Consider the following 57,246-nt stretch of genomic DNA (forward strand, 5'->3'; position numbering starts at 1 on the left):
AATCGACGATGTCGCCTTTAACCTCGACGATAACCAACGCTTCCGCAGCGTCGCAAGCCATTAACTCAACCTGTTAGCCATGAATGCCTTAGTAGTCAAAACCGAAGATAATCTCGAAACCTTACGCCACGATACCGCGCATCTTTTGGCCCAAGCCGTCAAGGAACTCTATCCAGACACGCAAGTGGCGATTGGTCCGGCCATCGAAAACGGCTTTTATTACGATTTTGCCTTTGCCGAACCGGTGTCAACCGATGCCTTGCCCCTCATCGAACAACGCATGCGCGACATCGTCGAGCGTGCCGACAGTATCACCCGCGAACAATGGAGCCGGGACCAGGCCATGGTCTTTTTCAGTCTGAGCAACGAACCTTTCAAAACGGAACTGATCGCCCGTATTCCCGAGCATGAACCGATTTCAATCTACCGCCAGGGGCAATTTACCGACCTGTGCCGTGGCCCGCACGGTGCGGATACCGGGCAAATAGGACTAGCCTTCAAGCTGCTCAAATTGACCGGTGCCTACTGGCAAGGCGATCACAAACAGCCCATGCTGCAGCGTATCTACGGCACGGTATGGCCGACACAAACCGAACTGGATAGCTATCTCAAACAATTGCAGGAAGCGGAATTACGCGACCATCGCCGTTTGGGCAAAGAGATGGACTTATTTCATTTCCAGGAACAGGCGCCTGGCTCGGTATTTTGGCATACCAAAGGCTGGCGTTTGTTTCAGCGTTTGATCGGCTATTTGCGCCAACGGCAGACGGCGGCGGGCTACCAGGAAATCAACACGCCGGATGTCATGGATATTGCTATGTGGGAAGCCTCCGGCCACTGGGAAAAATTCGGCGAACACATGTTTACCACCCAAACCCCGGATGAGCGGGTGTTTGCGCTGAAGCCGATGAACTGCCCAGGCGGTGTGCAGGTTTTCAAACAGGGTTTGCGTAGCTATCGGCAATTACCGTTGCGCTTGGCGGAGTTCGGCAAGGTGCATCGATACGAGCCGTCCGGTGCCTTGCACGGTCTGATGCGGGTGCGTTCCTTCACCCAGGACGATGCGCATATCTTTTGCAGCGAGCAGCAGATTACTCAAGAAAGCCTGAACATCTGCGAACTAATTTTAAGCATCTATCGCGACTTCGGTTTTCATGACATCCGCATCAAATTTTCCGATCGTCCACCACAACGGGTCGGTAGCGATACGGTTTGGGATCAGGCTGAACAGGCCTTGATTCAAGCCATGCAAACCAGTGGTCTGCCGTATACGCATAATCCCGGCGAAGGGGCGTTTTACGGGCCGAAGCTGGAATTCGTGCTACGCGATGCGGTGGGGCGCGACTGGCAATGCGGCACGCTGCAAGTCGATTTAAATTTGCCAGGTCGCTTGGGAGCCAGCTATATCGACGCAGATGGTAACAAGCAAACCCCGGTGATGTTGCATCGGGCCTTGTTCGGTTCTCTGGAGCGTTTTACCGGCATCTTGCTGGAGCATTATGCCGGTTGGCTGCCGTTCTGGCTGGCTCCGCTGCAAGTCGTGGTCGCGCCCATCAGCGAACAAACCGAAGCCTATGCGCTGGAGGTTGCCGAGCAATTTCACAGCGTCGGATTGACGGTGGAAAGTGATTTACGCAACGAAAAAATCGGCTACAAGGTGCGCGAACACAGTTTGGCCAAAGTGCCGCTGTTGATCGTGGTCGGTCAGCGGGAAATGCAAGACGGCCAAGTCACACTGCGCTGGCTGCACGGCGGGCATCAACAAAACTTGCCGCTAGCGCAAGCCGTGACCGAACTGGCCGAGCAAAACCGTTTCCCTTCATGCCTATCCACTGATAGAACAGGACAAGTTGAAAACCCATGACCCTCTCTGAACAAACGCCGACGACTTACGGCCTTTATACTCTAAAAGTAAACGCCCAATTTTGCTCCGCGCATGCCTTGCGCGATTATCCCGGCGATTGCCGCCGTCTGCATGGGCATAACTGGAAAGTCGAAACCGAGGTAGAAGCCAGGGTGCTTGATGATATCGGTATCGCCATCGATTTCAAAGCCATCAAGGCTGCGACCCGGCAACTGGCGGATAGCCTGGATCACCAGTTTTTGAACGACATCGAACCCTTCGACCGCATCAACCCCAGCGCCGAAAACCTAGCTGCCTGGTTTTACCGCCAATTATCGATCACCCTGAATAGCGCACATGTCAACGTCGCTGCCGTCACGCTATGGGAAACCGACAATGCCTGCGTCCGTTACAGCGAGGTCGCCGCATGAACTCCTGTAAAATCGAAGACATCCAAGACCGCGCCGACAGCCGCCGCATTGCCATCGACAAAGTCGGCATTAAGGACATCCTGCATCCGGTGCGGATTAAGGACAAGAGCTGTGGCGAACAACATACCGTGGCCCGCTTTGATATGTACGTGAATCTGCCGCATGCCTTCAAGGGCACTCACATGTCGCGCTTCGTCGAGATATTAAATAGCCATGACAGGGAGATCAGCATCGCTTCGTTCCCGGCCATGTTGCAAGAAATGCTGCAGCGGCTGGAAGCCGAATCCGGTTATATCGAAATGCGCTTTCCGTACTTCGTCGAGAAAGCCGCGCCGGTCAGCGGCGTGCGCAGTTTGCTGGATTATCAGGTCAGCTTCATCGGCGAAATCGACAGTACCGGCTGCCGGATCAAAGTCAAAATCGTGGCGCCGGTCACCAGCCTGTGCCCGTGTTCCAAGGAGATTTCCGAGCGCGGCGCCCATAATCAGCGGTCGCATGTGACGATCACCGTGTCGGCCAGTGAATTTATCTGGATTGAAGAACTGATCACGCTGGTGGAGTCTGAAGCCTCATCGCCGATCTACGGCCTGCTGAAACGCCCTGATGAAAAATATGTAACTGAATATGCCTACGATCACCCTAAGTTCGTCGAAGACATGGTCCGCGATGTCGCGGCTCGACTGGAGGCTGAGTCTCGTATTGCCGCCTATTGCGTGGAATCGGAGAACTTCGACTCGATACATAACCACTCGGCTTATGCGCTAATCGAGCGCCGCAAGCCGCAACCCTAACCACGGAGAATCCATGCAAACCGATTTAAAACTCAATTACCCGGTACCCGTTACGATACTGACCGGCTTTCTCGGTGCAGGTAAAACCACGTTACTGAACCGCATTCTGACCGAACATCACGGCCAACGCATTGCCGTGATCGAGAACGAATTCGGTGAAACCGGCATCGACAACGAACTGCTAGTGCAGGCCGACGAGCAAATCGTAACGATGAATAATGGTTGCATTTGCTGTTCGGTACGGGGCGATCTGGTGCGTATCCTTGGAGAATTGTCCGAACGGCGCGAAAATGGCCACATTGACTTCGAACGGGTCGTCATCGAAACCACCGGCCTGGCCGATCCGGCGCCGGTGGCGCAGACTTTTTTCATCGAGCAGGACATTTCCGAAAACTACAAACTGGATGCCATTGTCACCGTGGTCGATGCGGCCCATGGCCACCGGCAGTTGGAACAGCATCACGAGGCGCAGGAACAAGTCGGCTTTGCCGACCGCATTCTGCTATCCAAAACCGATCTGGTTGAAGCGGAAATCGTTGCCGACCTGGAAAGCCGACTGCGGGCGATGAACCCCAGAGCACCGATCAAACGGGTGCATTTCGGCGAAACCGAGTTGCACGATATTCTCGACATCGACGGTTTCAATCTCGACGACATTTTGAAAATCGAACCGGATTTTCTGGACGACGTCAGCCATGAACACGAAGACGACATAGGTTCGTTCGTGTTCCGTACCGAGCGGGAACTCGACGCGGCACGCATACTGGCCTTTTTAGACATTATGGTCCGCGATTATGGTAACGACCTATTGCGCTATAAAGGCATTTTGAACATCGCCGGCTGCGACAAGAAAGTGATCTACCAGGGTGTACATATGCTGCTGACGGAAACCTTCGGCAACCCCTGGCAAGCGGGCGAAAGCAAGGTATCCAACCTGGTATTCATCGGCCGCAATTTGCCCAAACAGGATATGCTGGAGGCGCTGAATTCTTGCCAGGTCGCGGCTTAATGTTGTGTAGCCTCTAAAAGCAAAACTATCCAAGCCTTGGTAAACTGTTTCAGAGATCAGCAAGTGTGCTCCGAAACCCTGTTTGCAACTTTATGGAATTAGCCAAAATCCCCGTCACCATCATCACCGGCTTTCTCGGCAGCGGCAAGACCACGTTGCTGAACCTTTTTTTGGCGGACGGGGTGAAAACGGCGGTGGTGATCAACGAGTTCGGCGCTACGCCAATCGATCAGGATTTGCTGCAAGCTCAGGACATACCGCTGACCATGCTGGCCGGCGGCTGTCTGTGCTGCCAGATCAAGGGCGCATTGGCGCCAACCTTGAAGAATCTGTGGATGACCTGGAATAGCGCGGCGGTAAAGCCGTTCGAACGCATCATCATCGAAACCAGCGGAGTCGCCAGCCCCGAACCGATACTGGATACCTTGTTGCGCGAGCGTTGGCTGTCGGCGCGTTACCGGCTGCGGCAGGTGATCGCCACGCTGGCGATTCCGGCCGCCGCCGCTCAACTGAATAACTTCGCCGAAGCACGCGCCCAGGTAAGCTGGGCGGACGTATTGCTGTTGACGCATGCCGATTTGGCGAATGCCGAGCAAACCGCCCAAGTCAACGCGCTGCTACAAGCCATCGCCCCGGCCACGCCTAGACTGCGGTCGACCGAAATCGGCATGCTATCGGACATCGCGGCGCCCAAATTCCGCCAGTTACCGGATGGCGCCGGATTGCCGGCACACGGTTTTCACAGCTTATCGCTCTATCTTGATCAAACCCCACCCTGGCCTGAGCTGCAAGGCATTCTGCAAGACTTGCTGGCTCGGCATGCGGCCGAGCTGGTTCGGATCAAGGGCGTGGTATACCCAACCGATCAAGCTCTGCCTATAGCCATCCATGCCGCCGCCGGCCATCTCTACCCACCAGCGCCGCTACCGTCCCGCATCGCGGATGACGGGCGAAGCAGATTGGTTTTCATCGCCAGCTCCGGCATCGAATCATTAGCCCACGAGTTGACCGATACACTGGGATCAATGTTAGGAAAAAATGCCCTCCGGCTGCATTGATGATCGGGCTATCGGATTATTACCGGGATAATCACGCATCTGAAGATGCCGGTAGCAATAAGCAATCGGCGGCAACAACTTCTGGTAGGAGGGGCTTTAGCCGCGACCGGTAGTTTCTCGTCTCAGCCCTTCTTCACCGGCAGTCATTTCCGGCCCACTCCTACATCTTGTCGCAGGGGGTGTTGCCTCCAGGATCAGGAATTTTCAACAACAGCACCCGGTCATCGCCGCGCGGATCGGCATCACCGTCGTCGATTGGCGTGGTGATGATACCGTTGGGGCCGGCGGAAACCAAACGGGCCTGATCCGGATAATAGCCGGCCGAGTATTCGGTGCCGGTTCCGTCCGGATCGTAGTACGGAATCTGCAACACGATGGGGCGATGCCAGGCATCCGGGACTTGGAAGCCGGCAGTGCTTGTGATGGCGGCATGCACTTTGCCGGCGGGGTTGCCGCTCGCATCGAAGACGTCGATAAAACTCGCGTCGAGTCCACCGGGCGCCGATTCGCCGCCTTGCAAATAGGGGCCACGCCAGCCGATAGCGGTGGATGGTTTGTAAACGCCCCAGCCAGCCGGCTTTTCGAACAAGTAGCGCAAATTGTAGTCGGTGCTCGCCGGTTGATTGCGCGGCATCTGGCCTAGAAGGTCGTCGTAATAACCAGGCCCGCCGCCGCCCACGATCGCTTCCTTGACCGCCAGCATTGTGGCGTCGGTGGCTTGGCACGCGGCCATCTGTCCGGTGCCGGCCACATAAGGCAGCGCCAAACCGCCGAGCGCGATCATAATCAACAGCACCACGGCCAATTCCAGCAAGGTCAAACCTTGCTGTCTGATTTTGTTATCCATCATCCCATTACCTCGTCGGAAGCTGTGTATGCGGGGACTTTTAGCGGCGAATGAAAAGGCCAAGCGCAATACGGCTTACCAATTAATGACCGGCAAGGTGGCATGGGGATGAAAATCGACCTGGATTGGAGCTTTCCGGTCGGCCGGGTAATAACTAGTGCTGGTTTTGCAGGATGTAGCGTCGAATTGATAAATGCCTATGGCAAGCGACCCGATGGGGACGAAAGCCTTCGGTACGGCTCCGGCCGAACTCTGCGAATCTCTGAAGTCGTTAAACCTGATGGTTTGGAAACTGCCGTCGGCGGTAATGGTTTTTGCATCAAAACTTATCGCGCTGGCGTCATTACTTAAATCCTCGTCGCTGACTAACACGCCTATAGTCGAATTGGATGTCCGGTAAAAAATCTTCATGCAAATTTTTTCCGGCGAGGGACCAGAGGCACCAAGCGTTTTTTTGAAAATGACACTAATTCCCGAGCGAATGTCGACCAACCAATCGCTTTTATCGATCAACGGCGTTGGGAAATAATCGGGAGGCGTGTTGTCGTCCGCGAACCGGTTGGGCGGGTAATCGTCGATGTAATCGTTGGTCGGCAAAGCATTGGCGATTTGGTCTCGCCCCAAACTCTGCACAACCAGCCGGACAAAACCATCGGGATCGCTCTGATCGTCGGCGGGATTCGCGTTGCCCAGTTTGTCTTGATTCAGCCCCGATTCGAAACGCCAGCCGTAATTGCCGTCGTTGGAGGCTGAACCCCAGCCATCCGAAAACGCGTCGTCGTCCGCCGGATTATTGGCGACGGACAAATAAGGTCCGTTCCAGCCGTAATGCATTCCAGTATCGTCGTCGAGTTGCGAAACCGGATCGTTATTCCAGGCGCTGGCGGTCCAGCTGCCGGGAGTCGGTAAACCCAAACAAGCCGCTTGACTTACGTCGCCGGCATCGTCGCTACAATCGCCGGAGCGTTGCAGCAATTCCCGCAGACTATTCGGCAACCTCCCCATATCCGCGACAAAGCCGCTAATCGCCTGTTGGCCGTTGACGATTTGCCTGGGGTTGCCGAGGATGGCTTGCTTGATCATTTCCAGCCTTTCCTTGGTTTGCTCATATCTCACCTGAAAACCCAATTCGCTGGTTTCCCGCACCGCAACGCTGGCGATCAGCGTGATCAATAGCAGCACCACGGTCAGTTCGACCAGGGAGAAGCCTTGGCAGAATACCGGTGTCGGAAAGCTCCGCGCGTTGATGGCCGTGCCGCCGCAACCGGCTGTTGTCCTTGTGGGGGGGGCTTTAGCCGCGACTGAAAACCATCTGGTCGCGGCTAAAGCCCCTCCCACCCGTTTTCTATGGCGGTTAAAACACATATTCCACCCCCAGATTCAAGCCGTAAGACTGCCACTTGGCTTCGTTCAATGGCATCTCGGCGCTACTGCCGTCGCTGAAAAACATTCTGTCGGTGCCGTTGTCGTTAGCTAGCCAGTTTTGGTATTCGGCGGATAGGCGGAGCACCCAATCGGGCGTCAGGCGGTAACGGGCAATCGCGCTAGCGACGATGCCTTCGCCATCGGCGGTATGCTTGAAACTAATGGGCTGCTGCAAATCGTCGCGCAGATTCCAGTGTCCGGTGCCTTCGTAATATGTCCAGTGATATTCAACATTGGCATCGAGTGAAAAACGTTCGCCCGTGGCAAACCGGGTGGTCAAGCCCAGGAAAGGCCCCAGCCAATTGGTTTCGTAACTACTATCCAGGCCGTTGAAACTGCCGAAAGCCGGGATGGTTTGGTAGCCATCGCTGATGCCGAATTTCTGATTGTGAAAAGAAAATCCCGCCTTGGGAGTAATCCATCCATGAGGGAAGGTTTTGCCCCGTCCCACATTGAAGTTGTAACCGAGCGATGCCGACAGATCGACCAAATGCCCGTCATCTGAATTGTTGTTGGAACGCGAAAATTCGCCCTGGCGATCGTTGAAAAAGTAATCCGAATCCTGGTTATTACCGTCGGTTGGCTGGCCGTAGCTGACTTTGCCCTCTATGTACCAATTGTCGGAAAAGCTGATATCTGTTCCTGCCGTGATGACTGCACTTTCCACATCGTTCCATTGTAGTTCCGACAGCACGTTCGGCGTACCGCCCGGCGCGGCCTTGTTCCATTTCAGCTCGTCATGGCGATAGCCAGCTTCGACATATGATTTAACTTCTATTTCGGACTCGTGGGCATCGCTTTCCGGATATTTCTCCCGTGCCGGCATCTGCCCGTTTGCCGAATCGCCGAGCCTGCGAGATTGCCCCGCCGAATCGGCTTGAATCGACGCCGCACCGCCATCGAACACCACCATTTTCAGATTTTTGGCGGTGCCGCCGCTCGCGGTGGTTGTCACCATCAGCTCCGCATCGTTATTTTGCTCGGGGAAAACATACATTTTCATTCCCTGCATGCTGTTACCCGCCATTACCGTTACAGGACAGAGCAAAACCAACCCGCTCGCTGCTAAAACACCCGCCGCACACCGTATAGTCCGGTTACCGAATTCCAAGTGTCTTGGCCGCGACATGCCGCAAAACTCCGGATTGTTCATCGTTTGGCCTGCGCCATGATTTCCTCGAAAGGCTGCGACGAAATCAGATACAGATAAGTGACGCTATTTTCGCCGTCCCTGCCGTCCAGAACTTCTGTCTCTATTGTCGACGCCAGCCAGCGGCCTTTCAGATGGCGGTAATCGACGGTGACTTTATCCGGCGAAACGTTGTGCAATTCTATGGCGGAGACATATACGCCGCCTTGGCGCCAACTTGCGATCGGCAATGCCGAAAGCCTTGCATCGTAGCTGAGATCAACTGGATCGAACTGTTTAATCGGCGCCGGAGATATTTTCGGTTCGACCTTGCGTTCCAGGCCGGACACGCGCACTGCTTCAGACGCGTAACGGGTCAAATCGATATAAACCTGCTGGTTGGCAGGAATGCTTTCCGGGACGCCTGGCGGCGCGCTGTTCTGCTGCGAAACCGGCGGCTGCGCGGGCGTTTTGTTGGAAAAGCGGCTGGAATCCCCCCGTCCCCGGTATTTATCGAATACATCTTGTTTGTCGTATTCCTTGTAGGGCTGTTCCAACACATAACCCTTGTGGCGTTGATCCGGATTGGAATAAATCCCCAGACTGCCGGCGTCCCGCGCATTGGGGTGCACGCTGTTTTCCCGTAACATCGCTTGACTGACCGGTTCCGCTTCGGCCGGCGTCTCCATGATATGCGGCTTGATGATGATCACCAATTCCTTGCGCGAGCGCGATTGCGCATCTTCCCTGAAGAAAAAGCCCAGGCCGGGAATGTCACCGAGTATTGGCACTTTTTTCTCGTTGTTGCCGGCCGCTTCCTCGATCAAACCGCCGACCGCCACCGCCGTGGCATCCTTCGCAACGATGGTGCCGCTAAAGGTCCGTTCCTGCACCAAGTCGATATTGGCGTCCTGCAAGGTATCGCCGATCTGCACCGGAATCGTGCCCTTGCCGGCCGACAAGGTCGATTGTTCGACCAGAATCTGGACGCCGACGGTGCGGTCGGCATTGATGTTGGGCGTCAGCAGCAAGGTCGTGCCTATGGCGCGCACATCGGTTTCCGGCACCAGGATCGGCGTGGAGACCACGGTGCCGGCCACCGTGCCGGTGGTAGCAGTGGTGGCCGAGGCGGAATAGCCGCTGATGATGGGGCGCTCTTCGCCGACGAACACCCGGCTGACTTCCTGATTGGTGGTCAACAGCATCGGTGTCGCCAGTTCAGTGACCCGTCCCTCTTTTTCCGCCAATTGCAGGCGAGCCTCGAAGTTGTCGCTGACCACGGTGGCCAGCAGTGCAGGATCAAACACCGTGGCTGCGGCTCTGATGCCGCTATCCAACAATTCAGTTGCGCCTATGGATTTGGTGGCGTTCAATGTGGATGCGTTGAAGTCGCCCGATTTAATCTTGAAATCGAACAGCGAGTTGTAGCCGTCGGACAAGTCTATCGACAACACCTTGACTTCCATCAGCAGCATCGAACTTTCGGTGTCCAATTGCTTGTACAGACGGCGAATTTCGTCCATGGCATCCTGGTCGCGGCTGCGCACCAATACCCGGTTCTGATGCTTGATCACGCCGACGAAAATCGGCGCCTGATGCCGAATCGCCGTGCCGACCATGCCGCTGCTGTCGTCGGCATCACCAGCCATGAGGCCGTCGGCGGCGTTTTTGTCGTCCACCAGTTTACGCAGCATCTGCGTGCTGGCACGCAATTGCTCGTCCATCTCGATTTCGCGGTTGCTCAAACCGGATTGACCGCTGGCGTTGATGCCGACCCGATTACCCAGTATGCCTCCGCGCCCCGCGTTGATGTTGTTGGAAGAATTGCCGAATCCGCTTCGTCCGCCAAAGCTACCGCCGTTGGAGTCACCACGGCTACCACCTTGCCCGCTACCTCCGCCGCCCCTGCCCGACAATGTCGAACGGCCGTCTATCATGTTAAAGCGTTGAAAGCGTTGCGACAGATCGGTCATGATTTCGTTCTGATTGTTGCCATAACTCAGCAGCACCCGGCCGGAAAATAGATTCTGTATGGTCTCGGCCAGATCCAAGGCGTTTTTGGCGTTTTTCAGCGTGAAAATTTCGGTTTCTTCCTTCTTGAACTCGACCTGCTCCAGCCGGTATTCCTTGACCGTATAGATGCGCACGATGTTGGATTCGGGGTCGCGCTGATACCAGAGGTTGTAGGTTTTCGAAATCGCATCCAGCACTTCCATCGCCGTCACCCGCCGCAGAAACATGGTGACCGGAATCGATGCCGCCTCCTTGGAGGCAATGATGTTGAGATCGGATTGGTCGGACAACACTTTCAGCGCATCGCCGACCGTGACTTCGCGGAACTCTATCTGTTCGATCACGAAGTCGGCACGCGGCTTGGGAGCTGGCGCGGCCAGGGTTGAAACGCACGCCAGCAAGGCGCTAGCCATCAGCGTCGTCAATAAATAGTTTTTCAAGGCGGGTTTGTTCATTTAGCCGTGGTGTTTGCTTGTCATCGTGGTTGTTTCGGGTGTTAGCCTGCCCTACTCCAATATCATCTGCCTACCCATCGGCATTACGGTTACCGCCACATGATCCTTCTCGATCTTGTTGACTTGGATTTCGTAAATCGTGTTGTTGGCCATTACGGTAAACTTGCCGCCGGGTTTGACCATGTGAGTCTTGCCGGCAACCGTGATCATCGCCGTCTTGCTACCCTGATGGCGGATGGACTTAGCCGCCAATTGAATGTCGGGCAAGGCCTGTATCGGGCCGCCCTGCCCCGGTTTGCCGCTGATGCGGTTCAGCGCCTGGCTGAAGCTACCGGTCATCTGGGTCGGATCGCTGATACGGACTCCGCCCGCCGCAAGCGGGATGGGGTTGACGGATTGAACAGAGGCATCCGGCCGACTCAAGACCTGCCTGGCGTTATCGGCGGCAATAGCGGGATCGGGCAAAATTTCGGTCTGCAGGTTGATGTTGTCCGCTGTCAGCATTGGCGTTTGCGGGATGCCGAGGCCGACGTTAGCGGAGGGTTGTTGCCCGGCGCAGGGCGCGGCCGCGGCCAACAATGCCAACAATAACCCGGTAGCTTGCCATTTGGGAGCGGCTCTTTTGCCCATTGGACTATCAACCTCAATCAAGTCCTTCATAGGCGCCTAGTCTCGAAAGCCAGCAAAACCGCCCCTTGCCATGGCGTCGCGCAATCCAGCGTCCCAATCATTTCGGGCTGCCCCCGGCGGCCGAGAACATCGCCACCAGAAACGCCGCATAGACGAATCCGACCACGCCGCCGACGACTATGGTCATGACCGGCGCGATCATGCCGGTCAGGGCCTCGATACGTCTTTGCAGCAGTTGGTCGTGATACTCGGTCATTTCCAGCAAAATTTCATCCAGGGTGCCCGAGCTTTCGCCCACCCGCACCATTTGCAACATCAACGGCATGTAGCCGAATCCGGCTTCCAGCGGCTCGGTCAGCGAGGAACCTTGCAACACCCGTTCCCTGGCCAGCGCCACCCGGCTCCCCAAATACTTGTTGACGTGCAGTTTTTCCATGGTTTCCAGCGCATCGACGATCATCACCCCGCTACGCAACAGTAAACCCATGGCCCTGGAAAACAGCACCGTGCCGGACAACCTGAACACGTAGCCGAAAACCGGCATGCGTAACGCGGCCCGGTCCAGCCACCAACGGCTTTTGGGCCAGTGGTACAGCAACACAACCCCCGCCAAAACCGCGAGGCAACCGGTGGCCAGTAACGGCCCGTTAGCCAACAGCCAATCGGAGGTATCGATCAAGGCCTGGGTGATCGGCGGCATTTTTTTTCCCATCATCTTCAACAGTTTTTTGATTTCAGGCACCAGACTGGTCAGCATGAATACCACGATGCCCACCGCCATCAACAAGGTAAAAGCCGGATAACGCAATGCCGTCAAAATGGTTTGCTTCAATTTGCGGCTGGCCTTGATTTCGATCGCGGCCTGATCGATCACAGTGCTCAAATAACCGGTCTGCTCGCCGACTCGAACCAGTTGTATGGTGAACTCGCTGAATATCTTGTGCTCGGCCAATGCCTCGTGAAACGACGAACCTTGCTGAATCCGCCGCGCCAGCCGGCGCCAGGTTTTTCGCGCGCCGATCCGGGAGTGGCGCGCTGTCAGGTTCAACGCATCCAACAGGCTGATACCGCTACGCAGCATCACCGCCAGCTGGTGAAATTCATGTTCGAGGTCCTCGCTGTTGATGGACAGGTAATCCAGTGGATTCAGGCTGACCGCGAAACCGTCCTCGTCGGACTTGGCTTTCAGCTCGACGATGTTCAACGGCAGCAAACCCTGGGCGCGCAAAGCGGCAATCGCCGCTTCGCGCGAAGGGCTTTCAATCGTGTCGTTGCGTTGTTGCCCGCTACGGTCGCGGGCGCTGTAGCTAAAAATCGGCATGACTGACTACTGGCTTATACGACTCTTGGAGGGGCTTCAGCCCCGCTGTAAGCCTTCGATCGGGGCTGAAGCCCCTCCCACCACGGTTTGACCAATCAGCACAACCCACGGACATAGCGCTTACCATGACGATGCAATCTGAATCACTTCCGACAGCGCGGTTTCCCCGCTCAGCAGCTTGTCCACCGCATCGTCAATCAGGCTTTTGACGCCGGCTTCGCGCATGCTCTTCACCAAATGAATTTCACCCTCGCCCTGGGTGATGCCGCGCGCCCACTCCTCGTTCAGTTCCAGCATTTCATACAACCCGATACGGCCGGAAAAACCCTTGCCACCGCAGTAAATGCAGCCGCACGGGTCGTGAATGGTCTTATGGCCTAAATCCGGACGGCCGATACTAATGGCTTCCAATTCGGTCATCGGTCTAGGGATGCGGCAGTGCCTGCACAACCGGCGCAACAAGCGTTGCGCCACCGCCAGCCGCAGGGCCGCGGCCACCAGATACGGTTCCACGCCCATGTCCAACAAGCGGGTCACGGTCGCCGCCGCCGAATTGGTATGCAAGGTGCCCAACACCATGTGTCCGGTCAGAGCCGCCTTGATGGCGATGTCGGCGGTTTCCCTGTCGCGAATCTCGCCTATCATCACCACGTCCGGGTCGTGGCGCAGGATGCTGCGCAAGGCCTTGGCGAAATTCAGGCGGTTGCCGTCGTCGACTTCGCACTGCGCCACGCCGGCGATTTCATATTCGATCGGATCCTCGATGGTGATGACGTTGACGCTACGCTCGGCCAGCAGCATTCGGATCGCCGCATAAAGCGTGGTGGTCTTGCCGCTGCCGGTCGGCCCGGTCATGATCATCATGCCCTGGGTGCGCAGCAAAAAGCGCTCTATCCTGTGCTTTTGCTCGGGCTCGAAACCCAACCGATCCAGCGTCAGCGAATCGGTCCGCACCGCCAACAAACGCATGGTCAGACGTTCGCCGTACTTGGTCGGCAACGTCGCCACCCTGACATCGGTGCGCCGCCCGCCACTCTCGAATTGATGCGAAAAGCGGCCGTCCTGCGGCGAGCGTTTTTCGGCGATGTCCAGCCCGGCCATCACCTTCAAGCGGCTGACCAGCTCGGTATAGACATGGGTGTTGATACTGTTATAGGTTTCAAGCATGCCGTCGGTGCGAAAGCGGATCAGCGCGCCTTCGTAATTAGGGTCGATATGTATATCGGACGCCTGGCGCATATAAGCGGCGTACAGCAAATCGTCGCCCAGATTGACGGCGCCATGCCGGTTGCCGTCGCCCGCCACCGCGCTGGGCAAAGCCCGCATGCCGCCGGGCTGATTGGCATAGACCTGCTTGAGCCTGCGCTCCAGCTGCGCTTCGTCGGTTTGCCAGAAACGCAACTTGGCCTTGATGAAGCGCTCCAGCAGCTTGACCGAGGCGTGATTCATCGGCGCGGCGCAAGCCACATGCATCACATCGTTTTCCATCAGAAACGGCAAGGCCTTCTGCCGCATCGCGATATTGCCGGGCAGCTTGGCGATGCAGGCCGGACAAACCCGCACCTCGTCCAAATTCAAGCTATGGCTATCGGGAACGAAACCGACGTGATCGATATATTCGACGCCGAAGCGGGTCTCGCCGGCTTGTTGGCTTATCCAGCGGACCCGCGCCTTGCGGGTAAAGCGTTGCTGTCGTGACTCGATACTGATGGTCAGGATCAGATCCTTATCCAGCCTTTGAACAGCGCCATTCGCCAACAAGCCGGCGCCGCCGGAAGAGCTGTCTTCCACCTCGAGCTGAGTCAACACCATGCTGTCGCCACCGAACACGGTGGCCCGCCAGCCGGATACGAGCCGACGCTCGCCGTTGCGCTGATCCTCGATTTTCTGGTTTACCGGTAATACATTCATGCTTGGTCGTAAAAGTAAATCCGGGGCAAGAGCGACTCTGGTGTTAAGGCGATTTTTGAGAACGTTTGTACCCATTGTCGATGCCAAATATGGCGTTCGCCGAGCGGACTTGTGCTGAGCGAAGCCAAAGTAGCCGAAGCGAACGGTTGACTTCGACTCCGCTCAGTCAACGTCAAATCACTTGGCTCAGTCAACGTTAAATTACTTGTCTCAGGTAATGAAAAGTGGCTTGGATTGGGTACATTTATTGCCATAAATCGTCTAAATCCATAAATCCAGGGTCCAGGCTTTCATACCGATATATTGGGCCTCGTTGTTGTTATCGACATTTTTCATGCTCAGAAACACCGGCAACGCCTTGATCCGGCCCTGCCCCAATTCATCCAGCATTTCATAAACATCGGCATAATGGCCGATGAAATTGAATCGATGCGTATGCACGGTATCGGTTTTCTTCAACATCTCGCTCAACCAGTTTTTCAGGTCGGCGAACGAGCGCGGCAGCTCGGCGACTTTTTTGTCGCCGAGATCGCGGTCATCGATGATTTGCAAGCGGTGGCGCTGCAGCAGTTGCGCCAGTTTGTCGATGCTGTCGTTGAGGTCGGTCTGGCCATATAAAAAGCCGGCTTTCGCCGTCAAGCCGGCCTGAACCTCCTGATCGCGGCGTTTCAAGCCCAGCAGTTCATCCTGCAATTTCTGCTTCTTCCGGTTCAGCCCCGGAAGCGCATCCTCGTCCACCCCCTTTAATTTGATAGCCTTGTAGGCCTGTTCGGCCTGGTCCGATTTTGCAACCAGGGTATTGCTGACAAACACGAAATAAATCACCGTAATCACCAGTGCCGGCAGAAAACGCTTCAGCCAGCGCTCGCGTAATTTGTCGTCGCTGATCGCTTGATTGAATTCCTTGGCGATCATTTTTTAACCTCGCCAAAGCCGGCAATGCCCTGATCGCTCACTACCAACTTGAACGACCAAGGCCCCGGCTCGCCGTCGAATAGGGCCATGTTTTCCTTGGTGGCCGCGCCGACTCGCCAATTGCTCCCCACCAAGCGCTCTTGCAGATAAGCGGCTAACTGGTTGCTCAAATGCTGCTGCAAACTCACCCCACCCACCGTGACATCGTTCAGCTGGCTATCCATCGTTTCCACGATCAACCGTGGATGCCGGCCATCCGCCAGGGCCTTTAACAACAAAGCCGGGCGTTGCTGCAGGGTCTTGACCGTATTCGGGATCAGCTCGGCATCGGCGGCGGCTTTTTTCAGCTTGGCCTCCAGCCGGTCGCGCTGATCCGTGCTGGCCGTGATTTGTCCGCGCAAATCGGCCATGGCCTTATCCACTTGTGTCAGCCTGGCGGTTTCGCGTTCGAAATAAGCCTGGTGATAGACGAACCAGCCGGCATGCAGCCCGCACAGCAATATCGCGCCCAGGCCGGTGCCGGCCATCCAGGCCAGTTCCGGATCGATATTGGCGAGCGGTTGCAGCAGCGCCGCTTCCGCCGCCTGGCCGGCGATCAACACTTGCGCCCACAGCGCCAACCACTGTTCCAATTGGCCGGTCTCGCTTAGTACAAACTGGCTCCGGGTCGGCGGTAAAAATTCCACCCGGTTGTTCAGCAAGGTTTCGCTGGCCTCCACCTCGCCATGCTCGTGCAACCAGTGTTCCAGCTCGGCTTGCCAATGCGGATTATCGAAACCCAATACCAGTGCGGCCAAGCGCTCTTCGTTACGCTGCAAGGCCACCAATTGCGACGACCAGGCTTCGATCCGCAGCCACTCCTCGGCCTCCGGTTTATGCAAGGCCAACGGTAATCCGCCGGGATGCAGCAGGCCGGCCAGTTTGCAGTTGCGCCGTTTAACAGCATTTAACAAATCGTCCCAAGCCAGTTGCTCGATTTGCACCAGCCAGTAGTCCGACATGTCGTTTTCAGCCCGTAAAAACCGAAACGCCACCCGGCTCTCCAGCGAAGACACCCCGGTCAGACCCTCGGCTTCGAATTGCAGGGCCTGAGTCAGCGTGGCATCATCCATGCCCTTGACCTGCAGGGTCGGCAAGCTGAGCAGCAAGGCCGGCAGACGCAAAAACAACAACCAGACCTTGCGCCCCAGGCGCGGCGTGTTATCGGCGATTTTGCCGAAGGCCTTGCCCAGCTGGCCGCTGGATTTGCAGCCCTGCTCGATCACCTGTAGCGGCCCGCGCAAAATCCCATGCCGGTCGGCATCGACCCGGAAGGTTTTGATCTCGGTGATGAACAGCAGCGTGTGCGCCGGGCGCGGATTGAACTGGAGCAGTTTCAGCTTATGCTTCCTCAAATCAAAAAAATTTCGAGCGCCCTGCTGGAGAGGCTTTAGCCGCGACCAAAATCTTTAATCGCGGCTAAAGCCCCTCCTACCATGGATTTTTCCGGCGCTTCGCCGAACGTAAAAAGCCCCATCCTTGGGGCCGCCATCCTTGGCGTGGAGCATCCTGGGTGGTTCTAAGCCAAGCGCTCGTTAACCAACAGCGATTTCCTTGAATTAATCACCATCTTGAATGCTAGCGAAATGCGCTTGCTGGAAATCGGCTTGGGTTTTAAGGTCGGGAGCTAACGCGGCAATAAATTGCGCACGAGTACCTGCCGTTTTTGAAACTCTAAAAATGGCCAAGAAACGTGAGTATTTAGCGCTTGGATTTGCAGTGCTGAAATAAACCGGTGCTTCGCTGATGGTTTTGCCGCTCATTTGCGATTTTTGACCTACGCCCATGACGTAGAACTCGTTATCGTGGTCGGTCGCGGTCGCAGACAAATCGTCGGCGTCAACTTCCACGCCCAGCTTGTCGATCAATAAAGTTTGCAATTGCGCGTGTTTGATACAAGCAACTTTGGTGGTTCCACCTACAATCGGAGTTGCACCATTAGTGCCAGTACTACCGGTCACAACGCCATCGAAAGTAGCATTAAAGTCGTTCCCCGGTACGTTAGTAGCAGTCGCTTCAACCATTGGGAACAGACTGTCGATTTCAGCTGCTTGCAAGTTGGTCAACTGATCAGCGCTAATGGTGCAAACTTCTAAATTATCGGTAGCAGCCGTGCTGTCTGGCAACCAATCGCTAATCAAGTTACCGGTGGCACTGTTGTCAACCAAACTATCAAAACCATCGGGAAAAGCCATGTATTGCGCATCGAAACGGTGGATGGCTTTGCTGACTTCGGCCAATGAATCGGCGCTGCTGCTGTTTTGGGTTTTTTCGGTGAAGCCGCCGACATAGGGCAACAACAGACCGGCCAGGCCGATCAAAACCAGCAGCACGACGGTCAATTCGATCAACGTCATACCGCGCTGTTTGAACGCAATCTTTGAGTTATAATTTTTCACGGGGTTTCCTCGTTAAAGTGGTTGTAAGGATTCGCATTTTTTCAACACATACACGGATCGTCACATCCGTGGCGGGGAAACCCGCCCTGTATTGAAGGCGCACATTTTATGTGAGCGATGTCTCACATGTCGTTAGGAAGAAATCCCGAATTTTTTTACCCGCCGTTCCCGCTGATTTCGGGAATTGATGGAAACAGCTGATTTTCTTGCACTAATCGGCCGCGGTAGCCGTCAGCCTTAACTCACGATTTATCAGTTGCCGCATTCGCGCTGTAGGATCAACTCAGGATTCGGTAACAAACAACTTACCGGTTGGCCGCCCTTATCGGGCCATCATTTCGCCAAAAGCCCCAAATTAACCGCGATATGCGCCAGTTCGGTGGTAGTGTCTACCCGCAGTTTTTTCTTGATTTGGGTGGCGTAGTTGGCGACGGTTTTCTGGCCCAGACATAAATGATCGGAAATTTTAGGAATCGTCAGGCCCTTGGCCAGCAGTCTGAACACATCGAACTCGCGCGGCGAAAATGCATTGATGGCGGCCTGGTGATCGGTATACACCGATAGCGCCTCGTCCTGCCCCAGCAACCCCTGTTCGATATAATGCTGCCCTTGCATGATGGCCTCTATCGCCGGCAACAGAATGTCCGGCGCGGTGTTTTTGGTGATGTAGCCCCGCGCGCCGGCATCCAATGCGCGCCGTACGTACACCTGTTCCTGATAAACGCTGAACACCAGAACGCGGGCGTCCGCATCGCGCATGACGACACGGCGGATGGTTTCCAGACCGCCAATACCAGGCATGGATAAATCCATCACCACGACATCGGGTTTCAATTCCTGAAACAGCTTGATGGCCTGTTCGCCGCGCTCGGCCTCGCCTATCACTTCGACATGCCCCGTCACCGACAGCAACATGCGAAACCCGGCGCGCACCACGGCATGGTCGTCGACCAGTAGAATTTTAATGTTATGACTCATGGCATCGATAGCTGAAAAAATTGGCGTATTATCGGCCAGCCGCTTCCCCGATCATGGCGGGAAAAATTCTTTTTTCTCCAATGAAAAATTAAGGATCAGCCGCAGCTGCTATGTTTGCCGCTCTTTAATCCTAGGGAAGTTCCATGAATCGAATTGGCCGAATCTCAATCGGCGGACTCTTGCTGCTAAGCAACTTGGCGCAAGCGGAAACCTTGTTTATCACGCTGGAAAAAGATAATGCGCTGGCCGTGGTCGATCCGCTGGCCGGAAAATTGTTGAAAACCGTAGCGGTCGGTCAACGTCCGCGCGGGATAGCGATCAGTCCCGACGCCAAAAAGCTGTATGTCGCCACCAGCGACGACGACAGCATTCAAGTGGTCGACGCGGAAAGTCTTAAAGTCATCGGCAAGCTGCCGTCCGGCCAAGATCCGGAAACCTTCGCGCTCAGTCCCGCCGGCGAGGCGTTGTATGTGTCGAACGAGGACGACAGCATGGTAACGGCTATCGATTTGAATCAGGGCAAAGCCATCAAGACAGTCGCGGTCGGCGTCGAACCGGAGGGAATTACCGTCAGCCCCGACGGCCAATGGCTGGTCAGCGCCACGGAAGCCACCAACATGCTGCACTGGATTGACCGTAAAACCTTAACGGTGGTCGATAACACCTTGGTCGATCCACGTCCGCGCGCGCTCGGTTTCAGCTCGGACAGCCGGCGGCTGTGGGTGACGTCCGAAATGGCCGGCAGCGTCACGGTACTGGATACGGAAAGCCGTCAAATTATCAAAAACATCAAATTCGAAATTGCCGGCGTCAGTCAGGAAGCGATCCAGCCGGTCGGCGTGGTGATCGACCAAGCCGGACAAAAGGCTTATGTCGCGTTGGGCCCCGCCAATCGGGTGGCGATGATCAATGCCCAAACATTCGAGGTGGAAATGTATTTTCTGGTCGGCCAACGGGTCTGGAATCTGGCCTTTTCACCCGATCAAAGCCGCTTATATACCACCAACGGCGTCAGTAACGACATTTCCATCATCGATCTGCAAAAACAGCAAGTCACCAAGTCGGTGGCGGTTGGGCGTTATCCGTGGGGCGTGGCGGTCAAGCCGTAGGACTTGATCGGAAATACCCCATGTTTTTTCATTCGAAGGTCGCCGTCACGCATCCGCCCACATCCGCAACAGATTGTGGTAACAGCCGGTCAGATTGACGCTGGCCGGGCTGTCGCCTTGGGTGGTGCGTAGTTCCAGGATAGCCATGTCCATTTCGAACAGCAGCCGGCGGCGTTCGGTTTCGCGCACCATGCTTTCCATCCAGAAAAACGATGCCATCCTGGCCCCGCGAGTGACGGCTTCCACCCGATGCAAACTGGAACCGGGATAGAGCACCATGTCGCCGGCCGCCAGTTTGACCGCGTGTTGGCCATAGGTGTCTTCGATCACCAATTCGCCGCCGTCGTAACTGTCTGGATCGGCCAGAAAAATCGTCGCCGACAAATCGGTACGCAGCCGTTGGCCGGTCTCCGAACAATAACGGATGGCATTATCGATGTGGTTGCCGAAGGTATTGTGCTCGCCTTCGTAGCGGTTGAACAACGGCGGAAAAATCCGCTTCGGCAAGGCCGCCGACAGAAACAGCGCGTTCCGGTTCAAGGCCTCCATAACGATGGCCCGAAGTTGCCGGCTTTGCGGGGTATTTTCCGGCAACTGCAGATTGTTTTTGACCTGGGCCGACTGGCTGCCGGCGGTGATGCGGCCATCGGTCCACGGCGCGTCGGCCAGCAGTTGTTGGCATTGTTGTAGCGCCTCCGCGGAGAGTACTTGAGGGATTTCTATCAGCATGGTTCACCCCGCGATGGCTTGTAAGGCAAGGAACACGCTCAGACTCAAGGAACTCAAGCCTAACCCGGCCGCCGCCAAGCGCTTACCGTGCAGACGGGTCCATAGCAGGATGCCGGTCAGACTCAAAAACATCAAGCCGCCGGCCAAGCTATCCGCCAGCAAAATCCAACCGACACCCATGCCGCTGCCTTTATGCAGATTGGTCAACATCGACAACAGGTTACCCTCGCCTTGCTTGACACTGACGAAGGCATTGCCTTCCCAATATTCGGCGGACAGCATCCGTTGCGGATTGCGCAGGTTGATTTGCCAGGACGCCGGTTGCTGGATCGGCTGATTGTTCCAGATCACGGTTTTAGCCGGTTCGCTACGGATTTTGGCATTAGCGGTATTGATGCCCAGCGATGCGCCCAGCCAAGCGGCCATGGCTTTGGGATCGGCCGGACGCGGCTCCGGCAGCGCCAGCTGGATTTGTTTTTGCTCCATCTTGCCGATCGGGATTTTCATTACCTCGCGATGATTCAGCAGAATGCCGGAAAAACCAAATAGCAAACCCAGCGCCGCGCCCCACAATCCGAACCAGGCGTGGGTGCGGCGCAACCACTTCAAAAAAGTGCCGCGCGCAAGCGACTTGGGTAAAAAAAGATAGCCCCCGTTGGTTTTTGGCGGGCGCTTGGCTGGCTGTATGGCATGGATGGAGGTATTCATGATCCGTTAATCGATTGAAGTGATGGAGTGGATGCTTAATATTTAAAACTCACCGTTAACTGCCCGGACAACGGCGTTCCCGGCAAGGCCGAGTTGGTTTGGCCGGATTCGTAGTAGACGGTGTCGGCCAGGTTGAACACGTTCATCTGCACATCGAAATGTTTTTGATGATAGGCCAGCATCGCGTCCAGCCGTGCGTAACCCGGCAATACCGCCTCGTTGACGCTGTCGGCATAACGATCGGAGGCATAGAACACTCCGCCGCCGATTTCCCAATTATCGGTCAAGCGGTAAGTGGTCCAGGCCACGCCGCTGTGCTCGGGCACATTGACGGCGGTCATGCCTTCATAGGACTTGAGCAAGCCGCTGACCGAACCGGTCGCGCTGGTGGTCGACTTGGTGATTTTGGCATCCAGGTAGGCATAGGTCAGCGACACATCCCACTTCGGCAGGATTTCGCCGGCCAAACCCAGCTCGAAACCGTCGGTGCGCTGTTCGCCGCTCAATTCCTGCAGATTGGGATCAAGCGGCGAGGTGGTGCGGGCATTGGTTTTTTCCAGCCTGAACAGCGCGCCGGTCGCCGACAGTCGGCCGTCGAAAAAGTCCAGTTTGGCGCCGATTTCGTAATTGTGGTTTTGCTCCGGCGGCAGTTCGGCGTTATTGGCCGCCAAACTCAGACTTTCGGCCGACGGGTTGAAGGATTTGCCGTAACTGAAATAGTACGATTGCGACTTGCTCGGCTGCCAGACGATACCGCCGCGCGGGCTCCATTGGTCGACGCTGCTTTCGAAGTTGGCGACGCCCAACCGGTCTTCCTGCTGGGCGTCGAACACGTCATAGCGAGTACCGCCCAGCAGTTTCCATTCCGGGTTGATTTCGAACTGATCCAATACATAGCCGGCATAGGTTTGGGCGTGAGTCAAGCGGTCGGTAGCCAGCGTGCCGCTGAAATCGCTGGCCAAGCCTCTACCGACACTGCCGGTAATAATCGGATCGAAAACCGAGACGCGGGTGACGCCGGTCGAATTCTTCGATTTGAAATCGTACTCTTCCCAACCGAATTCGCTGCCGAACATCAAGGTATTGTTAAAACCGAACAGCGGCTTCTTGAATACGAAGTCGGTCTGGTTGTAGACGTTTTCTTGAGTACTCAGCCGCAAGGCTTGCGAGCGGGCTATCGTGCCGGCATTGGCACCGGTATAGGCCGCCGCGCCGGAGAACAGATGGGTCAGATATTTACGCTCGTAATCGCCGTAACGGATAGAGTTTTTCACCGAAAAATCTTGGTTGAAACGGTGCGTCAGCGCCACGGTGGCGACATTGACGTCGCTATCCATCATCCGGTTGTCGGTAAAACCGTAGAAGGTATTGATAGGCACATCGGCCGGCGTGCCTCGCCACATCGGCACGCCGTAATCGAACACGCCTTCTTCCTGTTGGTGCAACAAGTTCAGCGATAAATCGGTGTCCGGCGTCAATTTCAGCGCGAATGACGGCGCGATGCCCCAGCGACTGGAAGAATTGTAATCGCGGTACGAATCGGTGTCCTGATACATTACATTCAGGCGCGCCGCCAGATCCTGATAGGCGGTTTCGGCATCGATCGCAGTGCGTTTGAAGTCGTACATCCCGTAGGTAAAACTGCCGTTGACGCCGGTCTTGCCGGTCGGTTTCTTGGCAACCTGATTGATTACGCCGCCGGTGGCGCCGCGTCCGAACAAAATCGACGATGCGCCTTTCAGCACTTCGGCTTTTTCGATGAAAAAGGTATCGCGATTGTATTGGCCGTTGTCCTTGACCCCATCCAGGTATTGGTCCGAATTGGCGGCGAAACCGCGCAAGGTGATGGAATCGCCGGTACGTCCGCCTTCGCCGGCGGCGATGGTCAAGCCGCTGACGTTGCGTAACGCATCGCGCAGGTTGAAGGCATTTTGCGATTCGATCAACTCTTCCTTGACCACGCTGACCGATTGCGGGATGTCGCGTAGCGCCATTTCGGTCTTGCTACCGGTGCTGGAACTATCGGCCTTGAATCGATTGGCTTGTTTCTCGCGGGCTGCCTTGACCTTGACATCATCCATGACGACTTCCTGGTCATCGGTCACGCCGGTGACGGGTTCGACGGCGAATGCCGCGCCGCTCAATGCGGCTCCCAGCGGCAATATGGCCCCCAATCGCCATTTGGCTTTGTTGGACTTGGTTTGGCTTGCAAGGTTGCTATACATGGTTTCCCCTTTAGGTAGTTCAAAAAATGGCTGCCTGGCGGGGAATGCTGGGTGGCTGATGATCTTGTTGATTTACGAGGTCCGCTAATCGTTGGCCGGTTAGTGCACCAAGGTCAACGTTGGTTGTCCGCGCGCCTGATTATTGGTCTCATCCTCCATTCTTTTCGAGGCTTCGGCCATCATGATTGCGAAGGCGGTGAACTGTTCGACATCGAAACGCATCGATACATTTTGCAGATGTAGATGCACTACGCCGCAGTCACGGCACATCAACACCTTGCCGGTTTCGCTGCCGGCTAAATATTCATGGGTACAGGGCTTTTTAGTCATGGGCGGATCCTCCGGGTAAACGATCAAGAAAAAACGAATTGAGTTGGCTCATTGGCCCTTAATGAAATTCCGGACACGATCAGCTCTTATCCGGCTCCGACACAAAGCCGATACGGCTGACACCGGCCCGCGCGGCATCGGCCAATGCTTCGGCGACAAAGTGGTAGGCCACGTTTTTATCGGCGTGGACATACAGTTCCACCGAATCGAGATCCTGGCCGAGTTGTGCCAGCTTTTGCTGTAACTGTTCGCGGCTGATGGGATCTTGGTTCCAGAACAATTGCCCATCGCCGGCTATGGCCAGATTGATCGGCTCGATAGGCGCCGGTTGCCGGGCCTGGCTGCTGGCCTTGGGCAAGTCGATTTTCACCGCGTGCGTCATCATCGGCGCGGCAATCATGAAGATCACCAGCAGCACCAACATCACGTCGATCAATGGGACCATGTTGATTTCGGCGACGGCATGGCCGCCGCTTTTGTTTTGATCGAAGCCGCCGAATGCCATTAGCGCTCTCCCGCCAACACCTGCGCTTCGTTGCCCGAGCTGCTGTTTTGACCCCGCGGATTGATGGCCGAGCCGGTGGTCAAAAATGCAAACAGGTCATGGGCAAAGGCATCCAGTTGCGCCAGCAACAAGCGGTTGGAACGCACGCAATCGTTGTAAGCCAGCACCGCCGGAATCGCTACCGCCAGTCCCAGGCCGGTCATGATCAAGGCTTCGCCGACCGGACCGGCGATTTGTTCCAGCGTACCCTGGCCGTTTTGGCCGATGCCGAGCAAGGCGTGGTAAACCCCCCAGACCGTGCCGAACAAGCCGACGAAGGGTGCGGTACTGGCAACCGAGGCCAGGATGGTCAAGCCCCATTCCAGTTTTGCGGTTTCTTCATCGATGACCCGGCGGATCGCGCGGGTCAGAAAGTCACCGGCGCAACCGGCTTCCTGCAAACGCTGCGCGCCGTGGATGGCATGATGGCGGGTGGCGTTGATGGCGTGATAGGTCAGATGCGAAAACGGTTCTTCGTCGCGATGCTGCTCCAAACCGTGCGCGACTTCATCCAGCGAGGCGGCATCCCAGAACTGGCTCAAAAACTCTCGGGTGCGGCGGCGGGTGGTCATGCCCAGCCAAGCTTTGACCACGATGAAATACCAACTGCCGATCGACATCACGATCAGCAGCATGAACAGCGCTTGGCCGACGCCATCGCTTTGATCTAAAAAGTGCGTAAGGTTTTGATTGAATGACATGGCATTATCCTTCCAGACTGAATGAAATCGGTACGACTACCCAGGCGACGACGGCCTGCTCACCGCGTTTGGCGGGTATGAATCGCCAGTTTTTGACGCTATCCTGGGCCGCCGCATCCAGACGCGGATAACCGCTGGATTTGCGCAACGTCACTTGTTCGACAACGCCGGCGGCATTTACCAACACCCGCAGCAACACCCGGCCTTGTTCGCCAAGTTGTCTGGATTGGGCCGGATAATCGGGAGCCGGGTTATTCAAGTAATCGGCGTTCAAATTCGGCAGCGTCAGCGGTAGCTGACTGGTTTCGTCGCTGGTTGCGCTCGAAGGACTGGATGAGCTGTTAGCCGGCTGACTGGGGCTAGGCTCGGAGGCCATGCTTGTTTGCCTAGGTTCGGGCTCGCTACTCGGCACCATCATGGGTGACACGGTTTCGCTGGGCGTGGCCAGTACCGGTTGCGGTTTGGCCAGTTTAGGTAGGGGTCTGGGTTTAACTTTTTTGGCGGCGGCCTCCGGCCGATGAACCGATTGGGGGGCGGGCGATGTGGGCGTTTTCACCGCCGAGGCGCTAATCCAATTGACCATAATCGGCTTTGGCGGCGCGATGGTTTCCGCCGTCACTTGGCCGGGCAATAATGCCACCCCAGCCAAGTGGAGGGCTAATGCCGTACCGATACCAAGCCACGCCACATATGCATTGTCACTATGTGTCTTGTACGGATTAGATGCGGATGGTTGCTGCTGCGGCTTGGCGGCCACGGCGGCATACTGTAGAAAACAAAAATTGGCAATCATATAGCCTCGCGCTAAGCAGATGAACTAAAGCTTGGCTGGCTACCGGTGGGTGGCTGGCTATGCGATTAAATCGAAAAAGTTATTTGGTCAGAATCAATTTACCGTTGCTGGTGATGCGCAAGCGGTACTCTTCTCCCATATGTTCGATAACGACTTCGTTTTGCGCTTCGAACAGCTGTTGACTGGTAATTCTGCGCCGTCCTAGGCCTTGTTCAGGCTTGGCTGATAGCGGAGCATGGTTTTTAGCTATTGGGTTTGTCACGGTATTTAAGATCAATGAAAGCGATGAATTTGCCGTCTGGCGGCTTTCTGCTCTAACAGCGTGTTGGAAACATTTTGCCAGTGTTCCAAAAGTTGCAGATACATATCCCGGCTATCGGACAGTTGAGTAGCCGGATGCGCCGCCAGTTGTTGCAATTGGTGCACGATGACATGAGCCAGCTTCGGACAATGATGGCCGTTGATGAAACGGGTCATCAGCTGGCAGGTGGCGGCATGCAATTGAGTCATGTCATGAGTACCGGCAACGTTGACATCGATTGAATGCATAGAAACCTCTTGATAAATTTGCATAAAGGTTAAGACAGCGCACACTGCTTTTTCTTTGGAGGATGACCAGGTGCGCTGTTGACGGCACGAGAGAGAACCGTCGGATACAAATGATAATGATTCTTATTTGATTGTCAAGCAAAACCATTTCCTTGCTTGTCACGACGCGCCCAAACTTGGCATTCTGCTGCGCGAATAAATCTCGGCGCCGTTCACTCTAGGGAATTTGCCGTACACAATTTCCCGTTTTCGACGATTGCATGTCGCCGGGGGCTTTAGCCGCGACGATAAGCCCTTGGTCGCGGCTAAAGCCTCCCCATACCGTCCAACCGGTAAGCTGTTTGTTACCGAATCCAAAGATTCGTGCGACACAAACAGCCTCAATATTTTTCAAAACACCTGAATTTCTCAGCCAGCTATCGGTTGAAGCTGAAGTCGGCGTAAACTAAACCCACAGTTTTCCGCGACCAAGGCCGCGCAGACATCGGCATGCACCGGTAGTTCGATAGCTTTCCAATCCGTAGCCAGCCCGTATTCGTCAGGTATGGCCCGCAATTCCCCACCAGGACCCAATTCGACTTCGCACCGATCCAGCCCCAAAGCAATGCCCCGCCCCACCGCCTTTACAAACGCCTCTTTTTTGGTCCACAAGCGGTAAAAATTTATTTCTTGTTGATCTGGCGCTAACAAGCACCATGCTTGAAACTCCCGTTGTGAGAAACAACGCCTGGCTAAACTGCCGAGACTGCCGCGCGCTCTGATGATTTCGATATCGACACCGATGTCGGTAAAATCCGCCACGGCTATTAATAAAGTGTCGGCCGAATGGGAAAGATTAAAGCGCAAGGCCGCATCGGCCAGACTCGGCTTGCCATGCTCGCCGAGGACAAATTGCAGACTTGCCGGCTCAACATGCAGATAGGAGGCCAGCGTTTGCCTCAACAAACCGCGCACCGCAATATATCGGTCGCGCATCATTTCCCGCTGGAATGACCGAGCTTTTTGCCGCTCGCCATCACTCAACATTGCTTCCAGAGCCTGCCTGTTTTCAGGGGCCAACGTCAATTGCCCGCACCAGACATCGACAAAATTCTGTTCCACGCATCGCTCCTTACTTGAAAGTCTCCCGCTCCCCTTGTAAAACCCAGGCAAAACACTTGGTTTTCCTTGACGAAAGCCGCTAAAGACAGTAGTTTACTCAACCTTTTTCGTAAAAAACATTTTCAGGTTTGATTAGCATTTTGAGGACATAAAATTGGAACTCAGCGGCGGACATATTCTTGTCCAGTGTCTTAAAGACGAAGGTGTCGAATTTGTTTTTGGCTATCCAGGTGGCTCGGTTTTGCACATCTATGATGCCATTTTCCATCAAGACGACGTAAAACATATTCTGGTGCGGCATGAACAGGGCGCAACCCATTCGGCCGACGCCTATGCCCGTGCCACCGGCAAACCGGGCGTGGTGCTGGTCACTTCCGGCCCAGGCGCCACCAATGCGGTGACCGGCATCGCCACCGCCTATATGGACTCGATTCCGATGGTAATCATTTCCGGCCAGGTCCCGTCGCCGGTGATCGGCAGCGATGCGTTCCAGGAAGTCGATACGGTCGGCATTACCCGCCCCTGCGTCAAACATAACTTCCTGGTCAAGAACGTCAACGACATAGCCGAGACCATCAAAAAGGCGTTCTACATTGCTACCACCGGGCGCCCCGGCCCGGTTTTGGTCGACATTCCCAAGGACATCACCGACCCGAACATCAAGGTACCCTACAAGTATCCGAAAAAAGTCAGCATGCGCTCTTACAATCCCGTGATTATCGGCCATAAGGGCCAGGTCAAGCGCGCGGTTGATGTCTTGTTGTCCGCTCAACGGCCCATCATTTATTCAGGCGGCGGCGTAATTCTGGGCGAAGGCCACAAGGAATTAACCGAGCTGACCCAAATGCTGGGCTACCCCATTACCAACACCCTGATGGGCTTGGGCGGTTATCCGGCCACCGACAAGCAATTCGTCGGTATGTTGGGCATGCATGGCACCTATGAAGCCAACATGGCCATGCATGAAAGCGATGTGATATTGGCGGTCGGCGCTCGCTTCGATGACCGGGTAACCGGCAAGCTGACCGAATTTTGCCCTTACGCCAAGATTATCCATATCGACGTCGATCCATCGTCGATTTCCAAAACCGTGCGCGTCGACATCCCGATTGTCGGCGAAGTCAAACCGGTGCTGGAACAAATGATAGAACTGGTCAGGGAAAGCAAGATCAAACCGTCCAAACCGGCACTTGAGGCCTGGTGGCAGTTGATCGAAAGCTGGCGCGATGTTCAGTGCCTGGAATATGACCGCGGCAGCCTGTTCATCAAACCGCAGTTTGTCATCGAACAATTGTATGAAGTCACCAAGGGCGATGCCTATATCACGTCGGACGTCGGCCAGCATCAAATGTATGCGGCCCAGTATTACAAATTCGACAAACCTCGGCGCTGGATCAATTCCGGCGGCTTGGGCACCATGGGCTTCGGCTTGCCGGCGGCGATCGGGGTCAAATTGGCCTTTCCCGATGCCGATGTCGCCTGCGTCACCGGCGAAGCCAGCATCCAGATGTGCATTCAGGAATTGTCCACGGCACTGCAGTACAACACTCCGGTGAAGATCATCAACCTGAACAACCGTTATATGGGTATGGTGCGGCAATGGCAGGAGTTTTCCTACCAAAGCCGTTATTCGCAGTCGTACATGGACACGATCCCCGAGTTCGTCAAGTTGGCCGAGGCTTATGGCCATGTCGGTATCCGGGTCGAAAAACCGGCCGATGTGCGCCCCGCCCTGCAGGAAGCCTTCGCCATGAAAGACCGCACCGTGTTCCTGGACTTCATCACCGACCGCACCGAAAACGTCTATCCGATGATCGAAGCCGGCAAGGCCCATCACGATATGAAGCTGCGGGTCGCCCCCGGCACGCCTCTGGACAGGGAGTTATCTTAATGAGACATATCATCTCGATTTTAATCGAAAACGAAGCCGGCGCCCTGTCGCGGGTGGCGGGTTTGTTTTCGGCGCGCGGCTACAACATCGAATCATTGACCGTGGCGCCGACCGAAGACGCCAGCCTGTCGCGCATGACCCTGGTCACCCGCGGCAACGATGACGTGATCGAACAAATCACCAAACAGTTAAATAAACTGATCGATGTGGTCAAACTGATCGACCTGGCCGATGCACCACATATCGAGCGCGAACTGATGCTGGTGAAAATCAAAACCACCCAGGAATCGCGCGAAGAAGTCAAACGCATGGTCGACATCTTTCGCGGTAAAATCATCGACGTCACCCCCGCCAGCTATGTGGTGGAAATGACCGGCCAGTCCAATAAACTGGACGCCTTTATTCACGGCTTCGAGGAAGGTAGCATCATCGAAGTGGTGCGTTCCGGCCCGACCGGCATTTCCCGCGGCGAAAAAGGCTTACATTTATAACTTTACACCCATCAGAAAACGAGAAAACCTATGCAAGTTTATTACGACAAAGACGCCGACCTGTCGGTCATCAGAGGCAAAAAAGTAGCCATCATCGGTTACGGCTCGCAAGGCCATGCCCACGCCAACAACCTGAAAGATTCAGGCGTTGACGTTGTCGTCGGCCTGCGCGCCAATTCCGCTTCCGTCGCCAAGGCCCAAGCCAGCGGCCTGACCGTCAAAGACGTGCCGGAAGCCATTGCCGGCGCCGACGTGGTGATGATTCTGACCCCGGACGAGTTCCAATCCAAGCTGTACAAGGAAGAAATCGAGCCCAACATCAAACAAGGCGCGGCCCTGGCCTTCGCCCACGGCTTTGCGATTCTGTACAACCAAGTCGTGCCTCGCGCCGATTTGGACGTGATCATGATCGCGCCTAAAGCGCCCGGCCACACCGTTCGCTCGGAGTTTGTCAAAGGCGGCGGCATTCCTGACTTGATTGCGATTCACCAAGACGCTTCCGGCCAAGCCAAAGCCATCTGTTTGTCTTACGCTTCCGCGATTGGCGGCGGCCGTTCCGGCATCATCGAAACCACCTTCCGCGACGAAACCGAAACCGACTTGTTCGGCGAACAAGCGGTATTGTGCGGCGGCGCGGTGGAACTGGTCAAAGCCGGTTTCGAAACCCTGACCGAAGCCGGTTACCCGCCCGAAATGGCTTATTTCGAGTGTTTGCACGAACTGAAATTGATCGTGGATCTGATGTACGAAGGCGGCATCGCCAACATGAACTACTCGATCTCCAACAACGCCGAGTACGGCGAATACGTCACCGGCCCGAAAGTCATCAACGAAGAAAGCCGCTGGGCGATGAAACAAGCGCTGGAAGACATTCAACAAGGCAAATACGCCAAGCAATTCATCCTGGAAGGCCAAACCGGCTACCCTGAAATGACTGCACGTCGCCGCCTGAACGCCGAACATCCGATCGAAGTGGTCGGCGCCAAATTGCGCGGCATGATGCCTTGGATCAAGGCCAACCAGATCGTCGATAAGAGCAAAAACTAATCGGCAATTGCCTGACGAAAAGCCCATCTTAGGATGGGCTTTTTTTACACTTACCGCAAGCCCTGCAAAGTTAACAGTTGAATTGCTAAACGACTAACAACCCAAGCAATTAGCTACCGGTTGGCGCACAGGAATCTAGCCCCCCCCTAAGAACATCGTACAGTTTATGCCGTAATTCACTTGCAAACGGCATAAGTTTAAGGGTGTTTCAAATCCTTCAGCTCATAAGATTAGAAATTTGACGATCTTTTACGATGCACACCAATTAATCCCAAAACAGCGCTGCCGAACAACCATAAAGCGCCGGGCACGGGCACTTGTGAAACAGTTAGCCTGTATCCATCATCTGTCGCGCCCCAAGAACCGTTCCGGTAGCCACCCAAAAAGATGGTATAAATTTGGCCGGCCTCGGCATCGAAACTAATGGTATTAAGGTTGACGGGATTAGCTCCACCGACGCTATAAGCGACAATATCGGTGATGGGAAGCAGGGTTCCAAGATCGAAATCAATCGTGTAAGGCGTTGAATCATCGGTAATCCCGTCTTGATTGTTGCCCGCATTCCAAGCGCTATGATGAGCATACCGGGTCATGGCATCCATACCCTTAAAGACGGTAAAACCGAAGTTGGTACCGGATTGCAAAATACCTTGCAGCTCCAACGTAACCGTTCCACTGACATCGGTTCTAAACAGACCCGTATCCAAGTTATGCCCCCAACCAACGGCCGAAGGCTTAAACGCATTTGCGTCACTCCAGGCCCCCTTAGCGGTATCGATATCCGCATAGACCCCATATTTTGCGAATGCGTCGAATGTGGAAATTTCGGCCGTGTTGCCCGTGTTGCCGGTAAACTCAAGCCCCCAGTTCATGTGGGCGCCGGTATAACCAAAGGGCGCGCTGGTCTGGCCACCGGTGCCGGCCCATTTTTGGGCAGCAATCGATCCAATAGTTTTAGTCTGCCAATAAGCACCGTTCGCCCAGCCGTCAGTGCCCCCATTTAAATTCTCGCCCCAGACTCCACCAGCCGTAGGATCGATGGTGTTGGTGCTGTTATCGGAACCGAGCCCGGTAGACAGGTTATACATAGTCGTCGAAACGGCCGACGCGTTGGATACCGCGCCTAGAGATAAAACCCCGGTGGTCAGCGCCAGCCTGACGGCACGGGCAAGCTTGGTTTTCTTCATATTGCTTCACCTCAGATAGTATTTGTATTATGAAATTGACGCCAAGCGATTGAAGTTGGTTTTCCTTAACGAAGCGATGCGACGATCTTAGATAAGACTTGCAATTTCCAGCCTATTAATAATGGGCGCGACTTTTCTCTTATGACACGACAAACAACTGTCAGTTTGCTCGTTTGGCAACTTTAATTTGAGCAAGTATTAAGCCAAACTTAGATGTCAATAAAATCATTAGGTTATGAACCATCAGAACTGGATAAATACGCGATATGCCATAATGTGCGCTATTTGGCGGGAACGTCAAAATATCTCCCAAGACGGACGCACAGCTTAACAAGTCCACAACGAAGTGAACACCGACCCATTCCGGCCGAAAGGCATAACCAACTATCCGGACATTTCTTCACACTAACACCAGAACACTGTCGGCATAATAAATACGGCATCAAGGGTCTACACGACAATGTCCCGCAAGCACTGCTGGTATGGCGCTTTTGAAGCGAGTAAAAAGCCCTTGCTAAAATACGGCGAGCGGCAAACAAGATAGCAGCCCTCAAGCGGTCCATGTACAATGCCGCCCAATTCCTCACTGTAAGCTAATACTATGATAGATAAACAACAGCCCAAGCGCCATCGAGGTATCTACCTGCTGCCTAACCTGTTCACCACCGGCGCCATGTTCGCCGGTTTTTACGCCATCACCTCGGCCATCAATGGCCGATTTGAAAATGCGGCGATTGCGATGTTTATCGCTATGGTGCTCGATGGCCTGGACGGCCGCGTGGCCCGCCTGACCAACACCCAAAGCGAATTCGGCGTGCAATACGACAGCCTGTCCGACATGGTATCTTTTGGCGCGGCACCGGCCATTGTCATGTATCTGTGGACACTCTCCAGCATGGGTCAGGTCGGCCTGTTTGCCGCGTTCGTACACATGGCCGGCGGCGCGCTGCGGCTGGCTCGTTTCAACACCCAGGTGGAAGTGGCCGACAAGCGTTATTTCCAGGGCCTGCCCAGCCCTGCTGCGGCGGCTATTTTGGCGGGTGGCCTGTGGTTTTGTATCGAAAACGGTTACGAGGTAGAAAACTTCAAATACGTGGTACTGATTACCACCATTACCACCGGCCTGTTAATGGTCAGTAATTTCCGTTATTCCAGCTTCAAGGAACTCGATTTCAAGAACCGGGTACCGTTCATCGTTACGATATTGGCCATGCTGGCGATCAGCTTCGTGATGGCGCAACCTCAACGCATGTTGTTCCTGATTTCAGTCGGTTATGCCGCATCAGGACCGATTTTCACGCTGGTCATGCGCAAGAAACGATTGCAAAGCCGTAAGAGTCCCGAGTCATAGCCATGCATGACTGCAAGCTGCTAACACATGCGCTTGACAGTCTATGGGAAAAGTACCAAAAGCGCTTGGCAGACTGCCAACATGCAGCCGGCGAAGAAGCCGTGCACAAGCTGCGTATTGGCACCCGCCGCTTATTATCATTAATTGAATTACTTCAGGCGCTGACGCCACAACCGGCTTTACGCAAGCTACGCAAGGCTCTGAAAGCCCAACTGGACGGCTTTGACCAACTCCGCGACACCCAGGTGATGCTGTTGGAAATTTCCGGCGCATTGGACGCACTACCGGAACTTGCGCCTTTCCAACGGCACCTGCGACTCACCGAACAACGGCTAGTGGCTCAGACCCCGCTTATCATCGAAACCATACGCAGCAAAACACTGCATCGATTGCTGGAAAAAACCCGCAAACACCTGCTTGCCGAATTCGGCAAGTCCGAACTGAAACAACGGGTCATGAGCGTCATCGACAACACTTACCAGACCGCGCTGGAACGCTATCAAGCTATCGACTCCAGCCAACCGGCCACGATACACCGCTTGCGTATCGCCGTGAAAAAACTGCGCTATATGCTGGCATCGGCTCAAATGCTGCTGCCGGCCTTGCCGGAAAATCACCCGCGGCAATTGCAGGATTATCTAACTCTCATGGGCGAAATTCAGAATTCCCGCGTGTTCTTGAGTAGCCTAACTAGTTTTTTCGCCGACCAACCACCCGCATCCGTCCAAACGCATTATCAACAACGCCACCGGGCTCTACTGGATGTTTATATGAATAGGCGCGCCGAGCTCTTACGATTCTGGCGTTCCGAGCCAAATCAGGCCTTTCCATGGGAATTTTGAATGTCTATCGGGATTGACGGCCAAGCTAAACAGCGGGATACAATCGGCATTGCCGCTAACATCCAGACGACAACCGGCTATAAGATCGAAGCAACCTAGGATTAATGGCGGGCGTCAAGCATGGACTGAATTTTGACTGCCCACCAAGTAAAGGAAAATATTATTTTGAAAAACTCGATAAAAACCGAGTCGTTACCACTATCGTTTTCGGAGTGTAACGTCCTAATTATTTTTTATTAAAAAAATACACGTCGCCAAATTTACCTTTCAGGGTCATAGTTTTGTCGTCTTTTTCCACCAACGAAAATACGTCGAATTTATCCGACCGTCCCAAAATAGATATTTTTAACTTGCCGTCTTCCACTTCGTAATTGACGGGAGACTGGTCATAAAAAGTCCCTTCGCGCGGAATATGGGTAATGGTGACTTTGCCCCCCTTGAAATCCCAGGTATCTTCCCGCTTCAAAATTTCATTGCTGGCCATCGATTTTTTTGTATGATCCAGTTTCCATGCGCCCTGAATTTCATCCGCCGATTTCAAAGTAACATCCGCATAAGCAGCCGGAACAAACAAGGATAAACTCAACAAAACTGTCGCCACATTTATTTTTTTCATTATTATTCTCCTATTTTTAATTAGCACGTTTTGAATTCTACTCGCCCATATTGGATAATCAAAGGAAAGAAAATGGAATCAGGCCGATTTGCTAAATACCGCTGTTAACCCTCAAAAATTCGGCCATACCCGCATGGAATTCAACATCCAATAAGAGCTTAACCCGAGCCTGCTACATGAGAAAAATGCAAATATCTTTTTCAAAAGATCAATGCTTGCCCGGCTCCAACTTAACCCCTCGGCGTTCGTAAGTCACATAAGCTTGAATCGCAACCATTTTCGGGTCATCGGCCGCTAGCGGCTGGCCTTCCAGCGGATTACGCAAACACCAGTTGACCATTTCCCACAAAGGAATCACCTTACCGATTTGTTTCTGGAACTTGGGATAGGTTTCCGGATGGGTATTGGCGGCGTTGGGGTGGCATTGCGCACAGGCCACACCGTTGCTGCCCAGCGTCGGACTGGTCCATAATTCCCTACCCTGCTTGACGCTATCCATGAATTGCTGTTGCCAACGCTGCTCGTCGTCCGGCGTGAACTCATCGGCCCTTGTCGCCGCAGCGTGTAGCGTAATAACCGAAAGCACTATTAGAGAATATTTCGATGATTTCATAGTATTGCTCCTATCCCGATTAGTAGTGGCGTTGCGGGTTGATTCGCGCATTTTCCGCCTGATAATCCCTGTCCTGCGGCTGTTTTTTCAAATTATCGAAACGCACCACCCGGTCCGTGTTGTTGTACAAGGTAAAATTCAAATCGACGTTGCCATTGGCGACATTAATGAACTGCCAACCGGTAGCGTCTCGTTCGAAAAACGGATCGGCCCGGTTCATCGGCACCGTCAGTTTGGGCAGGTATTGCTCGGCTTGCGCGTAAGTCGATGGATAGGGCCAGGGCCAAGCGGTGGCCATCACCGAATTGAAGCTGATGTTGCCGATCTGGTTGTATTGAATCTGATGCACATGGCCGTAGATCACCGAAACCTTTTTATAGGGTTTCAGCAAGGCCTGAATCTGCTCGGCATCCTCGGTCCAGAAATTCCAGCCCTTATAGATTTTTTGCAGCGGCGAATGCGAGAACACCACGATCGGCACGGTCTTGGCGACCTTGTCCAAATCCTGTTTCAGCCACTTGCTCTGTTCGTCGCCAACCATGAACGGCGAGCCGTTGGGATTATCCAGCCCGGCCATTTCCAACATGCGTTGTTCCGCAGTCGGCCAACGTTTGTAAGTCCAGTCATCATAGGTACGAATGCTGTTCAGCACGATGAAATGCACGCCCTTATGGTCGAAACTGTAGTACTGCGGTCCGAACAGTTTTTCCCAATAGGCGCCAAGGTCGAGATAATAATCATGCTCACCCATCACATAACGCAACTTGTGACTCAAAGCGGACATGATCTCGGCGCCGTGATCCAGTTCCTCCTTGCTGCCAAGCTGAGCCAAATCGCCGCCGAACATGACGAAATCCGGTTTAGGCGTCAGCAGATTGGCCTCGGCCACGGCCCGTTTCAAGCCCATGTCCCAGTTTCTGACGAAGCGCGCGCCCTTGATGTGCTGGATATGGGCGTCGGATATATAGGCAAAGCTGAAATTCTGGCTGGGTTCGGCGAATGCCAACTCCACTAGGCTGATTGGCAAGGTACTTCCCAGCGCCAGAGCACCACCGGTTTTTAGGAACTGGCGGCGGCTACGATTAATGTTTTTCATGATGGTCTCCTTGCGTAGCGGCTACGGGACGGGGTTTAGCAAACTGTTCGCTGGTTAACGCATCCATAAACGCCACCAAATCGTCGATTTGCGCGTCGCTCAGATTCAACGGTCGAATGCCTCCGCTCAAAAATGCATTGACCTGGGCGTTGGCCGGCGTGACGCCGCCGTTGTTGTAATGGATTACCACCTCTTTCAAGGTTTTCAAGCTGCCGTCGTGCATGTACGGCGCCGTCAATGCAATATTGCGCAAGGTCGGGGTTTTGAAAGCACCCAAGTCATTAAAACCATCGGTCACCGCGAAACGCCCCAACTCGGACGATTTTTTGTCGGTCAGCACCATTTTGTCGACATCGCCGCCCTTGGCCTTGGCTTCCAGAAATGCCGGCGCCAGACGAGGCACGTCACCCTGAATCGCGTTGATACCCACGCCGATGTTATGAAAACGGCTGTCGCTAAACAAGGCATGATCCTGTTCTATGCTGTGGCAGGACACGCAACGGCCCTGCGCTAAAAACACTTGAAAGCCGCGATGCTGCTGTTCGGTCAACGCCGATTTATCGCCTTTAAAATAAAACCGGTCAAAAGCTGAATTGCCGGCGACGATGCTGCGCTCGAAACTGGCGATGGCTTTTGACACATGATCCATGCTCAGTTGCTCGCCGCCGGCGTTGAATACTTGTTTAAATGCCGCTTGATATTCCGGATCGCTCCGCACGATTTGTAGTATCGGTTCGTGATTGGCCAGACCGGCTTCGACCGGATTGACGAAGGGGCCTTTCGATTGACCTTCCAGATCCGGCTCGCGCCCATCCCAAAACTGGGATTTGTAAAACGCGGCGTTGATCACGGTCGGCGCATTGCGGGTGCCTCTCAGACCATGATGCCCGATCGATACCGGCAAGTTATCGGTAAAGCCTTTGTCGCCATCATGGCAGGACGAGCAACTGATGGTACCGTCGATCGAAAAACGCTTGTCGTGAAACAGCTTGTCGCCGAGGGCGATTTTAGCCGGAGTTTGCGGATTATTGGCGGGAACGGGAACGGGCGGAAGCCCCAGTAACGGATTGGAATCGCCGGCGTTGGTTGCTGGCGTGGCAACTGCCGCTGAGGATTGCTGACTATAAACCGCCTGGCTACAACTCAAGACAGCCGCGCTGAGCGTGATTAACAACAATGGGCGCATGATGGCCTCCTGGTATTGTTTGTATTTATTACAAATGACGACAAACCTGACGGTAAACACCTAGGTTTTAAGCTGACTCTCCTGAAAATATACGGTTTAGATGGTCGGAACTTTAGACCGGTTTGTGGATTAAGACAATCCCGAAATAGATCAAGCCACTTGCTGAATCAGCGGAAAAATCCGGATAGCCGCCAGGCCTGATCAAAGTTTACGTAAAAAATCCAGTTTGCTTTTGATCTTGATCTCCAATCCCCGCTCGACCGGCTGGTAATATCGCCGATTTTTCAGGGCTTCCGGAAAATAATTTTCGCCTGCGGCATAGGCGTTGGCCTCGTCATGTGCGTAGCGGTAGTCGGCGCCATGCCCCAACTCCTTCATCAGCTTAGTCGGTGCGTTGCGCAAATGTATCGGCACTTCCAACGAACCGCTGTTACGGGCATCGGCCATGGCCGCTTTATAAGCCACGTACACCGCGTTGCTTTTGGGCGCGCAAGCCAGGTAGACAACGGCCTGTGCCAGCGCTAATTCGCCTTCCGGGCTCCCCAGACGTTCGTAGGCATGGGCGGCATTCAAGGCCAGTTCCAGACCGCGCGGATCGGCGTTGCCAATGTCTTCCGAGGCCATCCGCACCACCCGGCGGGCGATATACAACGGGTCGCAACCGCCGTCCAGCATCCGGCAAAACCAGTACAAGGCCGCATCCGGATCGGTACCGCGCACCGATTTGTGCAGAGCCGAAATCTGATCGTAAAAAATATCGCCCCCCTTATCGAAACGGGCAGCGTGGCCTTGCAGCACTTCCTCCAGCACTTCTTGGTTGACAACTTCCCGGTCATCGACAATTTCCGCCAGATCGGCTGCAATTTGCAGGATATTCAAACAGCGGCGGGCATCGCCGTCGGCGGCCTTGGCGATCATTTCCAACACCTCCGCGCTGATCACCAGATTGTGATCGCCCAACCCACGTTGTTTATCGGTCAACGCGTTTTGCAGCAATGCCACCAGCGCCTCGGGCTCTATGCTGCGCATCACGTAGACCCTGAGCCGCGACAGCAATGCGTTATTCAGTTCGAACGACGGGTTTTCGGTGGTGGCGCCGAACAGGATGATGGCGCCGCTTTCGATCGGCGCCAGCAACGAATCCTGTTGGCTTTTGGAAAAACGGTGAATTTCGTCGATGAACACCACAGTATTCAGGTTGCGAGTCAACTTGACGTCTTCGGCTTCGGCGACCGCTGCGCGGATTTCCTTGACCCCAGCCATCACCGCCGACAACTCGATGAAATGGCAATGGGCACTGCTGGCGATGATCTTGGCCAACGTGGTTTTGCCGACACCGGGCGGGCCCCAGAACACCAGCGAATGCGGCGTGCCTTGTTCGATCGCGGCGCGCAATGACTTACCCTTGGCCAGCAAATGCTGCTGGCCGATGAATTCGTCCAATGTCGCCGGCCGCATTCTGGCCGCCAATGGCGCATCGGGCTGAGGTATAAATGTATGGGCTTTAGTCATGATCAAGTAAAACAGATAGGCAATAGCGCCATTTTTCATTAGAATTGCCGGCCATTTTATTGATTCTGACGCCGGATTGACATGGATTTAAAATTTTTAGATTTCGAACAGCCTATCGCCGAACTGCAAGCCAAGATCGAAGAACTGCGCAAGGTGGAGCTGGACAACAATTTCGATATTTCGGAAACCCTGAAACTGCTCGAACAAAAATGCGAAGGCCTGACCGAGAGCATTTTCAGCAACTTGTCGGATTGGCAGATTTCTCAACTATCCAGACATCCCGGCCGCCCCTACACGCTGGATTACATCGACCTGATATTTACCGATTTCCACGAACTGCATGGCGACCGGGCCTACGCCGATGATCCGGCCATCGTCTGTGGACTGGCACGCATGGACGGTCAACCTGTCGTCGTGATCGGCCATCAAAAAGGCCGCGACACCAAGGAAAAAATTTACCGCAATTTCGGCATGCCGCGCCCCGAAGGCTACCGCAAAGCCTTGCGGGTCATGAAACTGGCGGAGCGCTTCAAACTGCCCATCATCTGTTTGATCGACACCCCTGGCGCCTACCCCGGCATCGGCGCCGAGGAACGTGGTCAAAGCGAGGCGATTGCCCGCAACCTGTTCGAAATGTCCAAGCTGAAGACTCCGATCATCTGCACCGTCATCGGCGAGGGTGGCTCCGGCGGCGCGTTGGCGATCGGCGTCGGCGACCGTTTGTTGATGCTGGAGTACAGCACTTATGCGGTGATTTCACCGGAAGGTTGCGCCTCGATTCTGTGGAAAAGCGCCGACAAGGCCCAACTGGCCGCCGAAGCGATGGGCATTACTTCCGACCGGGTCCGTGAGCAAGGCTTTCTGGATGAAGTGGTACGGGAACCGGTCGGCGGCGGCCATCGCAACTTCGAAAAAGTTGCGATGAATCTACGCGAAGCGCTGTTGCGGCATCTGGACGAACTGAATCTGGAAGCGCAAAACCTGGATAAAATGCTGGAAAAACGCTATCAACGCATCATGCGTTTCGGGGCTTATATCGAAGAACCGGTTAAATAAGTTTCACCGCTTTAAGCACCCGAAAAGGCCGATTAACCCCGGCCTTTTTTATTGGACTAACCATGACCAAACTCAGCTACCATTCCATCGCCGACCTGATTCCGGCAACAACCGGAGAGCTGTTTATTGCCTACAGCGGCGGCATCGATTCGCACGTCTTGCTGCACTTGTGTGCCACGCAAACCGCCCTGAAAGCGAGAGTCGTCGCGGTTTACGTACATCACGGCCTGCAAGCCGTGGCCGACGACTGGGAAAAACACTGCCGCCAACAAGCCGACGCCTTGGGCATTGCCTTTCTATCGATTAACGTCAATGCCAAGGCAAGCCATGGCGAAAGCCCGGAGGCCGCCGCCCGTAACGCGCGCTATCAAGCCTTGCAGAACCTGTTGCAAACCGGCGACCTGTTATTGTTGGCCCAACACCGCGAAGACCAGATGGAAACCTTATTGTTGCAACTGTTTCGCGGCGCGGGCATACAAGGCCTGGCGGCCATGCCGGTTTCAACCGCGTTTGGCCTCGGCTACATGTTACGGCCACTCCTAAATGTCAGTAAAAGCGAAATTCGGAACTATGCCCGGCAACAGGCCCTGACATGGATCGAAGATCCGACCAACCAGCACAACGATTTCGACCGTAATTTTCTGCGTAACGAGATCGTGCCGTTATTAAAGCAACGCTGGCCGTCGCTGGATAAAACCGTGGCCCGTAGCGCCCGGCATTGCGCCGAAGCCGCCACATTACTGGAAACCTGGGGGCAAGAAGCATTTGGGCGGATATTCGATCCAACCGATAAAAGCCTGGCCATCGACAAACTCGGTGAGTTCGATAGCGAACAACGTAATTGGCTATTACGGCATTGGCTTGACCTATTAGGTTTAAAGCCGCCCAGCCAAGCACTATTGCAGTCTATCAATCAGCAACTGATAGCAGCCCGCGAAGACGCCAATCCGCGGATTTTCACCCAAGCCCATTATTTAAAAAAATACCGGCAGCGGTTGTTTTGCCTAAGCGAAAACCGTCTGCGTAAACTACAGGGCTGCCAGGAATGGAACCCGGAAATACCCACTTTAACACTGTCGAACGGCTACCTGCTGACTCGGGCAACTGCCTCCGCCGGCATCGATAAACGAATCTGGCATGCAGCCAAAATCACTATCAAACCGCGTAGCGGCGGAGAAAAGCTCAAGCTGCCAGGCCGAAGTGGTCAACATGACTTGAAAAAACTGTTTCAGGAAGCCGGCATTCCACCCTGGGAACGGGAAATCCGGCCGTTGCTTTATCTGAATGATAGGTTGGCGGCGGCTGCGGGCCTGTGGGTCGCGGAATGGGCCTGGACCCGCGCCGACGACACTTGTTATCAGCTCTATTGGCAGCCGCCTGAAAGCGTGTGATGATTAGCGCTGCAACAATTTCCGGAGGTGGATGATGTTGATGGTTCCCGAGATACTTCAAGTAGTGATCGTCGGTTTGATGATCCTGATACCGACTATCCTGATCTACAAAAAAGCCGGCTTGAACCCGGCCTGGGCAGCATTGGTGTTCCTGCCCGGCTTCGGTTTATTGATCATCTTTTTGCAACTGGCCTTTCTACCCTGGCCCAATGCCAAACAGGAGCGGTGATCATGATGCTGTTTTATTTATTGGCTCCGCTGTTTGTCCTGTTCGTGTTATGGCTGGGCTACAAAATCCTGCTGAAAGCCGGTCTCGATGGCTGGTGGGCCTTAGTCTTGCTGGTGCCGGTGGTGAATATCGTGATGATTTGGGTATTTGCCTTTAGCCGATGGCCCAATTTGCGCGGCGGCACCGACCGGGATTTATAAAACCAAGCCCTCCGCACCAACCCGGCACTGAATTAAAACGGCAAGCCGGCCGCAAAACTGTTAAAATTTGGGCCTTTTCCGACCCCTTGCTATTCGCTAAACAGGGCGCATAACATTCATGACAAAATTCATTTTTATCACCGGCGGCGTGGTGTCATCCTTGGGAAAGGGCATCGCAGCTTCTTCCTTGGCGGCGATTCTCGAAGATCGCGGCCTCAAAGTCACTCTCACCAAACTAGACCCCTACATCAATGTCGATCCCGGCACCATGAGCCCGTTTCAACACGGCGAGGTGTTCGTGACCGAGGACGGCGCCGAAACCGACCTGGATCTGGGCCATTACGAACGGTTTTTGAAAACCACGATGGCCAAGAAAAACAACTTTACCACCGGCCAGGTTTACGAGCAGGTTCTGCGCAATGAGCGCAAGGGCGACTATCTGGGCGCGACCGTGCAGGTCATCCCGCATATCACCGATGAAATCAAGCGCCGGGTTTACGCCAGCGCCGAAGGCAAGGACGTGGCACTGATCGAAGTCGGCGGCACGGTCGGCGACATCGAGTCGTTGCCGTTTCTGGAATCGATCCGTCAAATGGGCGTGGAACTGGGCCGCGATCGGGCCTTGTTCATTCATTTGACGCTAGTGCCGTATATCAAGTCGGCCGGCGAGCTGAAAACCAAGCCCACTCAGCATTCGGTCAAGGAACTGCGCACTATCGGCATTCAACCGGACATCCTGATTTGCCGTTCCGAGCAACCGATTCCGGCCAGCGAACGCCGCAAGATCGCCTTGTTCACCAATGTCAACGAAAAGGCCGTCATCTCCGCAATCGACGCCGACACCATTTATCGCATCCCGCTGTTGCTGCGCGAACAGGGACTGGACGATATTGTGGTTGCACAATTACGCCTGGATGTGCCGCCCGCCGATTTGTCGGCTTGGGAGAAAGTGGTCGAAGGCCTGACCCACCCGACCGACGAGGTCAATATCGCCATCGTCGGCAAATATGTCGACCACACCGATGCCTATAAATCGTTGAACGAAGCCTTGATTCATGCCGGCATTCACACCCGGCATAAAGTCCAGATCACCTACATCGATTCCGAAACCATCGAAGCCGAAGGCACCGCCCAACTGAAAGACGTCGACGCGATCCTGGTACCCGGCGGTTTCGGCGAGCGCGGCGTCGAAGGCAAAATTTCCACCGTGCGTTTCGCCCGCGAAAATAAGATTCCTTATCTGGGCATTTGTTTAGGCATGCAGTCGGCGGTCATTGAATTTGCCCGGAATGTCGTTGGCCTGGAAGGCGCGCACAGCACCGAGTTTCTGCCCAAAAGCCCTCATCCCGTAATCGGTTTGATCACGGAATGGATGGATGAAGCCGGTGAAGTCGTAACACGCGACGAAGACTCCGATATCGGCGGCACCATGCGCCTGGGCGCGCAAAAATGCCGATTAAAAGCCGATTCATTGGCTTTCGATCTGTATCAAAAAGACGTGATTACCGAACGCCATCGTCACCGCTACGAGTTCAACAATCAATATCTAAAACAACTGGAAGCCGCCGGCATGCGCTTTTCCGGCAAATCGATGGACGGCCGCTTGGTGGAAATCATCGAACTACCGGACCATCCATGGTTCCTGGCCTGCCAGTTCCACCCCGAATTTACCTCGACACCGCGCAACGGCCATAAGTTGTTTTCCGGCTTTGTCGAAGCGGCCGCCAAACACAAAAAGCAAGGTTAAGCATGCACTTATGTAATTTCGAAGTCGGCCTGGATCGACCGTTTTTCCTGATCGCCGGCACCTGCGTGATCGAAAGCGAACAAATGACACTCGATACCGCCGGCAAATTGAAGGAAATCGCCGACCAGTTGAACATTCCGTTCATTTACAAATCCTCGTTCGACAAAGCCAACCGTTCGTCGATGAGCAGCTTTCGCGGCTTGGGCCTGGAAACCGGCTTACAAATTCTGGAAAAGGTTAAACAGCAACTGAATGTGCCGGTGCTAACCGATGTCCACGAAGACACGCCGCTAGCGGAAGTCGCGTCGATCGTCGACGTCTTGCAAACCCCTGCTTTCCTGTGCCGGCAGACCAATTTTATCCAAAGTGTCGCCGCTCAGGGTAAACCGGTCAACATCAAGAAAGGCCAGTTCATGGCGCCCTGGGACATGAGCAACGTCGTCGCCAAGGCCAAAGCCACCGGCAACGACAAAATCATGGTTTGCGAGCGCGGCGTCTCGTTCGGCTACAACAATCTGGTGTCCGACATGCGTTCGTTGGCGGTGATGCGCGACACCCAGTGTCCGGTCGTGTTCGACGCAACCCACTCGGTGCAGTTACCGGGCGGCCAGGGCAGTTGCTCCGGCGGCCAACGCGAGCATGTGCCGGTATTGGCGCGGGCGGCAATGGCGGCGGGTATCGCCGGCCTGTTCATGGAAACCCATCCGAAACCGGAAGAGGCACTCAGCGACGGCCCTAACTCCTGGCCGCTGCATCGCATGAAAGAGCTGCTGGAAACACTGATGACGATTGACCGTGCGGTAAAAGCAGCGCCGTTTATCGAAACCACCCTAAAATAAAATTACAACTTATCCATCAATCCACGGAGCATTTGAAGATCATGAGAATCGTTGATGTAAAAGCTAGAGAAATTCTGGATTCACGCGGCAACCCTAGCGTCGAAGCTGAAGTCTATTTGGATTCCGGCGTTGTCGGCACTGCCATGGTGCCGTCGGGCGCATCCACCGGTGAACGCGAAGCCATCGAATTGCGCGACGGCGACAAATCCCGCTACCTGGGCAAGGGCGTATTGACCGCGGTCAATAATGTCAACACCGCATTGCGTGAAGCCGTGATTGGTATGGACGCCAGCAAGCAAGCCGAACTGGATCAAAAAATGATCGACCTGGACGGCACCAACGCGAAAAGCAAGCTGGGCGCCAACGCCATTCTCGGTGTATCGATGGCCGCCGCCCGCGCCGCCGCTCAAGAAGCCGGCAAACCGCTGTATCAATTTATGAACACCAGCGGCGAATTCGTGTTGCCGGTGCCGATGATGAACATCATCAACGGCGGTTCGCACGCCGACAACAGCGTCGACTTGCAGGAATTCATGATCCTGCCGGTCGGCGCGCCGACTTTCCGCGAAGCGATCCGTTACGGCGCGGAAGTGTTCCACAACCTGGCTAAAGTTCTGAAATCCAAGGGCCTGGCAACCACCGTCGGCGACGAAGGCGGTTTCGCGCCTAACCTGTCTTCCAACGAAGAAGCCATCGAAGTGATCCTGGAAGCGATCGAAAAAGCCGGTTACAAAGCCGGTCAAGACATCTATTTGGGCATGGACGCGGCTAGTTCCGAATACTACAAAGACGGCAAATATGTGTTGTCGGCGGAAAACCGTAGCTTCAACTCCGAAGAAATGACCGACTTCTTCGTCAACTGGGTCGACAAATATCCCATCATCTCGATCGAAGACGGTCTGGACCAAAACGACTGGGCCGGCTGGAAATATCACACCGAAAAGTTGGGTGGCCGCATTCAATTGGTCGGCGACGATTTGTTCGTGACCAATCCAGCGATCCTGAAAGAAGGCATCGAAAAAGGCATTGCTAACTCTATCCTGATCAAAGTCAACCAAATCGGCACTCTGACCGAAACATTGGAAGCGATCAGCATGGCGAGAGCGGCCGGTTACAGCGCGGTAGTTTCACACCGTTCCGGCGAAACCGAAGACACCACCATTGCAGATCTAGTGGTTGCTACCGGCACCGGCCAAATCAAGACCGGTTCATTGAGCCGTTCCGACCGTGTCGCCAAATACAACCGTCTGATGAAAATCGAAGACGAGTTGGGCGCAAAAGCCAGATACGCCGGCCGTAGCGCGTTCAAAATGCTGGGTTAATTATAAAAACTCGGCTGGATTGGCGTTTCGGCGCCAATTCAGCCATCGCGTTTTTGTAGGGTCGAATTTCCTGCCTGTTGGGTATTCGACCCAACATCGACAATTTGCAAATCGAGAAACCGCCATTAAATCGCTGATTGCCATCATCATTGCTCTGATTATTCACTTCCAGTACCGGTTGTGGTTTGGAGATGCCAGCGTGTCACAAATCAGCCAATATCATGAACGATTGGACGAATTAAACAAAGAAGTACAGGAAAAAAAAGAGCGCAATGATGCGCTGTATGCCGAGGTACTGGATTTACGCCGCGGCCTGGAAACCATCGAAGAGCGCGCCCGTTACGAGCTGGGCATGATCAAGGAAAACGAAACTTTTTTTCAAGTGCTTGAGTAGCCAATTGAGATATTTCGCTTGAAGAAATTTAACAAGCTTTGGTTATTATTGGTGATCCCAGCCTGTCTGATGTTGGCTGTAGTAGCTGGGATATTTATGATTAGTTTCGATCACAAAAGCAACGTAGCCGAAGCAATTCTTTTTGATACAAAAGATGACGCTCTACGCGACAAAATACTCTTATCCGCAATAACTACCCATTTCCCAATTGGTTCCGATTTTGAAAACGTTCGATCATTTGTTGAAAAGCTAGACGGACACTGTGAAAACCGTACAACTGGATTAATTGATTGCTCGATAGGTCTTGCTGCAACTGTTTGTGTATCAACAACTCTTCATATTTTGGCAAATGTTTCTGCTGACGGGACAATATCGAATATCTCTGCCGAATCGAGATTTATGGCATGCTAAAAGTGCATGCAACATAGATAACAATAAAATCTAAAGTTCGTACTTCTAATGAATGAGTTAAGTAGAAAATCAACTCAATGCTGGGCAGTAGTCCCGGCAGCCGGCGTCGGCAAACGCATGCAAGCCGACCGCCCCAAACAATATTTGCCGCTGGCCGGCAAAACCGTCATCGAACACACACTGGCGCGCCTGCTTCAGTCCGGCGCCTTTCAGGCCGTGGCCGTGGCAATTTCCGTCGAAGATCCGTACTGGCCGGAGTTGGAAGTTTCCAACCATCCCGATGTGATCACCGCCCCTGGCGGCAAGGAGCGCGCCGATTCGGTGCTTTCAGCCCTGAAAGCCTTACAGGGCAAAGCGGCCGAAAACGACTGGGTGCTGGTACACGATGCCGCCCGCCCCTGCCTGACTGTATCCGACATCCATCTGCAGATCGACACCTTAAAAAACGACACAGTTGGCGGCATTCTGGCCCTGTCATCGCACGACACCCTGAAACACGTCGACGGCAACACCATCACCGCAACGATCGACCGCAAACACATCTGGCGGGCGCTGACGCCGCAAATGTTCAAATACGGCATGCTGCGCGATGCGCTGCAACAAACCGAAGGCAATCCGGCCGTGACCGACGAAGCCAGTGCATTGGAACTGCTGGGCTACAAGCCTAAGATCGTCGAAGGCCGCCCGGACAACATCAAAATCACCCGGCCCGAAGATCTGGCGCTGGCGCAATTCTATATGGAGCAACATGCATGATTCGAGTCGGCCAAGGTTACGACGTCCACCGTTTCAACGACGGCGACCACATCATTCTAGGCGGGGTGACCATCCCCTACGAAAAAGGCCTGGAAGCCCATTCCGACGGCGACGTGGTGCTGCATGCATTGGCCGATGCCATCCTGGGCGCGGCAGCGCTGGGCGACATCGGCAAGCACTTCCCGGATACCGATCCCGAATTCAAGGGCGCCGACAGCCGAGTGCTGTTGCGCCACGTCTATAAAATCGTTCAGGAAAAAGGCTATAAACTAATCAACGCCGACGTCACCATCATCGCCCAAGCACCGAAAATGCTGCCGCATGTACCGGCCATGCGCGCCAATATCGCCGCCGATTTAAAGGTCGACGTCGATTTCATCAACGTCAAAGCCACCACCACCGAGAAACTCGGCTTCGAAGGCCGCAAGGAAGGCATCGCCGTGCAGGCGGTGGTGTTGATAGAGAAATAATCAGTGACGGATTTTAGCTTGCCAATCTGGCCCTACGCCTACGGCGGCCCGACCGGCCACGGTGACATCAAGACCTTCCCTAACGATTTCATCGTCGAGGAATTCCTGTCGTTCGCGCCGGAAGGCAGCGGCGAGCACGTATTTCTGCATATCGAAAAGGTCGGCGAAAACACCGAATACGTCGCCCGCCTGCTAGCTCGCCATGCCGGTGTCCGCCAGCGCGACGTCAGCTATGCAGGTATGAAGGACAGGCACGGCCGCACCCGGCAATGGTTCAGCGTCTGGCTGCCCGGCAAGCAAGATATCGATTGGAGTGGCATAGAATCCGACCATCTGAAGATTCTGCAATCGGTCAGGCACGCTCGCAAACTCAAGCGCGGCGTGCTGGCCGGCAACCGCTTCACGTTAACGATCCGCAATTGGCAGGGCGACCGCGATGTTGCCGAACAACAGCTCCAACAAATCCAACAACACGGCTTTCCCAATTACTTCGGCGAACAGCGTTTCGGCCATCAAGGCCGCAATATCGAGAAAGCCTTGGCAATGTTTCAAGGCGGTAAGGTCAAGCGCGAACAGCGGTCGATTTATCTGTCGGCGGTGCGTTCTTATCTGTTCAATCTGATCTTGGCCGAACGGGTAAAAGCGCAAACCTGGAATAAAGTGCTGCCGGGCGATGTGTTCAAGCTGAACAAAACCAACAGCTATTTCCATGCGGAAGCCATCGATCAAGCCTTGCTCGACCGTCTGGAGTCCGGAGACATACATGCCACCGGCGCACTATGGGGCAAGGGCGATAGCGGCGTTACAACTACAATGCTGGCGTTGGAACGACAAATTATTGAAGCTTACCCGGAGTTGGCGGATGGTCTGCTGAAAGCCGATCTGGAAGCCGACCGCCGCGCCTTACGGATCATTCCGGAAAACCTGGCCTGGCAATTCGAGCCCGACGAAAATTTACGCCTGTCATTCGGCTTACCCGCCGGCAGCTATGCCACCGCCCTGCTGCGGGAAATTGTCCAAACATCATCGGTTTAGGCTTTACCCTTATGACTATCAAACAAGCCACTGCATTGCATCCGGCTCCACTCCGAGACGACCAACGTCCACTCACGCACCAGAGTTTTGCTCAGTTTGTTTTGCCTTTCTACGCCAAAAATAAACCATGGCACCCAAAGCGATTAATGCCAATACAACGAGCATAGATCGGGATTCCATGGCTTGAGCCGACTGGTTTGCTGCCTTAAATTTAAATTTGACCAACACGCCCACGCTTGGGTCGCTAATGTCAATCGCGACGGATTTTTCCGCCAGATTTAACAATTGCAGTTCCGAACCATCGAAAGGTTTGATATTCCGGGTATCCTTGCCGGCCTGACTCACGACCAAGCTATTTTCGCTTAATTGGGCTTGGCTCAACTGCCGGGCGATTTCCGCTTCCAGTTCACGGGTGGTTTTGCCGTCGGTTTTAATTTGAATCGGCTTTTGCTGATCCAACCTGATTTCGATCTCACCCTGAGAGGCGGTTTTAGGTTTTTGGCCGGAGAACTTGTCCAAGTATTCCACGTCGGCCGCCAGCACCAAATCGATAGCCAGTTGTACTCCCGCCGCATTAAAGCTTTTGTCGACCAGATCGAAACTCAAGGCCTGGTTGGTGTAATCCCTAACCACAACCGACGTTAATGCATATCCGGCCTTGTTGCTTAGGATCAATTCCGCTAGCTCTTGCGGCTGGTCAATGACAAGGCCGCGCCAATTCGGGTCCAGTTGAATCATGCCGTCTTTCATCGAAGTCACCAGTTTTTTGGTGATTTTGGCGGCGGAAGCCGACTCATCCATTTTATTGGCATCCAAGAAACTCATGCCGGTCGAGTGGTACAACTTACCTTCATCTTGCCGCCACTCCGCCGTGTAGGAAAACAAGGACTCGCCGGCTTTCTTGGGCAAGCTGGTATGCATTCGCAATTTATCCTGATCGGCCGGTGTGTTTGCCGCCTGGGCGGTCTGGATTGAAACGCCGGCTGAAAATAATGCGAAAGCGAGAGAAAGGGGAGTGATGAGCTTCATGACGAATCCGGCTAATAAATAAGACACGTTAGCATACCGCAACCAGCCATGAAAATCCGGGCCCAGTGTCAACCGATCGCCATCGCGTCCAATTCTCGCAGGCGCTGCGGCGTACCAATATCCACCCATAATCCGGCAAATTTTTCGCCGCTGACTTTTCCTTGTTGCATGGCTTGTTCAAGCACCGGGCGCAATTTCAAGGGTTGTTCGGCCGACACGGTTTTGAACAAGGCCGGACGATAGACTCCAATGCCGCTAAAGGTCAGTTTAGTGCCGCCTTGTTCGGACAAAAGGCCGTTGGGACGCAAACAGAAGTCTCCAAGCGGATGATGCGGCGGATTATCGATCAACAGCAAATGCGCCAAATCGATGGTTTTGTCGCGTAAATCAGCCAAGGGGTAATCGAAGATGATATCGGCATTGACCACCAGGAACGGCTCATCGCCCAGCAACGGCAAGGCCTTGGCGATGCCGCCGGCCGTCTCCAGCGCCACTTCGCCTTCGTCGGAATACTGTATCGATACCTTCCAGCGGCGGCCGTCGCCGCAATGGTCTCTGATTTGCCGGCCAAGATAGGCCAGATTGATGACGATGTCGCGATAACCTGCTTCGGCCAAATTTTCGATGCTGTATTCGATCAAGGCCTTGCCGGCCACTTTCAATAATGGTTTGGGGGTAAAATCCGTCAACGGACGCATGCGTTCGCCGCGTCCGGCGGCCAGTATCATGGCTTTCATAGTCGTGCTTGATAGACAGGCAGTACCTGTAGTTGTAGAAAGTTGGTAAAAGCATCCAGTTCCGGATATAGCCGGCAAACATCGACGATATAGCCCATGGTGCGAGGAATATCCGCCAGATAGCCGGATTTATTATCGCGCAAGTGCAATCTGGAAAAGATACCAACCGCCTTCAAATGCCGCTGTAAGCCCATCAGATCAAACCAGCGCTTGAACTGAGCAAAATCAACCGCTACCATCTCGGCTTGAACCAGCCGTCGATAATAGTGCGCCAGCCACTGTTCGACCCGCGATTCCGGCCACCGAATATAGCAATCACGCAATAAAGACACCAGATCGTAGCTAATCGGGCCAATCACCGCATCCTGAAAGTCGATAACTCCCGGCGCATCGGTATCCGGCAACATCAGATTACGGGAATGAAAATCCCGATGCACGCAAACCCGTGGCTGTTGCAAGGCCGAATCGATCAAAAACTCATCAAGGCTTTGCCTGATAACTGTCGGTAGCATGATCGCCAACAATTTCTCCAGAAACCATTGGTAAAATATGCCCAATTCGCGAGCCAATAAGGCCCGATCGTAAACCGGCAAGCGACAATGCTGAATGTCGATATTGCTTTGTAGCTTGAACAGGCTATCCAGTGCGTTTTGATAATGGCTATCGGCCGTGTCGGCTTGCAAGTCATCCAAAACGCAGATCGAACCCAAATCCTCCAGCAATAAAAAGCCTTGTTCGACATTTTGTTGATGAATGGCGGGCACATGTACGCCAGCGGCAGCAAACAATGCCGCAATTCGGATGAACGGCAAGGTGGTTTCCTTGTCGGGCGGTGCGTCCATCACGACATGACAACCTCCGGCATGCGTCACGCGAAAATAGCGCCTGAAACTGGCATCGGAAGAGGCTGGCTGGATGGTTGTAAGCTGAAGACCGAGGTCGCCGGTCAGCCATTCGACAAGCGCTTTTGCTCGATGATCTGAATTGGTGTAACACATTATGTATAAACAGGCAGTAACCTAAGGTAAAATGGCTGAGCATTTTATTCGATTTCCATTCCGCTAAGTTAATTTAGCCGCCAACCTCGATATGAATCTTAGGTTTTATACAGTTTATTTAGCATTGTTATCCTTTATGGAAGTCGCCAGCGCCGCCAATAACGCCGCGTGGAATTGTGAGCAAGGCAAGAATGGCGAATGGACCTGTTTGAATCAAGGCCAACCCAGTCAGGAAGCAGCTCAGCCGAAAGTTATCGCCCCTCAAACACCGGAAACGGCTCGGCAAACCAAGCCTCCGGTGGCTGGCGAACCTGCTGCCGCGGCAACGGCCCGCTCTGCGCCAACGCCGGAGCAAGCACCTCGCCAGGAACCGTCTATTCAGACGGCGGAACAACCCGGCTCACAGAAAGTTGCCGCACCAGAGCAGCCGGCCCCGCAAAAACTCAGAGCCCGGATCGCCGAGAATCAGCAAGCGGTGGTCGAAAAAATCCCTCCACGTAGCGAGCCCGCCGCAAAAACGGCAAAAGCGGCGAAGACTCCGGGCTGGAGTTGCCAATCAGGCGATGAAAAAGCCAACTGGAATTGCAATCTGGTGGGACGAGACCCCAAGGGTGAAGCCCAAGTCGCGGCGGAAGCCGAACAAAGCTCGACCTGGCTTACCCCCACCTTCAACTCTCAACAGGAACGAACCTTTCAAGTGTTGCGCGGCGAATTCGACCAGGACCCCTGGCAAAACTGCTCGACCTGGTCAGCCAAAAAACGCCCAATCAAAGCCACTCCTAGTGAAGTTCGCGACAGCGCCAACACCGATGTCACGGCCGATTTTTCCGAAATATACGAGGGTGAAATTCTTAACTTTGCCGGCAATGTCGATTTAACCCGCGCCGACCAACATATGCTGGCGGATAAAGCCAGTTACGATACCGTCGCCGACACCATGGACGCGCAAGGCAACGTCATTTACAGCGAGGACACCCTGGCATTATCCAGCGACACGGCCTCGCTGAGTTTAGGAAAAGACGAGGCGCGCTTGAGGAAAGCCCAGTTCATCGCCGCTGAAGCTCCACTGCGCGGCACGGCCGATGTGATGTATCGCGACAGCAAAAGCCTGTCCCGCTATCACCAAGCCACTTTCACCAGCTGCCCTCCGGGCAATCAAGACTGGATCGCCCATGCCTCGCGAGTCAAAATCAACCGCGAATCGGGCCTGGGCTCGGCCAAACACGCCTGGCTGGAATTCAAGGGAGTACCATTCCTTTACACGCCTTACATCTCGTTTCCGGTCGACAACCGCCGTACCAGCGGTTTGTTGGCGCCCGCATTCGGAAACACCCAGCGTAACGGCTTCGATGTTACCGCGCCGTTTTACTGGAACATCGCCCCCAACTACGACGACATTATCACCCCACGTTACATGGCCAATCGCGGTGGCATGCTGCGCAATAAATTCCGCTATTTGACCGAATCGTCGAATGGCAGTCTGGGTACGGAGTTTTTGCCTTACGACCAATTGAAAGACAAAAGCCGCTATTCGGCGACCTTTAAAGACAATAGAAATTATGCACCGGGCTTAAGCTCAATCGTTGACCTGAATTATGTGTCCGACAAGGAGTATTTCAACGACATGAACAACGCGCTGGGCTTCCAAACCAACAGTTTCCTACCCAGTACCGCGTATCTGTATTACGGTGGGATACCCGGCGTTGGTATGTCAACCGGTATAAACCATTACCAGTCGGTGGACAAAACTATTCCAAAAGCTGGTATGCCCTATGACATTCTGCCCAGGGCTGACTTAACCCTGGGCCACAACTTTGAACACCTGCCTGTGAATCTGGCGATGTATAACCAGTTCAGTCATTTCTACCACAGCGAATTGGTCAATGGTCAAAGGTTTAACCTGGCCCCATCGGTAAGTTTGCCGTTGGAGGCCAGCGCCGGTTTTTTCATCCCTAAAATTACCGCTCAATATACCCAGTATCAATTGAGTAATCTGACAGTACCTAACCAGGACAGTAGTGTTAGCCGCACCCTACCGATTTTCTCGGTGGACAGCGGCATGATGTTCGAAAAAGACATCAATATCGGCGGTTCGGGCTATACCCACACGCTGGAGCCGCGAGCTTTTTATCTATACATCCCGCGCAAGGATCAAAGCGATATCCCGATTTTCGACACAGCGGCCTACGACACCAATTTTTACAGTCTATTCCGCGAAAACCGCTTCAGCGGCTATGACCGGATTCAGGATGCCAACCAGATTACACTAGCCGGAACCTCACGATTTATCGATGCAAAAACAGGCCTGGAACCGCTGAAAGTCAGCCTGGGTCAAATTATCTATTTTCAAGATAGAACCGTCGATTTGGATTATTTAAACGATAACCGTGCGGTTGAAAACAGCAGAACATCTAATTTTGTCGGCGAAGTAAGCGGCCAAATAACCAAACACCTGTCGTATAGTACTGGCGCACAATGGGATCCGATAACAAACGGTTTTGCCAGAACCCAGGCAATTCTGAAATACCGTAATCAACCGGACCAGATTTTCGACGTCGGTTATCGCTGGCGCAACTATAACCCCAATGATATTTTCCAAGGAACAACGACCGACATTTCGCAATCCGACGTGTCTTTCCGCTGGCCATTAGCCGCCGGTTGGTATGGATTGGGACGCTGGCAATATTCATTTAATTTCAGCGCAACCACCGAAAGCTTTATCGGCTTCGAAAAAGAAACCTGCTGCTGGCGTTTGCGTGTAATTGGTCGTCGCTATATCAACGGTGCCAATAACACTAATATCCTATCGCCTGATGCCAAGCCGGAAAATGCAGTGTTCGTGCAACTGGAATTAAAAGGCCTGACCAGCTTCGGCGACAGCGTCGATCAATTCCTGAAGGAAAACCTGAATGGCTATCGCCCCGCCGATTATTTTGAAGATTAAGCCCGCCATGATGATTAAACCTATTCTTGCCGGATGGCTATTAGCCATTGCTATTTTCGGCCAAGCCCAAGCTCAAACCCTGGACAGAATCGTGGCGGTGGTCGAGGACGACGTGATTTTGGAACGTGAATTGAATAATGAAGCAGCCGCGATCGTTAATAAACTGCGTAGCAATAACGTCGCGATTCCACCCGAGTATGTATTAAGAAAACAGGTGCTGGAGCGGATGGTGATCGACAAACTGCAACGGCAACTGGCGGCCCGATCCGGCATCCAGGTTAGCGACGAAACGCTGCGCAATTCAGTGGGTGAAATCGCCGGACGTAACAACATGTCGGTGGAGGAGTTCAAGCGGGAGCTGGTCAGCCAGGGCATGGATTACAAGGCCTTTGAAGAAAACCTGCGTAACGAAATCATCATCAACCAGCTCAGGGGCCGGGAAATCGGCGCGCGCATCAAGGTCACCGATGCGGAAGTGGCGCACTATCTGGAAACTCAAAGCAAGGCCGGCACTGGCAATACGCAATACCATTTGGGGCATATCCTGATTTCGGTTTCGGAAGGTGCATCGGCCGGCGCGATTCAAAAAGCCAAGGATAAAGCCGAACAAATCGTCGCCGACCTACGTAGCGGCAAGGATTTCAAGGAAACGGCGGTTAGCGTTTCCAACGACGACAATGCCTTGAAGGGCGGCGACCTGGGCTGGCGCGGCATCGGCCAGATTCCGACCTTGTTTACCGACACGGTAACCACCATGGCCCAGGGCGATGTATCCGATCCCATCCGCAGCCCCAGCGGCTTTCATATCATCAAAATGTTGGAAACCGAAGGTTCCGCCCAGCATATCGTCACAAAAACCAAGGTAAGGCACATTTTGATCAAGACCAACGAATTGGTCGACGACGCGGAAGCGCAAAAACGTTTGCTGGCCCTGAACGAACGCATACGCGATGGCGACGATTTCGCCACCTTGGCCCGCGCTCATTCCGACGACAAAGGCTCGGCCATCAACGGAGGCTCACTGGACTGGGTCGCCCCCGGCGCACTGGTACCTCCGTTTGAGGAAGCGATGAACAAACTCGGCATCAACGAAATCAGCGCGCCTATTCAAACCCAATTCGGTTGGCACATCATTCAAGTGCTGGGCCGGCAAGATCAGGACAACAGCGATCAATTCAAAAAAGACCGAGTCCGGGACGAGATTCGCAAGCGCAAGATCGAAGAGGAAACCGAATTATGGCTACGCCGCTTGCGCGACGAGGCCTATGTGGAAATCGAACAGGACAGACTGTAACAGGAAACACGGCAGATGCATGTTCACCCCCGTAAGCTGGACAAGCTTAAGAAGCGTCTGCAACAGGTTCTGAAGCAGCAGGATCTTGACGCACACCGAGCGGTTATCCAACAACTGAGTAGCGAGTTGGCAATCGATACCGTTGATTGCGCCGCCGCTCTGCTCTGCATCGGCCAGCCCCATTTATTCCGCAATCATCGCGAACAGGAAGAGCCGAAAGTCCAAGCTCAGCCGATTCAATCACCAAACTGTCGCAATGTCCGCTACCGCCTGGACGTGGGTACCAGCCATCGGATCGATCAAGAACAACTGCTAGCCGTACTGATCGAGGAATCGGGCGTCGACCGGAAGCGCATAGCCCGTGTCGACATGCGCGACACCTACACCTTGATCGATCTTCCGGACGGCATGCCGGCCGATATTTTTCAACTGTTGAGTGAAGCGACAGTGGGCGACCACAAACTGAATATCAAACGGGTCAAACCCAACCGCCGAAAATTTCGGGAAATCAAAACCAGCTATTGATCGACTCCGGCATGAGTTCGATGGCTTGGGCCATACCCGTCCTAGCTTTGAGCG

At 54.3% G+C, this 57,246-nt stretch carries 57 protein-coding genes (1 of these 57 running past the window's edge); 27 read left to right on the forward strand and 30 right to left on the reverse strand.

The features are described from left to right. The 6 genes from IVG45_RS11270 to IVG45_RS11295 all read left to right on the forward strand — a co-directional run. A protein-coding gene (locus IVG45_RS11270) for a formylmethanofuran dehydrogenase subunit A (RefSeq protein ID WP_196433947.1) crosses the window boundary here: on the forward strand, nucleotides 1–64 show its final stretch. Its footprint begins 1,583 nt before the window's first position; the window shows 64 of its 1,647 coding nt (coding positions 1,584–1,647); its start codon lies off the left edge, out of view; it ends in the stop codon at nucleotides 62–64. Between the two features lie 15 nt (nucleotides 65–79). Continuing rightward, nucleotides 80–1,864 carry a threonine--tRNA ligase gene (gene thrS / locus IVG45_RS11275; protein ID WP_196433948.1) on the forward strand — a complete coding sequence of 595 codons (1,785 nt, stop codon included), beginning with the start codon at nucleotides 80–82 and terminating at the stop codon, nucleotides 1,862–1,864. After that, complete coding sequence (gene queD, locus IVG45_RS11280; RefSeq protein WP_196433949.1) at nucleotides 1,861–2,274, forward strand: 6-carboxytetrahydropterin synthase QueD; 414 nt, start codon at nucleotides 1,861–1,863, stop codon at nucleotides 2,272–2,274. The genes thrS and queD overlap by 4 nt, the downstream gene beginning before the upstream one ends. Next, nucleotides 2,271–3,065 carry a GTP cyclohydrolase FolE2 gene (gene folE2, locus IVG45_RS11285; protein WP_196433950.1) on the forward strand — a complete coding sequence of 265 codons (795 nt, stop codon included), beginning with the start codon at nucleotides 2,271–2,273 and terminating at the stop codon, nucleotides 3,063–3,065. Before queD ends, folE2 begins: the two co-directional genes overlap by 4 nt. 13 nt (nucleotides 3,066–3,078) lie before the next feature. After that, a complete protein-coding gene (locus IVG45_RS11290; protein WP_196433951.1) occupies nucleotides 3,079–4,074 on the forward strand; it encodes a CobW family GTP-binding protein in 996 nt (331 codons plus the stop codon). Between the two features lie 92 nt (nucleotides 4,075–4,166). Continuing rightward, entirely contained in the window at nucleotides 4,167–5,132 is a 966-nt protein-coding gene (locus IVG45_RS11295) for a CobW family GTP-binding protein (protein WP_196433952.1), read from the forward strand. 160 nt (nucleotides 5,133–5,292) lie between these two features. Here IVG45_RS11295 and IVG45_RS11300 read toward each other — a convergent pair whose 3' ends face one another. The 11 genes from IVG45_RS11300 to IVG45_RS11350 all read right to left on the reverse strand — a co-directional run bounded on the left by IVG45_RS11300 (nucleotide 5,293) and on the right by IVG45_RS11350 (nucleotide 19,194). Beyond that, nucleotides 5,293–5,982: a type II secretion system GspH family protein gene (locus tag IVG45_RS11300; RefSeq protein WP_196433953.1), complete on the reverse strand. Its 690-nt coding sequence runs from the start codon at nucleotides 5,980–5,982 to the stop codon at nucleotides 5,293–5,295. A 72-nt stretch (nucleotides 5,983–6,054) separates the two neighbouring features. Continuing rightward, the gene (locus tag IVG45_RS11305; protein ID WP_196433954.1) at nucleotides 6,055–7,344 is read right to left on the reverse strand and encodes a prepilin-type N-terminal cleavage/methylation domain-containing protein; all 1,290 of its coding nucleotides are present in this window, start codon (nucleotides 7,342–7,344) and stop codon (nucleotides 6,055–6,057) included. Next, on the reverse strand, nucleotides 7,334–8,407 hold the full coding sequence (locus IVG45_RS11310) for a hypothetical protein (RefSeq protein WP_196433955.1): 1,074 nt from the start codon (nucleotides 8,405–8,407) through the stop codon (nucleotides 7,334–7,336). Before IVG45_RS11310 ends, IVG45_RS11305 begins: the two co-directional genes overlap by 11 nt. Before the next feature lie 146 nt (nucleotides 8,408–8,553). Further along, entirely contained in the window at nucleotides 8,554–11,001 is a 2,448-nt protein-coding gene (locus IVG45_RS11315) for a DUF3438 family protein (RefSeq protein ID WP_230874550.1), read from the reverse strand. A 51-nt stretch (nucleotides 11,002–11,052) separates the two neighbouring features. Further along, nucleotides 11,053–11,661 carry a hypothetical protein gene (locus IVG45_RS11320; protein ID WP_196433956.1) on the reverse strand — a complete coding sequence of 203 codons (609 nt, stop codon included), beginning with the start codon at nucleotides 11,659–11,661 and terminating at the stop codon, nucleotides 11,053–11,055. 67 nt (nucleotides 11,662–11,728) lie between these two features. Next, nucleotides 11,729–12,952 carry a type II secretion system F family protein gene (locus IVG45_RS11325; protein WP_196433957.1) on the reverse strand — a complete coding sequence of 408 codons (1,224 nt, stop codon included), beginning with the start codon at nucleotides 12,950–12,952 and terminating at the stop codon, nucleotides 11,729–11,731. A 120-nt stretch (nucleotides 12,953–13,072) separates the two neighbouring features. Next, on the reverse strand, nucleotides 13,073–14,863 hold the full coding sequence (locus IVG45_RS11330) for a GspE/PulE family protein (RefSeq protein WP_196433958.1): 1,791 nt from the start codon (nucleotides 14,861–14,863) through the stop codon (nucleotides 13,073–13,075). Nucleotides 14,864–15,124: 261 nt separating this feature from the next. After that, nucleotides 15,125–15,778 (reverse strand): hypothetical protein, encoded by a 654-nt coding sequence (locus IVG45_RS11335; protein ID WP_196433959.1) that lies wholly within the window; start codon nucleotides 15,776–15,778, stop codon nucleotides 15,125–15,127. Then, nucleotides 15,775–17,172 (reverse strand): hypothetical protein, encoded by a 1,398-nt coding sequence (locus IVG45_RS11340; RefSeq protein WP_196433960.1) that lies wholly within the window; start codon nucleotides 17,170–17,172, stop codon nucleotides 15,775–15,777. The genes IVG45_RS11335 and IVG45_RS11340 overlap by 4 nt, the downstream gene beginning before the upstream one ends. A gap of 204 nt (nucleotides 17,173–17,376) precedes the next feature. Next, nucleotides 17,377–18,138, reverse strand: a complete 762-nt coding sequence (locus IVG45_RS11345) for a hypothetical protein (protein ID WP_196433961.1) — start codon at nucleotides 18,136–18,138, stop codon at nucleotides 17,377–17,379. A 411-nt stretch (nucleotides 18,139–18,549) separates the two neighbouring features. Beyond that, the gene (locus IVG45_RS11350) at nucleotides 18,550–19,194 is read right to left on the reverse strand and encodes a response regulator (protein WP_196433962.1); all 645 of its coding nucleotides are present in this window, start codon (nucleotides 19,192–19,194) and stop codon (nucleotides 18,550–18,552) included. A 143-nt stretch (nucleotides 19,195–19,337) separates the two neighbouring features. Here IVG45_RS11350 and IVG45_RS11355 point away from each other — a divergent pair, with 143 nt between their 5' ends. Then, complete coding sequence (locus tag IVG45_RS11355) at nucleotides 19,338–20,303, forward strand: PQQ-dependent catabolism-associated beta-propeller protein (protein ID WP_196433963.1); 966 nt, start codon at nucleotides 19,338–19,340, stop codon at nucleotides 20,301–20,303. A 45-nt stretch (nucleotides 20,304–20,348) separates the two neighbouring features. Here the strand turns inward: IVG45_RS11355 and IVG45_RS11360 are convergent, their stop codons facing one another. The 10 genes from IVG45_RS11360 to IVG45_RS11405 all read right to left on the reverse strand — a co-directional run bounded on the left by IVG45_RS11360 (nucleotide 20,349) and on the right by IVG45_RS11405 (nucleotide 27,983). Then, entirely contained in the window at nucleotides 20,349–21,032 is a 684-nt protein-coding gene (locus IVG45_RS11360) for a Fe2+-dependent dioxygenase (RefSeq protein ID WP_196433964.1), read from the reverse strand. A 3-nt stretch (nucleotides 21,033–21,035) separates the two neighbouring features. Next, on the reverse strand, nucleotides 21,036–21,740 hold the full coding sequence (locus tag IVG45_RS11365; protein WP_196433965.1) for a PepSY-associated TM helix domain-containing protein: 705 nt from the start codon (nucleotides 21,738–21,740) through the stop codon (nucleotides 21,036–21,038). Between the two features lie 35 nt (nucleotides 21,741–21,775). After that, nucleotides 21,776–23,965, reverse strand: a complete 2,190-nt coding sequence (locus IVG45_RS11370) for a TonB-dependent receptor (protein ID WP_196433966.1) — start codon at nucleotides 23,963–23,965, stop codon at nucleotides 21,776–21,778. Between the two features lie 99 nt (nucleotides 23,966–24,064). Next, a complete protein-coding gene (locus IVG45_RS11375; protein WP_196433967.1) occupies nucleotides 24,065–24,295 on the reverse strand; it encodes a DUF6686 family protein in 231 nt (76 codons plus the stop codon). A 79-nt stretch (nucleotides 24,296–24,374) separates the two neighbouring features. Next, entirely contained in the window at nucleotides 24,375–24,800 is a 426-nt protein-coding gene (locus tag IVG45_RS11380) for an ExbD/TolR family protein (protein ID WP_196433968.1), read from the reverse strand. Beyond that, a complete protein-coding gene (locus IVG45_RS11385) occupies nucleotides 24,800–25,540 on the reverse strand; it encodes a MotA/TolQ/ExbB proton channel family protein (protein ID WP_196433969.1) in 741 nt (246 codons plus the stop codon). The genes IVG45_RS11380 and IVG45_RS11385 overlap by 1 nt, the downstream gene beginning before the upstream one ends. A gap of 4 nt (nucleotides 25,541–25,544) precedes the next feature. Further along, nucleotides 25,545–26,333, reverse strand: coding sequence for an energy transducer TonB (locus tag IVG45_RS11390; protein ID WP_196433970.1), 789 nt, complete (start codon nucleotides 26,331–26,333; stop codon nucleotides 25,545–25,547). 79 nt (nucleotides 26,334–26,412) lie between these two features. Further along, nucleotides 26,413–26,595, reverse strand: a complete 183-nt coding sequence (gene hemP, locus IVG45_RS11395; RefSeq protein WP_196433971.1) for a hemin uptake protein HemP — start codon at nucleotides 26,593–26,595, stop codon at nucleotides 26,413–26,415. 11 nt (nucleotides 26,596–26,606) lie between these two features. Then, nucleotides 26,607–26,882: a hypothetical protein gene (locus IVG45_RS11400; protein WP_196433972.1), complete on the reverse strand. Its 276-nt coding sequence runs from the start codon at nucleotides 26,880–26,882 to the stop codon at nucleotides 26,607–26,609. Between the two features lie 408 nt (nucleotides 26,883–27,290). Continuing rightward, nucleotides 27,291–27,983, reverse strand: a complete 693-nt coding sequence (locus tag IVG45_RS11405; protein ID WP_230874551.1) for a 4'-phosphopantetheinyl transferase family protein — start codon at nucleotides 27,981–27,983, stop codon at nucleotides 27,291–27,293. Nucleotides 27,984–28,137: 154 nt separating this feature from the next. On the opposite strand from IVG45_RS11405, the gene IVG45_RS11410 reads away from it, so the two are divergent. The 3 genes from IVG45_RS11410 to ilvC are packed head-to-tail and all read left to right on the forward strand — an operon-like array spanning nucleotide 28,138 to nucleotide 31,412. Beyond that, complete coding sequence (locus IVG45_RS11410) at nucleotides 28,138–29,874, forward strand: acetolactate synthase 3 large subunit (protein ID WP_196433973.1); 1,737 nt, start codon at nucleotides 28,138–28,140, stop codon at nucleotides 29,872–29,874. Then, nucleotides 29,874–30,365 (forward strand): acetolactate synthase small subunit, encoded by a 492-nt coding sequence (ilvN, locus tag IVG45_RS11415; protein WP_196433974.1) that lies wholly within the window; start codon nucleotides 29,874–29,876, stop codon nucleotides 30,363–30,365. The genes IVG45_RS11410 and ilvN overlap by 1 nt, the downstream gene beginning before the upstream one ends. Nucleotides 30,366–30,395: 30 nt before the next feature. Next, nucleotides 30,396–31,412 carry a ketol-acid reductoisomerase gene (ilvC, locus tag IVG45_RS11420; RefSeq protein ID WP_196433975.1) on the forward strand — a complete coding sequence of 339 codons (1,017 nt, stop codon included), beginning with the start codon at nucleotides 30,396–30,398 and terminating at the stop codon, nucleotides 31,410–31,412. A gap of 230 nt (nucleotides 31,413–31,642) precedes the next feature. Here ilvC and IVG45_RS11425 read toward each other — a convergent pair whose 3' ends face one another. After that, the gene (locus IVG45_RS11425) at nucleotides 31,643–32,599 is read right to left on the reverse strand and encodes a hypothetical protein (RefSeq protein ID WP_196433976.1); all 957 of its coding nucleotides are present in this window, start codon (nucleotides 32,597–32,599) and stop codon (nucleotides 31,643–31,645) included. A 601-nt stretch (nucleotides 32,600–33,200) separates the two neighbouring features. On the opposite strand from IVG45_RS11425, the gene pssA reads away from it, so the two are divergent. Further along, nucleotides 33,201–33,950, forward strand: a complete 750-nt coding sequence (pssA, locus tag IVG45_RS11430; RefSeq protein ID WP_196433977.1) for a CDP-diacylglycerol--serine O-phosphatidyltransferase — start codon at nucleotides 33,201–33,203, stop codon at nucleotides 33,948–33,950. Nucleotides 33,951–33,952: 2 nt separating this feature from the next. Further along, on the forward strand, nucleotides 33,953–34,792 hold the full coding sequence (locus tag IVG45_RS11435; protein ID WP_196433978.1) for a CHAD domain-containing protein: 840 nt from the start codon (nucleotides 33,953–33,955) through the stop codon (nucleotides 34,790–34,792). A 226-nt stretch (nucleotides 34,793–35,018) separates the two neighbouring features. Here IVG45_RS11435 and IVG45_RS11440 read toward each other — a convergent pair whose 3' ends face one another. The 5 genes from IVG45_RS11440 to IVG45_RS11460 form a co-directional block, all read right to left on the reverse strand. Then, nucleotides 35,019–35,408, reverse strand: a complete 390-nt coding sequence (locus tag IVG45_RS11440) for a hypothetical protein (protein ID WP_196433979.1) — start codon at nucleotides 35,406–35,408, stop codon at nucleotides 35,019–35,021. Nucleotides 35,409–35,616: 208 nt separating this feature from the next. Continuing rightward, complete coding sequence (locus tag IVG45_RS11445) at nucleotides 35,617–36,021, reverse strand: cytochrome C (RefSeq protein ID WP_196433980.1); 405 nt, start codon at nucleotides 36,019–36,021, stop codon at nucleotides 35,617–35,619. Between the two features lie 19 nt (nucleotides 36,022–36,040). Further along, nucleotides 36,041–37,117: a metallophosphoesterase gene (locus IVG45_RS11450; RefSeq protein WP_196433981.1), complete on the reverse strand. Its 1,077-nt coding sequence runs from the start codon at nucleotides 37,115–37,117 to the stop codon at nucleotides 36,041–36,043. Then, entirely contained in the window at nucleotides 37,104–38,303 is a 1,200-nt protein-coding gene (locus IVG45_RS11455) for a cytochrome-c peroxidase (protein WP_196433982.1), read from the reverse strand. The genes IVG45_RS11450 and IVG45_RS11455 overlap by 14 nt, the downstream gene beginning before the upstream one ends. Before the next feature lie 201 nt (nucleotides 38,304–38,504). Further along, nucleotides 38,505–39,815 (reverse strand): replication-associated recombination protein A, encoded by a 1,311-nt coding sequence (locus IVG45_RS11460; protein WP_196437997.1) that lies wholly within the window; start codon nucleotides 39,813–39,815, stop codon nucleotides 38,505–38,507. A gap of 81 nt (nucleotides 39,816–39,896) precedes the next feature. On the opposite strand from IVG45_RS11460, the gene accA reads away from it, so the two are divergent. The 12 genes from accA to truD all read left to right on the forward strand — a co-directional run bounded on the left by accA (nucleotide 39,897) and on the right by truD (nucleotide 49,665). Continuing rightward, complete coding sequence (gene accA / locus IVG45_RS11465; RefSeq protein ID WP_196433983.1) at nucleotides 39,897–40,871, forward strand: acetyl-CoA carboxylase carboxyl transferase subunit alpha; 975 nt, start codon at nucleotides 39,897–39,899, stop codon at nucleotides 40,869–40,871. A gap of 62 nt (nucleotides 40,872–40,933) precedes the next feature. Next, the gene (tilS, locus tag IVG45_RS11470) at nucleotides 40,934–42,262 is read left to right on the forward strand and encodes a tRNA lysidine(34) synthetase TilS (protein WP_196433984.1); all 1,329 of its coding nucleotides are present in this window, start codon (nucleotides 40,934–40,936) and stop codon (nucleotides 42,260–42,262) included. Between the two features lie 34 nt (nucleotides 42,263–42,296). Then, nucleotides 42,297–42,491 (forward strand): hypothetical protein, encoded by a 195-nt coding sequence (locus tag IVG45_RS11475; protein WP_196437998.1) that lies wholly within the window; start codon nucleotides 42,297–42,299, stop codon nucleotides 42,489–42,491. Between the two features lie 2 nt (nucleotides 42,492–42,493). Continuing rightward, nucleotides 42,494–42,691, forward strand: a complete 198-nt coding sequence (locus IVG45_RS11480; protein WP_196433985.1) for a hypothetical protein — start codon at nucleotides 42,494–42,496, stop codon at nucleotides 42,689–42,691. Between the two features lie 118 nt (nucleotides 42,692–42,809). After that, nucleotides 42,810–44,438 (forward strand): CTP synthase, encoded by a 1,629-nt coding sequence (locus IVG45_RS11485; protein ID WP_196433986.1) that lies wholly within the window; start codon nucleotides 42,810–42,812, stop codon nucleotides 44,436–44,438. A 2-nt stretch (nucleotides 44,439–44,440) separates the two neighbouring features. Continuing rightward, nucleotides 44,441–45,277: a 3-deoxy-8-phosphooctulonate synthase gene (gene kdsA, locus IVG45_RS11490; protein WP_196433987.1), complete on the forward strand. Its 837-nt coding sequence runs from the start codon at nucleotides 44,441–44,443 to the stop codon at nucleotides 45,275–45,277. Between the two features lie 38 nt (nucleotides 45,278–45,315). Beyond that, a complete protein-coding gene (eno, locus tag IVG45_RS11495; protein WP_196437999.1) occupies nucleotides 45,316–46,599 on the forward strand; it encodes a phosphopyruvate hydratase in 1,284 nt (427 codons plus the stop codon). 199 nt (nucleotides 46,600–46,798) lie between these two features. Beyond that, nucleotides 46,799–46,993, forward strand: coding sequence for a septum formation initiator family protein (locus tag IVG45_RS11500; RefSeq protein ID WP_330165355.1), 195 nt, complete (start codon nucleotides 46,799–46,801; stop codon nucleotides 46,991–46,993). 18 nt (nucleotides 46,994–47,011) lie between these two features. Beyond that, on the forward strand, nucleotides 47,012–47,404 hold the full coding sequence (locus IVG45_RS11505; RefSeq protein WP_196433988.1) for a hypothetical protein: 393 nt from the start codon (nucleotides 47,012–47,014) through the stop codon (nucleotides 47,402–47,404). A 48-nt stretch (nucleotides 47,405–47,452) separates the two neighbouring features. Then, complete coding sequence (gene ispD, locus IVG45_RS11510; protein WP_196433989.1) at nucleotides 47,453–48,160, forward strand: 2-C-methyl-D-erythritol 4-phosphate cytidylyltransferase; 708 nt, start codon at nucleotides 47,453–47,455, stop codon at nucleotides 48,158–48,160. Further along, on the forward strand, nucleotides 48,157–48,630 hold the full coding sequence (gene ispF, locus IVG45_RS11515) for a 2-C-methyl-D-erythritol 2,4-cyclodiphosphate synthase (protein ID WP_196433990.1): 474 nt from the start codon (nucleotides 48,157–48,159) through the stop codon (nucleotides 48,628–48,630). The genes ispD and ispF overlap by 4 nt, the downstream gene beginning before the upstream one ends. A gap of 3 nt (nucleotides 48,631–48,633) precedes the next feature. Further along, complete coding sequence (gene truD / locus IVG45_RS11520) at nucleotides 48,634–49,665, forward strand: tRNA pseudouridine(13) synthase TruD (protein WP_196433991.1); 1,032 nt, start codon at nucleotides 48,634–48,636, stop codon at nucleotides 49,663–49,665. Between the two features lie 72 nt (nucleotides 49,666–49,737). Here truD and IVG45_RS11525 read toward each other — a convergent pair whose 3' ends face one another. The 3 genes from IVG45_RS11525 to IVG45_RS11535 all read right to left on the reverse strand — a co-directional run bounded on the left by IVG45_RS11525 (nucleotide 49,738) and on the right by IVG45_RS11535 (nucleotide 52,429). Beyond that, the gene (locus IVG45_RS11525) at nucleotides 49,738–50,694 is read right to left on the reverse strand and encodes a hypothetical protein (protein ID WP_196433992.1); all 957 of its coding nucleotides are present in this window, start codon (nucleotides 50,692–50,694) and stop codon (nucleotides 49,738–49,740) included. A 68-nt stretch (nucleotides 50,695–50,762) separates the two neighbouring features. After that, a complete protein-coding gene (murU, locus tag IVG45_RS11530) occupies nucleotides 50,763–51,431 on the reverse strand; it encodes an N-acetylmuramate alpha-1-phosphate uridylyltransferase MurU (protein ID WP_196433993.1) in 669 nt (222 codons plus the stop codon). Then, nucleotides 51,428–52,429 carry an aminoglycoside phosphotransferase family protein gene (locus tag IVG45_RS11535; protein ID WP_196433994.1) on the reverse strand — a complete coding sequence of 334 codons (1,002 nt, stop codon included), beginning with the start codon at nucleotides 52,427–52,429 and terminating at the stop codon, nucleotides 51,428–51,430. The genes murU and IVG45_RS11535 overlap by 4 nt, the downstream gene beginning before the upstream one ends. A gap of 136 nt (nucleotides 52,430–52,565) precedes the next feature. On the opposite strand from IVG45_RS11535, the gene lptD reads away from it, so the two are divergent. From lptD to IVG45_RS11550, 3 genes are read left to right on the forward strand one after another with little or no spacing between them, the layout of a single operon-like run. Next, a complete protein-coding gene (lptD, locus tag IVG45_RS11540) occupies nucleotides 52,566–55,373 on the forward strand; it encodes an LPS-assembly protein LptD (RefSeq protein ID WP_230874552.1) in 2,808 nt (935 codons plus the stop codon). A gap of 10 nt (nucleotides 55,374–55,383) precedes the next feature. After that, nucleotides 55,384–56,667, forward strand: coding sequence for a peptidylprolyl isomerase (locus IVG45_RS11545; RefSeq protein ID WP_196438001.1), 1,284 nt, complete (start codon nucleotides 55,384–55,386; stop codon nucleotides 56,665–56,667). Nucleotides 56,668–56,682: 15 nt separating this feature from the next. After that, nucleotides 56,683–57,192, forward strand: a complete 510-nt coding sequence (locus tag IVG45_RS11550) for a DbpA RNA binding domain-containing protein (protein WP_196433996.1) — start codon at nucleotides 56,683–56,685, stop codon at nucleotides 57,190–57,192. Nucleotides 57,193–57,246 lie beyond the last annotated feature (54 nt).

This window comes from Methylomonas sp. LL1 (assembly GCF_015711015.1).
Lineage (GTDB): Bacteria > Pseudomonadota > Gammaproteobacteria > Methylococcales > Methylomonadaceae > Methylomonas.

Excerpts from the sequence above, each read along its gene's own strand:
- pssA (WP_196433977.1), top strand. The coding sequence starts at position 33,201 with ATGATAGATAAACAACAGCCCAAGCGCCATCGAGGTATCTACCTGCTG.
- IVG45_RS11315 (WP_230874550.1), bottom strand. The coding sequence starts at position 11,001 with ATGAACAAACCCGCCTTGAAAAACTATTTATTGACGACGCTGATGGCT.
- IVG45_RS11545 (WP_196438001.1), top strand. The coding sequence starts at position 55,384 with ATGATTAAACCTATTCTTGCCGGATGGCTATTAGCCATTGCTATTTTC.
- IVG45_RS11320 (WP_196433956.1), bottom strand. The coding sequence starts at position 11,661 with ATGAAGGACTTGATTGAGGTTGATAGTCCAATGGGCAAAAGAGCCGCT.
- IVG45_RS11440 (WP_196433979.1), bottom strand. The coding sequence starts at position 35,408 with ATGAAAAAAATAAATGTGGCGACAGTTTTGTTGAGTTTATCCTTGTTT.
- IVG45_RS11390 (WP_196433970.1), bottom strand. The coding sequence starts at position 26,333 with ATGATTGCCAATTTTTGTTTTCTACAGTATGCCGCCGTGGCCGCCAAG.
- IVG45_RS11485 (WP_196433986.1), top strand. The coding sequence starts at position 42,810 with ATGACAAAATTCATTTTTATCACCGGCGGCGTGGTGTCATCCTTGGGA.
- folE2 (WP_196433950.1), top strand. The coding sequence starts at position 2,271 with ATGAACTCCTGTAAAATCGAAGACATCCAAGACCGCGCCGACAGCCGC.
- IVG45_RS11535 (WP_196433994.1), bottom strand. The coding sequence starts at position 52,429 with ATGTGTTACACCAATTCAGATCATCGAGCAAAAGCGCTTGTCGAATGG.
- ilvN (WP_196433974.1), top strand. The coding sequence starts at position 29,874 with ATGAGACATATCATCTCGATTTTAATCGAAAACGAAGCCGGCGCCCTG.
- IVG45_RS11365 (WP_196433965.1), bottom strand. The coding sequence starts at position 21,740 with ATGAATACCTCCATCCATGCCATACAGCCAGCCAAGCGCCCGCCAAAA.
- IVG45_RS11350 (WP_196433962.1), bottom strand. The coding sequence starts at position 19,194 with ATGAGTCATAACATTAAAATTCTACTGGTCGACGACCATGCCGTGGTG.
- IVG45_RS11460 (WP_196437997.1), bottom strand. The coding sequence starts at position 39,815 with ATGACTAAAGCCCATACATTTATACCTCAGCCCGATGCGCCATTGGCG.
- IVG45_RS11450 (WP_196433981.1), bottom strand. The coding sequence starts at position 37,117 with ATGAAAAACATTAATCGTAGCCGCCGCCAGTTCCTAAAAACCGGTGGT.
- kdsA (WP_196433987.1), top strand. The coding sequence starts at position 44,441 with ATGCACTTATGTAATTTCGAAGTCGGCCTGGATCGACCGTTTTTCCTG.
- queD (WP_196433949.1), top strand. The coding sequence starts at position 1,861 with ATGACCCTCTCTGAACAAACGCCGACGACTTACGGCCTTTATACTCTA.
- IVG45_RS11300 (WP_196433953.1), bottom strand. The coding sequence starts at position 5,982 with ATGATGGATAACAAAATCAGACAGCAAGGTTTGACCTTGCTGGAATTG.
- IVG45_RS11325 (WP_196433957.1), bottom strand. The coding sequence starts at position 12,952 with ATGCCGATTTTTAGCTACAGCGCCCGCGACCGTAGCGGGCAACAACGC.
- IVG45_RS11310 (WP_196433955.1), bottom strand. The coding sequence starts at position 8,407 with ATGAAAATGTATGTTTTCCCCGAGCAAAATAACGATGCGGAGCTGATG.
- IVG45_RS11400 (WP_196433972.1), bottom strand. The coding sequence starts at position 26,882 with ATGCATTCAATCGATGTCAACGTTGCCGGTACTCATGACATGACTCAA.
- thrS (WP_196433948.1), top strand. The coding sequence starts at position 80 with ATGAATGCCTTAGTAGTCAAAACCGAAGATAATCTCGAAACCTTACGC.
- accA (WP_196433983.1), top strand. The coding sequence starts at position 39,897 with ATGGATTTAAAATTTTTAGATTTCGAACAGCCTATCGCCGAACTGCAA.
- ispD (WP_196433989.1), top strand. The coding sequence starts at position 47,453 with ATGAATGAGTTAAGTAGAAAATCAACTCAATGCTGGGCAGTAGTCCCG.
- IVG45_RS11290 (WP_196433951.1), top strand. The coding sequence starts at position 3,079 with ATGCAAACCGATTTAAAACTCAATTACCCGGTACCCGTTACGATACTG.
- IVG45_RS11385 (WP_196433969.1), bottom strand. The coding sequence starts at position 25,540 with ATGTCATTCAATCAAAACCTTACGCACTTTTTAGATCAAAGCGATGGC.
- IVG45_RS11475 (WP_196437998.1), top strand. The coding sequence starts at position 42,297 with ATGTTGATGGTTCCCGAGATACTTCAAGTAGTGATCGTCGGTTTGATG.
- murU (WP_196433993.1), bottom strand. The coding sequence starts at position 51,431 with ATGAAAGCCATGATACTGGCCGCCGGACGCGGCGAACGCATGCGTCCG.
- IVG45_RS11455 (WP_196433982.1), bottom strand. The coding sequence starts at position 38,303 with ATGCGCCCATTGTTGTTAATCACGCTCAGCGCGGCTGTCTTGAGTTGT.
- IVG45_RS11360 (WP_196433964.1), bottom strand. The coding sequence starts at position 21,032 with ATGCTGATAGAAATCCCTCAAGTACTCTCCGCGGAGGCGCTACAACAA.
- tilS (WP_196433984.1), top strand. The coding sequence starts at position 40,934 with ATGACCAAACTCAGCTACCATTCCATCGCCGACCTGATTCCGGCAACA.
- IVG45_RS11375 (WP_196433967.1), bottom strand. The coding sequence starts at position 24,295 with ATGACTAAAAAGCCCTGTACCCATGAATATTTAGCCGGCAGCGAAACC.
- IVG45_RS11445 (WP_196433980.1), bottom strand. The coding sequence starts at position 36,021 with ATGAAATCATCGAAATATTCTCTAATAGTGCTTTCGGTTATTACGCTA.
- IVG45_RS11335 (WP_196433959.1), bottom strand. The coding sequence starts at position 15,778 with ATGATCGCCAAGGAATTCAATCAAGCGATCAGCGACGACAAATTACGC.
- lptD (WP_230874552.1), top strand. The coding sequence starts at position 52,566 with ATGGAAGTCGCCAGCGCCGCCAATAACGCCGCGTGGAATTGTGAGCAA.
- IVG45_RS11480 (WP_196433985.1), top strand. The coding sequence starts at position 42,494 with ATGATGCTGTTTTATTTATTGGCTCCGCTGTTTGTCCTGTTCGTGTTA.
- ispF (WP_196433990.1), top strand. The coding sequence starts at position 48,157 with ATGATTCGAGTCGGCCAAGGTTACGACGTCCACCGTTTCAACGACGGC.
- ilvC (WP_196433975.1), top strand. The coding sequence starts at position 30,396 with ATGCAAGTTTATTACGACAAAGACGCCGACCTGTCGGTCATCAGAGGC.
- IVG45_RS11370 (WP_196433966.1), bottom strand. The coding sequence starts at position 23,965 with ATGTATAGCAACCTTGCAAGCCAAACCAAGTCCAACAAAGCCAAATGG.
- IVG45_RS11305 (WP_196433954.1), bottom strand. The coding sequence starts at position 7,344 with ATGTGTTTTAACCGCCATAGAAAACGGGTGGGAGGGGCTTTAGCCGCG.
- IVG45_RS11525 (WP_196433992.1), bottom strand. The coding sequence starts at position 50,694 with ATGAAGCTCATCACTCCCCTTTCTCTCGCTTTCGCATTATTTTCAGCC.
- IVG45_RS11435 (WP_196433978.1), top strand. The coding sequence starts at position 33,953 with ATGCATGACTGCAAGCTGCTAACACATGCGCTTGACAGTCTATGGGAA.
- IVG45_RS11355 (WP_196433963.1), top strand. The coding sequence starts at position 19,338 with ATGAATCGAATTGGCCGAATCTCAATCGGCGGACTCTTGCTGCTAAGC.
- IVG45_RS11550 (WP_196433996.1), top strand. The coding sequence starts at position 56,683 with ATGCATGTTCACCCCCGTAAGCTGGACAAGCTTAAGAAGCGTCTGCAA.
- IVG45_RS11380 (WP_196433968.1), bottom strand. The coding sequence starts at position 24,800 with ATGGCATTCGGCGGCTTCGATCAAAACAAAAGCGGCGGCCATGCCGTC.
- IVG45_RS11330 (WP_196433958.1), bottom strand. The coding sequence starts at position 14,863 with ATGAATGTATTACCGGTAAACCAGAAAATCGAGGATCAGCGCAACGGC.
- IVG45_RS11295 (WP_196433952.1), top strand. The coding sequence starts at position 4,167 with ATGGAATTAGCCAAAATCCCCGTCACCATCATCACCGGCTTTCTCGGC.
- IVG45_RS11425 (WP_196433976.1), bottom strand. The coding sequence starts at position 32,599 with ATGAAGAAAACCAAGCTTGCCCGTGCCGTCAGGCTGGCGCTGACCACC.